This window comes from Arthrobacter cavernae, from assembly GCF_017368795.1.
In the GTDB taxonomy this organism is placed as follows: domain Bacteria; phylum Actinomycetota; class Actinomycetes; order Actinomycetales; family Micrococcaceae; genus Arthrobacter; species Arthrobacter cavernae.
In genome coordinates, this window is record NZ_JAFNLL010000026.1 from 56,016 (window position 1) to 110,137 (window position 54,122).

50 protein-coding genes (1 of these 50 only partly in view) are annotated in these 54,122 nt (G+C 66.8%); 24 read left to right on the forward strand and 26 right to left on the reverse strand.

Annotated features, from left to right (window positions below):
• Positions 1–214 carry the 3' end of an LLM class flavin-dependent oxidoreductase gene (locus tag J1902_RS11635; RefSeq protein ID WP_207616416.1) on the forward strand. It extends 830 nt beyond the left edge of the window, so only the last 214 of its 1,044 coding nucleotides appear in the window; its start codon lies beyond the left edge, outside the window; it ends in the stop codon at positions 212–214.
• A gap of 63 nt (positions 215–277) precedes the next feature.
• Here J1902_RS11635 and J1902_RS11640 read toward each other — a convergent pair whose 3' ends face one another.
• The gene (locus tag J1902_RS11640; RefSeq protein ID WP_207616417.1) at positions 278–490 is read right to left on the reverse strand and encodes a hypothetical protein; all 213 of its coding nucleotides are present in this window, start codon (positions 488–490) and stop codon (positions 278–280) included.
• Between the two features lie 247 nt (positions 491–737).
• Between J1902_RS11640 and J1902_RS11645 the strand changes: the two genes are divergently transcribed.
• A complete protein-coding gene (locus tag J1902_RS11645; RefSeq protein WP_207616418.1) occupies positions 738–1,073 on the forward strand; it encodes a hypothetical protein in 336 nt (111 codons plus the stop codon).
• Positions 1,074–1,138: 65 nt separating this feature from the next.
• Here J1902_RS11645 and J1902_RS11650 read toward each other — a convergent pair whose 3' ends face one another.
• Positions 1,139–2,551, reverse strand: a complete 1,413-nt coding sequence (locus J1902_RS11650) for an aminotransferase-like domain-containing protein (protein ID WP_207616419.1) — start codon at positions 2,549–2,551, stop codon at positions 1,139–1,141.
• On the opposite strand from J1902_RS11650, the gene J1902_RS11655 reads away from it, so the two are divergent.
• On the forward strand, positions 2,550–3,557 hold the full coding sequence (locus J1902_RS11655; RefSeq protein WP_207616420.1) for a DMT family transporter: 1,008 nt from the start codon (positions 2,550–2,552) through the stop codon (positions 3,555–3,557). The genes J1902_RS11650 and J1902_RS11655 overlap by 2 nt on opposite strands.
• Positions 3,558–3,561: 4 nt before the next feature.
• Positions 3,562–4,203, forward strand: a complete 642-nt coding sequence (locus tag J1902_RS11660; protein ID WP_207616421.1) for an FMN-binding negative transcriptional regulator — start codon at positions 3,562–3,564, stop codon at positions 4,201–4,203.
• A gap of 47 nt (positions 4,204–4,250) precedes the next feature.
• Here J1902_RS11660 and J1902_RS11665 read toward each other — a convergent pair whose 3' ends face one another.
• The gene (locus J1902_RS11665) at positions 4,251–6,458 is read right to left on the reverse strand and encodes a transglycosylase domain-containing protein (RefSeq protein ID WP_207616422.1); all 2,208 of its coding nucleotides are present in this window, start codon (positions 6,456–6,458) and stop codon (positions 4,251–4,253) included.
• A gap of 116 nt (positions 6,459–6,574) precedes the next feature.
• Between J1902_RS11665 and J1902_RS11670 the strand changes: the two genes are divergently transcribed.
• Both J1902_RS11670 and J1902_RS11675 read left to right on the forward strand, forming a co-directional pair.
• Positions 6,575–7,306, forward strand: coding sequence for a glutamine amidotransferase (locus J1902_RS11670; RefSeq protein ID WP_207616423.1), 732 nt, complete (start codon positions 6,575–6,577; stop codon positions 7,304–7,306).
• Between the two features lie 24 nt (positions 7,307–7,330).
• On the forward strand, positions 7,331–7,888 hold the full coding sequence (locus tag J1902_RS11675; protein ID WP_207616424.1) for a dihydrofolate reductase family protein: 558 nt from the start codon (positions 7,331–7,333) through the stop codon (positions 7,886–7,888).
• Positions 7,889–7,892: 4 nt separating this feature from the next.
• On the opposite strand, the gene J1902_RS11680 is transcribed toward J1902_RS11675, so the two are convergent.
• From J1902_RS11680 to J1902_RS11690, 3 genes are all read right to left on the reverse strand, one after another.
• On the reverse strand, positions 7,893–8,936 hold the full coding sequence (locus tag J1902_RS11680; RefSeq protein WP_207616425.1) for an NAD(P)-dependent alcohol dehydrogenase: 1,044 nt from the start codon (positions 8,934–8,936) through the stop codon (positions 7,893–7,895).
• A gap of 38 nt (positions 8,937–8,974) precedes the next feature.
• Positions 8,975–10,006 (reverse strand): zinc-dependent alcohol dehydrogenase family protein, encoded by a 1,032-nt coding sequence (locus J1902_RS11685; RefSeq protein WP_207616426.1) that lies wholly within the window; start codon positions 10,004–10,006, stop codon positions 8,975–8,977.
• Positions 10,007–10,153: 147 nt separating this feature from the next.
• Positions 10,154–11,509, reverse strand: coding sequence for an MFS transporter (locus J1902_RS11690; RefSeq protein ID WP_207616427.1), 1,356 nt, complete (start codon positions 11,507–11,509; stop codon positions 10,154–10,156).
• A gap of 145 nt (positions 11,510–11,654) precedes the next feature.
• Here J1902_RS11690 and J1902_RS11695 point away from each other — a divergent pair, with 145 nt between their 5' ends.
• Together J1902_RS11695 and J1902_RS11700 are read left to right on the forward strand one after the other, a co-directional pair.
• The gene (locus J1902_RS11695; protein ID WP_207616428.1) at positions 11,655–12,581 is read left to right on the forward strand and encodes a helix-turn-helix transcriptional regulator; all 927 of its coding nucleotides are present in this window, start codon (positions 11,655–11,657) and stop codon (positions 12,579–12,581) included.
• Between the two features lie 44 nt (positions 12,582–12,625).
• The gene (locus J1902_RS11700; RefSeq protein WP_207616429.1) at positions 12,626–13,030 is read left to right on the forward strand and encodes a (R)-mandelonitrile lyase; all 405 of its coding nucleotides are present in this window, start codon (positions 12,626–12,628) and stop codon (positions 13,028–13,030) included.
• 47 nt (positions 13,031–13,077) lie between these two features.
• Here the strand turns inward: J1902_RS11700 and J1902_RS11705 are convergent, their stop codons facing one another.
• Positions 13,078–13,917: an alpha/beta fold hydrolase gene (locus tag J1902_RS11705; protein WP_207616430.1), complete on the reverse strand. Its 840-nt coding sequence runs from the start codon at positions 13,915–13,917 to the stop codon at positions 13,078–13,080.
• A gap of 113 nt (positions 13,918–14,030) precedes the next feature.
• Positions 14,031–14,675: an aspartate/glutamate racemase family protein gene (locus tag J1902_RS11710; RefSeq protein WP_207616431.1), complete on the reverse strand. Its 645-nt coding sequence runs from the start codon at positions 14,673–14,675 to the stop codon at positions 14,031–14,033.
• Positions 14,676–14,880: 205 nt separating this feature from the next.
• Between J1902_RS11710 and J1902_RS11715 the strand changes: the two genes are divergently transcribed.
• Together J1902_RS11715 and J1902_RS11720 are read left to right on the forward strand one after the other, a co-directional pair.
• Positions 14,881–16,926 (forward strand): FG-GAP repeat domain-containing protein, encoded by a 2,046-nt coding sequence (locus tag J1902_RS11715; RefSeq protein WP_207616432.1) that lies wholly within the window; start codon positions 14,881–14,883, stop codon positions 16,924–16,926.
• Positions 16,927–17,109: 183 nt separating this feature from the next.
• Complete coding sequence (locus J1902_RS11720; RefSeq protein WP_207616433.1) at positions 17,110–18,042, forward strand: threonine/serine dehydratase; 933 nt, start codon at positions 17,110–17,112, stop codon at positions 18,040–18,042.
• Between the two features lie 61 nt (positions 18,043–18,103).
• Here the strand turns inward: J1902_RS11720 and J1902_RS11725 are convergent, their stop codons facing one another.
• Both J1902_RS11725 and J1902_RS11730 read right to left on the reverse strand, forming a co-directional pair.
• Complete coding sequence (locus J1902_RS11725; protein WP_242701922.1) at positions 18,104–18,826, reverse strand: aspartate/glutamate racemase family protein; 723 nt, start codon at positions 18,824–18,826, stop codon at positions 18,104–18,106.
• The gene (locus tag J1902_RS11730) at positions 18,816–20,261 is read right to left on the reverse strand and encodes an MFS transporter (RefSeq protein ID WP_207616434.1); all 1,446 of its coding nucleotides are present in this window, start codon (positions 20,259–20,261) and stop codon (positions 18,816–18,818) included. Before J1902_RS11730 ends, J1902_RS11725 begins: the two co-directional genes overlap by 11 nt.
• Positions 20,262–20,607: 346 nt before the next feature.
• Here J1902_RS11730 and J1902_RS11735 point away from each other — a divergent pair, with 346 nt between their 5' ends.
• Both J1902_RS11735 and J1902_RS11740 read left to right on the forward strand, forming a co-directional pair.
• Positions 20,608–21,960 (forward strand): type I glutamate--ammonia ligase, encoded by a 1,353-nt coding sequence (locus J1902_RS11735; RefSeq protein WP_307794436.1) that lies wholly within the window; start codon positions 20,608–20,610, stop codon positions 21,958–21,960.
• Positions 21,961–22,027: 67 nt separating this feature from the next.
• Positions 22,028–23,233 carry an amidohydrolase family protein gene (locus tag J1902_RS11740; RefSeq protein WP_207616435.1) on the forward strand — a complete coding sequence of 402 codons (1,206 nt, stop codon included), beginning with the start codon at positions 22,028–22,030 and terminating at the stop codon, positions 23,231–23,233.
• A 132-nt stretch (positions 23,234–23,365) separates the two neighbouring features.
• Here the strand turns inward: J1902_RS11740 and J1902_RS11745 are convergent, their stop codons facing one another.
• The 4 genes from J1902_RS11745 to J1902_RS11760 are packed head-to-tail and all read right to left on the reverse strand — an operon-like array spanning position 23,366 to position 27,348.
• Positions 23,366–24,097 (reverse strand): amino acid ABC transporter ATP-binding protein, encoded by a 732-nt coding sequence (locus J1902_RS11745; protein ID WP_207616436.1) that lies wholly within the window; start codon positions 24,095–24,097, stop codon positions 23,366–23,368.
• Positions 24,097–25,608, reverse strand: a complete 1,512-nt coding sequence (locus tag J1902_RS11750; RefSeq protein ID WP_207616437.1) for an ABC transporter substrate-binding protein/permease — start codon at positions 25,606–25,608, stop codon at positions 24,097–24,099. Before J1902_RS11750 ends, J1902_RS11745 begins: the two co-directional genes overlap by 1 nt.
• Positions 25,609–25,645: 37 nt before the next feature.
• Positions 25,646–26,596: a formimidoylglutamase gene (hutG, locus tag J1902_RS11755; protein ID WP_207616438.1), complete on the reverse strand. Its 951-nt coding sequence runs from the start codon at positions 26,594–26,596 to the stop codon at positions 25,646–25,648.
• Entirely contained in the window at positions 26,593–27,348 is a 756-nt protein-coding gene (locus J1902_RS11760; RefSeq protein WP_207616439.1) for an IclR family transcriptional regulator, read from the reverse strand. The genes hutG and J1902_RS11760 overlap by 4 nt, the downstream gene beginning before the upstream one ends.
• A 199-nt stretch (positions 27,349–27,547) precedes the next feature.
• Here J1902_RS11760 and J1902_RS11765 point away from each other — a divergent pair, with 199 nt between their 5' ends.
• Both J1902_RS11765 and J1902_RS11770 read left to right on the forward strand, forming a co-directional pair.
• Positions 27,548–27,859, forward strand: coding sequence for an MmcQ/YjbR family DNA-binding protein (locus J1902_RS11765; protein ID WP_207616440.1), 312 nt, complete (start codon positions 27,548–27,550; stop codon positions 27,857–27,859).
• Between the two features lie 485 nt (positions 27,860–28,344).
• Positions 28,345–28,656, forward strand: coding sequence for a hypothetical protein (locus J1902_RS11770; RefSeq protein ID WP_207616441.1), 312 nt, complete (start codon positions 28,345–28,347; stop codon positions 28,654–28,656).
• Positions 28,657–28,745: 89 nt separating this feature from the next.
• On the opposite strand, the gene J1902_RS11775 is transcribed toward J1902_RS11770, so the two are convergent.
• Genes J1902_RS11775 through J1902_RS11790 form a run of 4 tightly spaced genes read right to left on the reverse strand, consistent with a single transcriptional unit; the run spans position 28,746 to position 33,866 of the window.
• A complete protein-coding gene (locus J1902_RS11775; protein ID WP_207616470.1) occupies positions 28,746–29,576 on the reverse strand; it encodes a bifunctional allantoicase/(S)-ureidoglycine aminohydrolase in 831 nt (276 codons plus the stop codon).
• Between the two features lie 10 nt (positions 29,577–29,586).
• The gene (locus J1902_RS11780; protein WP_207616442.1) at positions 29,587–30,855 is read right to left on the reverse strand and encodes a DUF6986 family protein; all 1,269 of its coding nucleotides are present in this window, start codon (positions 30,853–30,855) and stop codon (positions 29,587–29,589) included.
• A 1-nt stretch (position 30,856) separates the two neighbouring features.
• Positions 30,857–32,455, reverse strand: coding sequence for a malate synthase A (gene aceB / locus J1902_RS11785; protein WP_207616443.1), 1,599 nt, complete (start codon positions 32,453–32,455; stop codon positions 30,857–30,859).
• A gap of 16 nt (positions 32,456–32,471) precedes the next feature.
• Positions 32,472–33,866, reverse strand: a complete 1,395-nt coding sequence (locus J1902_RS11790) for an NAD-dependent malic enzyme (RefSeq protein ID WP_207616444.1) — start codon at positions 33,864–33,866, stop codon at positions 32,472–32,474.
• A 219-nt stretch (positions 33,867–34,085) separates the two neighbouring features.
• Here J1902_RS11790 and J1902_RS11795 point away from each other — a divergent pair, with 219 nt between their 5' ends.
• A complete protein-coding gene (locus J1902_RS11795) occupies positions 34,086–34,841 on the forward strand; it encodes an IclR family transcriptional regulator (protein ID WP_207616445.1) in 756 nt (251 codons plus the stop codon).
• 203 nt (positions 34,842–35,044) lie between these two features.
• On the opposite strand, the gene J1902_RS11800 is transcribed toward J1902_RS11795, so the two are convergent.
• The 3 genes from J1902_RS11800 to pucL all read right to left on the reverse strand — a co-directional run bounded on the left by J1902_RS11800 (position 35,045) and on the right by pucL (position 38,542).
• Positions 35,045–35,866, reverse strand: coding sequence for a MurR/RpiR family transcriptional regulator (locus J1902_RS11800; RefSeq protein WP_207616446.1), 822 nt, complete (start codon positions 35,864–35,866; stop codon positions 35,045–35,047).
• Positions 35,867–35,970: 104 nt separating this feature from the next.
• The gene (locus J1902_RS11805) at positions 35,971–37,467 is read right to left on the reverse strand and encodes a nucleobase:cation symporter-2 family protein (protein WP_207616447.1); all 1,497 of its coding nucleotides are present in this window, start codon (positions 37,465–37,467) and stop codon (positions 35,971–35,973) included.
• Between the two features lie 160 nt (positions 37,468–37,627).
• On the reverse strand, positions 37,628–38,542 hold the full coding sequence (pucL, locus tag J1902_RS11810; RefSeq protein WP_207616448.1) for a factor-independent urate hydroxylase: 915 nt from the start codon (positions 38,540–38,542) through the stop codon (positions 37,628–37,630).
• A 370-nt stretch (positions 38,543–38,912) separates the two neighbouring features.
• On the opposite strand from pucL, the gene J1902_RS11815 reads away from it, so the two are divergent.
• Together J1902_RS11815 and J1902_RS11820 are read left to right on the forward strand one after the other, a co-directional pair.
• Complete coding sequence (locus J1902_RS11815) at positions 38,913–39,089, forward strand: hypothetical protein (protein ID WP_207616449.1); 177 nt, start codon at positions 38,913–38,915, stop codon at positions 39,087–39,089.
• 275 nt (positions 39,090–39,364) lie between these two features.
• Complete coding sequence (locus J1902_RS11820; RefSeq protein WP_207616450.1) at positions 39,365–40,279, forward strand: type IV toxin-antitoxin system AbiEi family antitoxin domain-containing protein; 915 nt, start codon at positions 39,365–39,367, stop codon at positions 40,277–40,279.
• Between the two features lie 102 nt (positions 40,280–40,381).
• Here the strand turns inward: J1902_RS11820 and J1902_RS11825 are convergent, their stop codons facing one another.
• The gene (locus J1902_RS11825; RefSeq protein ID WP_207616451.1) at positions 40,382–41,746 is read right to left on the reverse strand and encodes an 8-oxoguanine deaminase; all 1,365 of its coding nucleotides are present in this window, start codon (positions 41,744–41,746) and stop codon (positions 40,382–40,384) included.
• 407 nt (positions 41,747–42,153) lie between these two features.
• Between J1902_RS11825 and J1902_RS11830 the strand changes: the two genes are divergently transcribed.
• From J1902_RS11830 to J1902_RS11850, 5 genes are all read left to right on the forward strand, one after another.
• Complete coding sequence (locus tag J1902_RS11830; protein ID WP_207616452.1) at positions 42,154–42,648, forward strand: nucleoside deaminase; 495 nt, start codon at positions 42,154–42,156, stop codon at positions 42,646–42,648.
• A 15-nt stretch (positions 42,649–42,663) separates the two neighbouring features.
• Positions 42,664–44,175 (forward strand): NCS2 family permease, encoded by a 1,512-nt coding sequence (locus J1902_RS11835; protein WP_207616453.1) that lies wholly within the window; start codon positions 42,664–42,666, stop codon positions 44,173–44,175.
• A 317-nt stretch (positions 44,176–44,492) separates the two neighbouring features.
• Positions 44,493–45,761, forward strand: coding sequence for an XdhC family protein (locus J1902_RS11840; RefSeq protein WP_207616454.1), 1,269 nt, complete (start codon positions 44,493–44,495; stop codon positions 45,759–45,761).
• Positions 45,752–46,705 (forward strand): FAD binding domain-containing protein, encoded by a 954-nt coding sequence (locus J1902_RS11845; RefSeq protein WP_207616455.1) that lies wholly within the window; start codon positions 45,752–45,754, stop codon positions 46,703–46,705. Before J1902_RS11840 ends, J1902_RS11845 begins: the two co-directional genes overlap by 10 nt.
• Positions 46,706–46,707: 2 nt before the next feature.
• Positions 46,708–49,515 carry a molybdopterin-dependent oxidoreductase gene (locus J1902_RS11850; protein ID WP_207616456.1) on the forward strand — a complete coding sequence of 936 codons (2,808 nt, stop codon included), beginning with the start codon at positions 46,708–46,710 and terminating at the stop codon, positions 49,513–49,515.
• 8 nt (positions 49,516–49,523) lie between these two features.
• Here J1902_RS11850 and J1902_RS11855 read toward each other — a convergent pair whose 3' ends face one another.
• Together J1902_RS11855 and J1902_RS11860 are read right to left on the reverse strand one after the other, a co-directional pair.
• Positions 49,524–49,997, reverse strand: a complete 474-nt coding sequence (locus tag J1902_RS11855; protein WP_207616457.1) for a GNAT family N-acetyltransferase — start codon at positions 49,995–49,997, stop codon at positions 49,524–49,526.
• Positions 49,998–50,069: 72 nt separating this feature from the next.
• Positions 50,070–51,326, reverse strand: coding sequence for a serine hydrolase domain-containing protein (locus tag J1902_RS11860; RefSeq protein WP_207616458.1), 1,257 nt, complete (start codon positions 51,324–51,326; stop codon positions 50,070–50,072).
• Between the two features lie 349 nt (positions 51,327–51,675).
• On the opposite strand from J1902_RS11860, the gene J1902_RS11865 reads away from it, so the two are divergent.
• On the forward strand, positions 51,676–52,422 hold the full coding sequence (locus J1902_RS11865; protein WP_207616459.1) for an alpha/beta fold hydrolase: 747 nt from the start codon (positions 51,676–51,678) through the stop codon (positions 52,420–52,422).
• Between the two features lie 36 nt (positions 52,423–52,458).
• Here J1902_RS11865 and nboR read toward each other — a convergent pair whose 3' ends face one another.
• Positions 52,459–53,067: a nicotine blue oxidoreductase gene (gene nboR, locus J1902_RS11870; RefSeq protein WP_207616460.1), complete on the reverse strand. Its 609-nt coding sequence runs from the start codon at positions 53,065–53,067 to the stop codon at positions 52,459–52,461.
• A gap of 204 nt (positions 53,068–53,271) precedes the next feature.
• Between nboR and J1902_RS11875 the strand changes: the two genes are divergently transcribed.
• Positions 53,272–53,466, forward strand: coding sequence for a YegP family protein (locus J1902_RS11875; RefSeq protein WP_207616461.1), 195 nt, complete (start codon positions 53,272–53,274; stop codon positions 53,464–53,466).
• A 98-nt stretch (positions 53,467–53,564) separates the two neighbouring features.
• On the opposite strand, the gene J1902_RS11880 is transcribed toward J1902_RS11875, so the two are convergent.
• On the reverse strand, positions 53,565–54,122 hold a 558-nt coding region (locus tag J1902_RS11880), incomplete at its 5' end, for a transketolase-like TK C-terminal-containing protein (RefSeq protein ID WP_443623203.1).

Sequence of the window (54,122 nt, forward strand, 5' to 3'; positions counted from 1 at the left end):
CGAGCCGGGCGGCGGACTGCTGGTAGGAAGCCCGCAGCAGGTCATCGAGAAGCTCCTCGAAATCCACCAAACCCTCGGCAACAGCCGCTACATGGCGCAGATCGGCCTCGGTGGCCTGCCGTTCGCGGAGACCGCCAAGTCCATCGAGCTCCTCGCCACCGAGATCATGCCCACCGTCAACCGCGAGCTCGGCGACGTGAGCGCGCCGGTCTAAAGTGCCTGCTTAACGCAAGAAGACGACGGCGGGAACCTCCCGGCGTCGTCCTCTTTGCGTTTTTTAGTGCGTGACGTCCTCGAACGTGGGCGCCTTCGGTGCGTTGCGGTTCAGGCTGACCGTGTACGTGTTGGGTCCGCTGCAGGTGACCGCGATGTGGTGCTTGGGAGCGTTGGCCCGTGCCGAAATGTCATTCACGACGGCGTCGAGAGTGTGGTCAACGGCTGAGCGATCCCAGATTTTGAGCGTGACAGAGTGCGTGGTTTCGAACGTCATTATTCGGTACCTTCATTCATATTCGGCCATGGCCCCGCGCCAGTGCAGAGCCAGGAAATGGTCTTCCCATGATGCACAGCGGCGTACTAACGTCACAAGCGAAATGACGTCCATTGGCCCGTGAGACTCATCACAGCCACCCGCAGTAGTGCGCGTGCCAAGGGATCCCGGCCGCTCCGCCGGGGTCGCGGAGGCCAAGGCGGTGACGTTCTGATTAGAATCGAGCTAGTCGACTATTGAGGGAATCATGAAGAAACTCACCACTGTCCTGCTCGCTGCCGGGCTCCTCGTCTCCGCCTCCGCCTGCTCCGCGACGAAGCTGACCACCGCGGAAACCTGCGACCGGGTCAAGAACGTCGTTTCCAGCCCCACGGGCGGCTCGGACAAGTACGGAATGATCCGGCTCGGCAACCAGATCCGTCCGATCGAAGCTGTGTCCTCGGACGAAATGCAGCCGGTGCTGCAGGCCATCCTGGACTTCACGGACGAGTCCGCCAAGGAGCACCCGGACACCGCGAAGCTCCAGGAACTGCAGGCGGAGTACCAGAAGGCCGGCACCACGTTCGGCCAGCTCTGCGGCTAAGGCGCCGTTCCAGCAGAATGCCCCCGTCCGGATCCTCTCCAGGCGGGGGCCTTCTGCGTCTGTGGTTAGGTGATGTTGCGGGCGATGGCCTGGCCCAGGATGCGCGCGCCCTCCGGGAAGGCGCCGGGGTTCGGCCCCGCGTAATTGAGCCGGATGAAAGGGCCCGCGGCCTCGGCCGGGAACCATTCCGTGCCGGCGGCGATGATGACCCCGGCGCTCTCGCAGTCGCGGGTCAGCCGCTCCAGATCGCTTCCGTCAGGCAGGCGTAACCAGAGATTCAGCCCTCCCTTGGGGAGGTTGCTGATGTGGGCCTGCGGGGCGTGCTCGCGCAGGCTGGTGACCAGGAGGTCGCGCCGTGCCTGGAGCTGCTGGCGGAGTCCGCGAAGGTGGGTCTGCCACCCGGGCTGCGTGACGACGTCGAGCGCTGCCGCCTGGAGGAGGCCGCTCACATACATGGACTCCGCCGCCTGGGCGGCGAGGATGCGTTCACGCGCCGGGCCGCGGGCGATGACCCCTGCCACCCGGATGGCCGGCGAGACGCTCTTCGTCAACGAGCGCAGGTACACCACGTGGCCGGAGTCATCCTGCGCGGCAAGGCAGACGGGGTTGGCCGTGATGCCGAAGTCGTGTGCCCAGTCGTCCTCAACCAGGAAGGCCCCGTGCTTGCGCACCACGTCCAGGACCTCCTGGCCCCGCTGGGCCGACCACTGGGCCCCGGTGGGGTTCGCGAAGTTGGGCTGTGCGTAGAACATCCGCGCGCCGGTCTCCTCGAAGGCCCGGGCCAGCTCGTCCGGATCGGGGCCGTCAGCTCCGCTGGGCACGGGGACCGCCCGGACGCCGGCCTGCGACGCGGCCAGGATGGCGCCCCAGTAGCTGGGGGATTCGATGAGCAGGGGCTGCCCGACGCCCACCAGCGCCCGGAAGATCGAGCTGAGGCCGCTCTGGCTCCCCGGCAGCACAATGACGTCGCTCGGAGTTGGCGGCATGACCCCCACCGGGGTTGCCGTGCCGAGTTCGTGCGCGAACCACGACTGCAGTTCTGGAAGACCCGCCGTCGGTGGCCGGAACAAGGCGGCGTCGCCACGGGCCGCCCGGGTGAGAGCGGCACGGACCAGGCGTTCCGGCAGGAGTTCCCGGTCCGGGTAACCGGAATGGAACGCGATGACATCGTTCGCCGTGCTGCGCATCGCGGCCGAGGCGGGGCGCAGCGGAGCCTGGGGCGCTCGCAGCGCCGCCGTCTGCCAGCCGTAGTCCGAGGGGCGCGCGGTCCTCACGGCCCGCACGAACGTCCCGACGCCGGGCCGGCTCTCGATCAGTCCCTGCGTTGCGAGGGCTTGTAGTGCCTTCTGCACGGTCACCGGGCTGGCCTGGTACTCGGCCACCAGGGACCGGGTGGACGGCAACCGGGATCCCGGTGCGGCTCCGGCGATCCATTCCTTCAGTCGCGCCGCAATCCGGGAACTGCTATCGTTGTTCATGAGAGACAATAGTAGCGCTACTAGGCTGATTCGCCCAGTGGTATCGTCCAAGCCGGTTACCGGCCTGTGGTGGGGCCTCCTCGGAGTAGCGGCATTCTCCTTCACTGTTCCGTTCACCCGGGTGGCGGTGGGCGGGCTGTCGCCGCTGTTCATCGGCTCCGGCCGGGCGGTGCTGGCCGCGGTCCTGGCGGCCCTTGCCCTCGCACTCACCCGTCAACGGCTTCCGCACGGTGTGCAGTGGGCGAGGCTCGCCGTGGTTGCCGGCGGCATCGTCATCGGCTTCCCGCTGCTCACCTCCTACGCGCTCACCACCGTTCCTGCCAGCCACGGCGCGGTGGTCATCGCCCTGCTGCCGGCCGCGACGGCCACCGCAGTGGTCCTGCGCAGCCGGGAACGTCCGCCGCGGGCCTTCTGGGCCATGACCGCCTTTGGAGCAGTCGCGGCGATCGGCTTCGCGTCTATGTCCGGCGGATCGGCGCAGGCCGGCGGGCTGGCGCAGGCCGGGGGCCTCGGAGAATTCCACGCGGCAGACTTGCTGCTCCTCGGCGCCGTGGTGGCCGCCGCCATCGGCTATGCCGAAGGCGGCCTGCTGGCACGCGAACTGGGCTCCTGGCAGACCGTCTCCTGGGCCCTGGTTATCGCATCGCCGCTCATGGTATCCCTGACGGCGCTGTCCCTGGCCCAGCAGCCGCCGGCCGCCACCCCGGTCCAGTGGGCCGCGTTTGCCTATCTGGGCATCGTCAGCATGTTCCTGGGCTTCTTTGCCTGGTACCGCGGTCTTGCCATCGGCCCCATGGCCCAGGTCAGCCAGATCCAGCTCATCCAGCCGGTCCTGAGCATTTGTTGGGCCGGACTCCTGCTGGGCGAGGCCCTGGGCTGGACGACCCTCATCGGCGGCCTGGCCGTCATCCTCTGCGCCGGCGCCGCCGTCCGGGTCCGGCTCAGGCCGGCGCCCGCGCCGCCCCGCATCTCCGCCATAAAGTTACTTGAGCCTGCAAAGGATTAGACCCATGTTCATCCCAGCGCACTTCGCAGCCCGCCCCGAAGCCATCCATGACCTCCTCGTCCGGCCCGCCGCGGCCAACCTCGTCACCATGACCTCCCAAGGCATGATCGCCACGCTGCTGCCCTTCATTCATGGGCCCTCCATCGGTGAACACGGCGCCCTGCACGGGCACCTGGCCCGGAACAATCCGCAATGGTCCGAGCCCGCCATCGGAGAATCACTCGTCATCATCCAAGGCGCGGACGCCTATGTTTCGCCCTCCTGGTACGCCTCGAAGGCCGAACACGGACGCGTTGTTCCCACGTGGAACTACTCCACGGCCCATGTGTACGGCACCCTGGTCATCCACGACGATCCGGTGTGGCTCGGCAACCACGTCAGGCGGCTGAGCGGGCTCCACGAAGCCGGGTTCGAGAAGCCGTGGTCCGTGGATGATGCGCCGGAGCGCTACATCGCCGGGCAGCTGCGCGCGACCGTCGGCATCGAACTGCTCATCACCCGGATTGAGGCGAAGACCAAGCTCAGCCAGAACCGGAGCGGGGCCGACGTCGACGGCGTTGTGGCGGGACTGCGCGCCCGCGGGCAGGCCGAGTGTGCCGCCGACGTGGAACGGGCGAATCCGAACCGGGACGCCTGCCGCGGCTAGAAACGTGGCTGGGAACGCGGCCGTCACCGCGGGGCGACAGGTCTGGGCTACGGTGCCGGTGCCTTGGGTGCCGGTGCCTTGGGTGCCGGTGCCTTGGGTGCCGGTGCCTGGACCATGGATGCCGGTGGCGCGGGGAAGGGATCCGCCCGGTACAGCGGGGCCACGGCCACCATGTAGTTGGCCCACTGGGGGCCAGCGAGCATGTACCCGTCAAGGTTCTTGTAGTACGTGCCGTTGATGACGAGGTCCCGGCCGAGCCGCCCTTGGCCTTCCACGGTGTCGCCGAAGAAGGAGGCGGTGGCGATGCCCGTGGTGTAGCCGACCACCCAGGTGGAGCCGTTGGTGTTGTTGGTGCCGGTCTTGGCCGCGACGGGCACCACGTTGTGGACCTTCGGTTGGATCCAGTAACCGGAGCCGACTTTCATCATGTCCTGCAGCACGGAGTTAACGCCCCGGGCGACCTCGGGTTTGACGGCGGCCCGGCACTCGCTGGTCTGGGCCGGGTACTTCTGTCCGGAGGAGTCCGTCACGGCCGCAATGGCGATCGGAGCGCAGTACCTGCCATCGTTCGCGAAGGTGGCAAAGGCATTGGCCAGGACGAGCGGTGCCACACCGATGGCGCCCAGCAGGTTGCCCAGCTGGTGCATGTTGATCTGGGCGTTGTCCAGGCCGCTGTGGAGGCCCACGGTGTCCACCATTTTCTGGATGCCGCAGAAGTCCAGCTGTGCGGCGGACGCGAAGGTTGCTGTGTTGATGGAGTTGTAGAGGCCGTAGTTGACGGGCATTGGGCGGTAGTAGCCGAGGTCGTTGTTCTGCAGGTCCAAATCGGCGCCCAGCCCCGCGTTCATCTGCGCCGTGCTGTAGCCACCAAGTACCCTCCCGCAGCTGGATCTCCACGGAAATCCGACCGGGTACACGCGGCGGGAGGCATCCACCACGCCGGTGATGGACTTGCCCTCGTTAAGCCATTGCGCGAAGGTGAAGGGCTTCATGGTGGACCCGGGCTGGAAGCCGCCGGCGCCGTTGAGGTCGTTGCCGTTGGCATCCTTGGCATCCACGTTGAAGTTCAGCTGGGTGTCGAACTTCCCCGGTTCGGGCAGGTACACAGTGTTCTGCGCCATGGCGAGGATCCTGCCCGTGCCCGGTTCCACCGAGACCATGGCCGAGCCCCATTTGTCAGGATTCGCGCCAGCCGTCGCGTCCACCTGCGCCTGGGCCACCGGCTGCAGCCGGCTGTCCAGCGTGGTGGTGATGGTCAGGCCGCCGCGGTAGAGGAAATTCCTCCGCTCCGTGAGGGAGACCCCGTACACGGGGTTGTTCAAGATCAGGTGGGAGACGTAGTCGCAGAAGTACACCGCCATCACGGCGTTAGCGCAACCCTGCCTCGCGGGCGTGATCTTGAGGTCGACGCCCGTGGCGATGGCGGCGTCGTACTCTGCTTGTTGGATCATGTCCTGCTCAAGCATGTCGGCCAGCACGCGGTTGCGGCGGCTGAGCGAGAGTTCGGGATTGACGGTGGGGTTGTAGAGGCTGGGGCTGTTCACCAGGCCCGCGAGCAGGGCCGACTGCGGCAGGGTGAGGTCCTTGGCGGAGGTGCTGAAGAAATACCGGGCCGCGGCCTCAATCCCATAGGCGTCCCGGTGAAAGAACACAATGTTGAGGTATCCCTCAAGGATCTGGTCCTTGGTGTATCTCTTTTCGAGTTCGAGGGCGAGCTTGATTTCGCGGACTTTGTCGCCGACGGATTTCTGCCCGCTGAGCACCACCAGATCGCCCCGGTCAGCTGAAATCCGTGATTCGTTGAGAACATTGGTGACATACTGCTGCGTCAGCGTGGAAGCGCCCTGTCTGCCGTTCTTGGTCAGGTTGTAGCTCAGCGCGCGGACAATTCCCTGGGTGTCCACGCCGTTGTGCTCGTAAAAGCGGCGGTCCTCGACGGCGACAATCGCCTGCCTGATGTAGGGCGAGATTTGATCAAGGGAAACTTTAACGCGGTTCTCCGCGTAGAAACTGGCAATCAGCTGGCCGTCCGAGGCAAGGACCTTTGTTGACTGCGCCGGCGCATTGACCTCGAGTTCAGCGGGAAGGGTATCAAAAAAGGACACGGAACTTCCCACAGTGGCTTGCGTAAAAGCGACAGCAGGAAGGAGGAGGCTGGCGGCCAGAACACCGCACAGAGCACTCACCATGAAAAAGCCGAACACCCCGCCAAGGGTTGCGGCAAGACCAAGCTTCGGTCGGTTCTTTCGCACCATCTTTTTCCCCGCCATCACGAGTCCGACGATGCTTTAGGATACGCCGGAATTCCGCTTTGTATATAGCGTCTTGACGGGCAGTAGCGGACCGGCCCGGCCCGGTGCACACTTAGCGTGTGAAGCCGTTTCTCCTGCTTGCATCCCGTGCCCAGGATGCCGCCGCCGAGGAAGAATATCGGGCATATCTGCGCTTTGGCGGACTGGCTCCGGAGGAGCTGCAGCGCATCCGTATGGAGGCCGCTCCCTTGCCGGAGCTCGATCTTCAGGACTATTCCGGCGTGATCGTGGGCGGCAGCCCTTTCACCTCGAGCGACCCGCCGGAGCACAAGAGTGAGACTCAGAAGCGCGTGGAATCCGATCTGGCCCGGCTGTTGGACCGGATCGTGGCTGCGGACTTCCCGTTTCTGGGCGCCTGCTACGGCGTCGGAACCCTCGGCCTGCACCAGGGGGCCCTGATCGACAGGACGTATGGGGAAGGGCTCGGCGGGGTGACCATCAAGCTGACCGCCGAGGGGGTCCGTGACCCGCTCCTGGCGGGCCTCTCCGAACGGTTCACCGCCTTCACCGGCCACAAGGAGGCCTGCACCGTCCTGCCGGGCCATGCGGTGCTGCTCGCGAGTTCCGCCGCCTGCCCGGTGCATATGTTCCGCATCAAGGAGAACCTCTACGCCACCCAGTTCCACCCGGAGGTCGACGCCGATGGGCTCGTCACCCGGATCGACACCTACCGCCACGCCGGCTACTTCCCGCCCGAGCGCGCGGAACAGCTCATGGCGGACGCCCGGAAGTTCACCGCCACCGAGCCGATGAAGATCCTCAGGAACTTCACCGCACGGTACGCCCGCTGAGGGGCGCACGCAGAAAGGCACGCCATGGCAAAGCTCATCTACACGGGAATCACGTCCCTGGACGGCTACATTGCCGACGCGGACGGCAACTTCGACTGGAGCATGCCGGACGAGGAAGTGCACGCCTTCGTCAACGAACTGGAGCGGACCGTGGGCACCTACCTCTTCGGGCGCCGGATGTACGAGGTGATGCTCGCCTGGGAGACCCTCGAGTTGGACGGCGAGCCGCCCGCCATGCGGGACTTCGCCGGCTTGTGGAGGTCGGCGGACAAGATCGTGTACTCCACCACCCTGGACACGGCCCCCAGCGCCAGGACCAGGATCGAGCGCAACTTCGACGCCGGCGCCGTCCGGCAGCTGAAAACGACGGCGGCCCGCGACCTCGCCATCGCCGGCCCGGCGCTCGCCGCCCATGCCATCCGGGCGGGCCTGGTGGACGAATACCACCAGTTCCTCACCCCCGTTGTGGTGGGCGGCGGCAAACGCTTCCTTCCCGACGGCGTCCGCCTAGGGCTCGAGCTGCTGGACGAACGCCGCTTCCGCAGCGGCGTGGTCTACCTCCGCTACGGCGCGCGCGGCTGACTGCCTACTTCATGGTCGCGGTGTCGATCACGAAGCGGTACCGCACATCGGATGCGAGGACGCGCTCGTAGGCCTCGTTGATCCTGTCCGCCGGGATGACCTCGATCTCCGCGCCGAGGCCGTGCTCGGCACAGAAGTCGAGCATTTCCTGGGTTTCGCGGATGCCGCCGATTGCCGACCCTGCGAAGGACCGGCGCCCCAGGATCAGGGAGAACACGTTCACGGGGAGCGGTTCGGCAGGCGCACCAACGTTCACCAGGGCGCCGTCGAGGGACAGCAGCTGCAGGTAGGAACTGATGTCGATCGGGGCGCTGACGGTGTTGATGATCAGGTCGAACGTGCCCGCGAGCGTCTCGAAGGTCCCGGCGTCGCTGGTGGCGTGGAAGTGGTCCGCGCCCAGCTGCAGGCCGTCTTCCATCTTCTTCAGGGACTGGGACAGTACGGTGACCTCGGCGCCCATGGCGTGGGCGATCTTGACGGCCATGTGGCCCAGTCCGCCGAGCCCGACGACGGCGATTTTCTTTCCGGGGCCGGCGCCCCAGTGCCGCAAGGGGGAGTAGGTGGTGATGCCCGCGCACAGCAGGGGAGCCGCGACGTCGAGCTCCAGGGCATCCGGGATCCGGACCACGAAGTCCTCGGTGACCACCACGTGGGTGGAGTAGCCGCCCTGGGTGATGGTGCCGTCGCGGTCCACGGCGCCGTAGGTGCCGGTGTTTCCGGCGAGGCAGTACTGCTCCTCGCCCTTGAGACAGTTGGCGCATTCGCGGCAGGAGTTGACCATGCAGCCCACACCCACGCGGTCGCCGAGCTTGTGGCGGGTGACTTCGGAGCCGACTTCGGTGGCGATGCCGGCGATCTCGTGGCCCGGGGCCAGCGGGTACTGCTGCGGTCCCCATTCACCACGGACGGTGTGGATGTCCGAATGGCAGATGCCGGCAAACTTGATCTCGATCAGGACGTCGTGCGGGCCGACGTCGCGGCGTTCAATGGTGGTGGGGATGAGGTCCTCGGTGGCGGACGGTGCTGCATAGGCGTTGGCGGTAAGCATAAGTCTCTCCAGAGTGGTCGTGAGTAGTTCAGCGTAAATCAGGGGCGGACAAGGACTTTGAGGGCTTCGCGGCCGGCCATGGCGCGGTAGCCGGAGGGGATGTCGTCAAGGCTGACGGTGTGGTCGAACATCCGGCCGGGCTCGATCCGGCCCTCAAGGATATCGGGCATGAGTTCCTCGATGTAGGCGCGGGCGGGGGCCACTCCGCCGCTCAGGGTGACGTTGCGCATCACGGTCCCGAAATCCGGGGGGGCCTGGCTGTACTGGGCCGCGCCCACCCGGCCAATGGCACCGCCGTCGCGGACCACGGCGATCGCGGTGTTGATGGCATCCTGCGTTCCGACACACTCCAGCACGGCGTGGGTGCCGTCGCCGCCGGTGAGCTCGTGCAGGCGTTCGATGCCCTCCTCGCCGCGTTCGGCAATCACCTCGGTGGCGCCGAATTCGCGGCCCAGGTCCGTGCGGTCCTTGTGCCGGCCCATGAGCAGGATGCGTTCGGCGCCGAGCCGCTTGGCCGCGATCACGGCGGACAGGCCCACCGCGCCGTCGCCGATCACCGTCACGGTGGTGCGCGCGTTCACGCCTGCCGTGACGGCGGCGTGGTGGCCGGTGCAGAGCACATCGGAGAGTGTCAGCAGGGAGGGAAGCAGCGCCGAATCCTCGGCGACGGGCAGTTTCACCAGGGTGCCCTGCGCCTGCGGGACGCGCACGGCTTCGCCCTGGCCGCCGTCGAGCGCGTGTCCCCAGCCCCCGCCGTGACGGCAGGAGGTCTGCAGGCCCTCGCGGCAGAAGTCGCACGTGTTGTCCGACCAGACGAAGGGCGCCACCACCAGATCTCCGCGCTTGAGCCCTTGGACCTCCGAGCCGAGCTCCTCCACGATGCCCAGGAACTCGTGGCCCATGCGCCGGCCGTGCCCGGAGTGCGGCATGGAGCCGTACGGCCACAGATCGCTGCCGCAGACGCAGGAGAGCACAACCCGGACCACCGCATCGGTGGCTTCCTTGATGGCTGCGTCGGGCACGTTCTCCACGCGCACATCCCCAGCTCCGTACATCACTGTTGCTCTCATGGGATTTCCTTTCGTGTCTGTCTTCAAGAAAACAGGAACCCTGCCCGGGGCGGGAGTCCCTGCTGGTCCGGGTACTGGCAGTACCCCTCTGGCTGCCGGCTGGTCATCCCCGCCGTGCAGGATGCAGGCTCAGGCTGGCGGCGGTGGTCAGGACCAACAGCCCGACGGCGGCCAGCAGGCTGATGCGGAGACCGTCCGGGAAGCCGTGGTGGGCGATGAGGGTTCCGAAAACCGCGATGGCCAGGCGCCGCCCAGCTGCCGGCACGTGTTCAGTCCGCCGCTCGTCGCCCCCGCGAGCTGAGCCGGGACGCTGTCCAGGAGCAGCGCCGTCATGGGCGGGATGGACAGCGAACCGCCGAGCCCCACCGGGATCATGAGCACCGCCAGGAGCGGGGTCGGCGCCTCCGCCGCGGCCAGGGCGATGGCCAGCAGGCCTGCCGCCATGAGGGCCTGCCCGACGGCGATGGGCACCTTGGGGCCGTACCGTGCGGCGATCCTGGCCGAGAGCAGGTTGGTGAAGGCCACCAGCGCGGTCATCGGCAGGAACGCCAGCCCCGTCTCCAAGGCGGACAGGCCCCTGTTTTGCTGCAGGTACAGGCTGAGCAGGAACACCAGGCCGTAGAAGGCCACGGTGAAGGCGAAGCCCACGGACATGGACACCGCCACGGGCCTGGAGCGGAACATGTCCAGGGGCAGCATCGCGTGGGAACCGCGCGCCTGGGAGAGCAGGAAGGCGAGCAGCGCCGCCGTCGCGATCCCCAAGGACGCCAGCACGTGGGGTGCGTCGAAGCCCGCGGCGCCGCCCTCGATCACCCCGTACGTCAGCGCCCCCATGCCAAGGACCGCCGCCGCCTGGCCCGTCCAGTCGAAGGGGACCGTCTGCCGGGGTGAGCGCGGTATGCGGCTGAGCAGGAACAGGGCTACCAGGCCGACGGGCAGGTTGATGAAGAAGATGGACCGCCAGCTGGACAGGGCCAGGAAGCCGCCCAGCACGGGTCCGGCCGCCGAGGCCACCGCTCCGCCCACCGACCACACCGCGATGGCGCGGGCCCGCCGGGCCGGATCCGGGAAGGCCTCGCGGATCAGGGCGAGGGAGGCCGGCATCATCAACGCCGCTCCCGCGCCCTGCAGGAAGCGCGCCGCCACCAGCCAGCCGAGCGAGGGCGCCAAGGCGCAGGCGGCCGAGGCAGCGACGAAGACGAGGAGCCCGGCGGCAAAGCCTTGGCGCGCGCCGATCCGGTCTGAGAGCGTGCCGCCGAAGAGCAGCAGCGCGGCGAACATGAGCGTGTAGCTGTCCAGGACCCACTGCAGCCCGGTCATGCCGCCGCCCAGTTCCTGGCCGATCACCGGCAGGGCAACGTTGACCACCAGGGCGTCGAGGGTGATGACGAAGAAACCGAGCAGCGCGACGGCCAAGGCGGCACCCGGACTGGAAACGTGTGGGCTGGAAGCGGCCGCTGCTGCCGGGGCAGTTGGACGGCGTGAGGTGAGGAAAGCGGGCACAGGCGTTACTCCTTGGCTGCTGGGGTCATCTGTGGGGCGGGGCATCATCCAGACAACCCTGAAGTCTCTTTGCGGGGGAGGGACTGTTGATACAGGTACCGGCAGGCCCTCCCACCGGCCCCGGAAAGCCTCTAGCGTTGACTGGGTGGACAACCGCAACGAGATTCGTGAGTTCCTGGCCTCCCGGCGGGCCAGGATCGGCCCCGAGCAGGCCGGGCTGCCCGCCTATGGCGGGAACCGGCGCGTGCCCGGGCTTCGCCGCGAGGAAGTGGCACTCCTTGCGGGGGTGAGCATCGACTACTACATCCGGCTCGAGCGGGGGAACCTGGGCGGCGTTTCCGAAAGCGTGCTGGAAGCACTGGCCCGGGCCCTGCAGCTGGATGAGGCCGAGCGCTCCCATCTGATGGACCTCGCCCGGGCCGCGGGCACCACCACGAGGCAGCGCCGCGCTCCCAGGCAGCAGCAGGTCCGGCCAAGCGTGCAGTTCACCCTGGACGCGATCACGGGCGCCGCGGCGTTCGTGCGCAACGGACGACTGGACGTCCTCGGCGCCAACAAGCTGGGCGAAGCCCTCTATTCGGAGCTGTACAGCGATCCGCAGCGGCCGGTGAACCATGCCCGGTTCACCTTCCTGAACCCGCGCGCCAAGGCGTTCTACCCGGACTGGAACCGTGCGGCGAACGACACCGTGGCGATCTTGCGTACCGAGTCCGGGCGCGACCCCTACGACCGCGGCCTGACCGAGCTGATCGGTGAGCTCTCGATGCGCAGCGAGGAGTTCCGCACCCGGTGGGCGGCGCACAACGTGCGCCAGCACCGCACCGGGCTCAAGCACTTCCACCACCCCGTGGTGGGCGACGTCCACCTGATGTTCGAGGCATTGGACCTTGCAGCCGACCCCGGGCTCTCGCTGCTGGTCTACACCGCCGAACCCGGTTCCGCCACCGAGGAAAAGCTCCGGCTCCTGGGCAGCTGGGCGGCGACGTCGGGGCAAGCGGTGACCCCGGAACGGGCCGCCCAGCCGGAGCAGACCCAGCCACTCGAAAAGGCGAGCAGCGCCGACGAAGCCTGACGCCGCCGTCGGGCCCCAAATCCACCATCAAGAAGGAAGAACGAATGGAAATCCAAGCCAAGAGGCCAAGCAACAAAGGACCGGCGGAGATGTTCACCGGCGAGGTCTGGTTCGACGTCATCGCCAAGGGCGAGGAACCCTCGCGGCTGCGCGTGAACCACGTCCGCTTCGCGCCCGGAGCCCACACGGCCTGGCACAGGCACGCCAACGGGCAGACCCTGCACGTCACGCAGGGCATCGGCCTGGTTCAGTCGCGCGGCGGTGAGGTCATCGAGATCCGCCCCGGTGACACGATCTACACGCCGCCGGGCGAGTGGCACTGGCACGGCGCGGCACCGGAGCACTTCATGAGCCACTTGGCCATGTGGGAAGCCCTCGGCGAAGGGCAGGACGGGCCGGAAACCGAGTGGGGCAAGCACCTCAGCGACGGGGAATACGGCAGGAACTAGGAGGCCGGTGCGCTGTTACCGCACGGGCCTCCTCGCGAGCTGGGCGGCTACTTCTTCGCCAGGAACCCCAGCAGAGCTTCGTTGATCTCGGCGCCGTGCGTCCACAGCAGGCCGTGTGGGGCGCCGTCGATCTCCACATACTCGGCGCCGGGAAGGGCCTCGGCGAACCTGCGGCCGGTGATGTCGATGGGGAGGATCCTGTCCTCGGTGCCGTGCACGATCAGTGCGGGAACGTCGATCCGGGGGATGTCGGCACGGAAGTCGGTGAGCCACGTCGGCTGGGCGGCCACCGAGGCGAAGGCCCCGGACTGAGCCGCGAGGTTCCAGCTGGCGTTGACGGCTTCCTGGCTGAGCCGCGGCGTTCCCAGGAAGGCGTTGCTGTTGTAGAAGTTCTCGAAGAACTCGGTGAAGAAGGCGTAGCGGTCCGCCGTGACCGCCGCCGTGAGGCCATCGAACACGGACTGCGGAACGCCCGCGGGGTTGTCCTCGGTCTGCAGGAGGAACGGCTCCAGGGACCCGAGGAACACGGCCTTCGCCACCCGGGCCGAGCCGTAGCTGCCGAGGTAGCGGGCAACCTCGCCGGTGCCCATGGAGAAGCCCACCAGCACGGCGTTGTTCAGGTCCAGCGTGGTCAGCAGCGTGTTGAGGTCCGCGGCGAAGGTGTCGTAGTCATAGCCGACGGCGGGCTTGCTGGACTTGCCGAAGCCGCGGCGGTCGTAGGTGATGACGCGGTAGCCGGCGCCGAGCAGGGCGGCCGTCTGCTTTTCCCAGGACGAGCCGTCCAGCGGGTAGCCGTGGATGAGGACCACCGCCTGGCCGCTGCCGTGGTCCTCGTAGTAGAGCTCGATCTTGGTGCTGTTTTCGTTTCCGACGGTGATGTAAGCCATGACGGCGGTCCCTTCGACGCTGTGGGTGTGATCGATCTGTGGCGCTGACATCCACTATAGGGAGGGTGGGCGCGTCCCCAGGCGTTCTCTGTTGCGGCTCCCACTCAGACCGTCTACAGCTCGCGGGCTGCCACCGCCGAGGCGAGCATGGCTCCTGCGGCCGCGACGGCGTCGATTACCGGAACGCCTAGCCTGTGGCGGAGAACGTCAGCCATGCCGATGCTGGTCAGGCCGGTGCTCGCCTCAACGATGACATCGGCTCCGGCATCTACCAGCATGTGGGCAGTGGCGAGAGCCTCGAAGATGCCGGTGGGCATGAGGAACCCATCGGGCGTCTCCACGCTTTCGGGCCCGTCAATCAACAACATGCGTTCGCCCAGGAGCTCAGAGATGGGGCCCGGTACCTGGTGCTTCAAACCAAGGACGCCCACCCCGCCGCCGAATGCCAGGGCTGCTGCGGCGGCGGCGGAACCGGCACCGATCACCGGAATGTCCACGAGGGCGCGCGTTTCGGCCAGCCCGGGGTCGGCGGCACAGCTGATGATCAGGGCGTCGACACCGCCGGCCATTTCCAGGGCGATCTCCACCACCTTTGGCACGGCGGCCCTGAGCGACTCTTCGTTGTAAACCCCGGATGGCTGGTCAGGGATGCAGCGGGTGGTGACGTCGAAACCGAAAGTATTCTGCAGCAGCCTTCCATGGGTGTGTAGCAGACGCCGGTCCGACGTCGTCAATGCCCGGATAAGTCCTACACGCATGATTCGTGCCTCCCCCGAATAGATTCTGCACTCAACGTTAGCCAGACATTGTTTCCTGCCGTTTGCCGGAAGATGACGGCACAAAATACGGGGACGCGTGACCAATGCGGGGAAGCCTCAGAAATTTCCAAGGTCTTTGGTTGATGCTTCGTGGTGCGGACCAATGATGGTCGCGCGCGGTCTTGGGGACTCCGAGGAGGATCTGATGAAATACGCGCTTAGCGTCCGCAGCGCTCTGGCGGTGGCAGTTGTACTTTTGGCGGGGCTTGTCAGTCTCGGTCCTGCCGACGCCGCGACCACGGCCCCGACCTTTAGCAGAAGCGATTATCAGCAGCTTGGGAACAATCACGTCGCTGCCGACTTCAACGGGGACGGGAAGGCAGACATCGCGGGGCAGGGGGCGCAGTCCGCCGCGGTCCTCCTGAATGCCGGTGACGGGACATTCGGAGCCAGAGCCGAGTACGCCGTCGCGGATTTCACCCAGGATCTTGCCGCAGCCGACTTCAACGGCGATGCGGCACTGGATCTGATGGTCACCATTAACAATCCGCAGACCAGTCTGTCCCTGTTAACCGGCAAAGGCGACGGTACCTTCAACGCGGCCATCAACTTCCCCAACACGTCCGGCCTGGACGCTCCCACAATCGTCGCGACTGATCTCAACAACGACGGCAAATCCGACGTCGTCGTCGGCCATCAGATCGCCTGTTTCACCGCGCCGTGCGTGGTGGGGAGGACAATCAGCGTGATGCTCGGAAACGGGAACGGAACCTTCCAGCCGTCACGGGAGATCGACATCGGGACGGAGTCGGCGAAAATCGCGGTGGGCGACTTCAACCGCGACGGTATCAAGGACCTCAGCATTGCCAGTTCACGCGCGCGGGTGGTGAACCTGCTCGGCATCGGGGACGGAACGTTTATTCAGCAGCCGACGCTCACGCTGATTGCGGAGAACAACCTCGGCATGGACGCCACCGATGTGGACGTCGCCGATTTCAACCGGGATGCCATTGAGGACCTGGTGGTGGCTGTAGCGCTCAACGGGAGCAAGACAGCGGTCCTGCTCGGCAACGGAAACGGAACTTTTGGCCAACCGCTGCTCCTGCAGGAGCCGGGGCTCCGCGTCCCCCAGTTCCAAGCGGTGGCCGACTACAACCTGGACGGTTTCCTGGACCTGGCCCTTAGCCTTGGGAACGGCACCGACGGCCTGATGGAGATCCGCAACGGCAACGGCGACGGCACCTTCCAGACGCCGGTGATGTTCCTGGTGCCGCCTTCGGGGTCCAGCATCGGCGGCTTCGCCATCATCCCGGCCGATTTCAACGCCGACGGCAAGGTGGATCTCGCGCTGGGAGTTGTGGGAGCGGCTCCTTCCTTCGCCGTTTTGCGGAACACGACAGGGGTCACGCCGCCCCCTACACCCGCCGCACCGGCGTTGCTGACCCCGGCGCAGGGTGCAAGCCCCCCGCAGCCGGTGTTCTTTGATTGGTCCGACGTCACCGCTGCCACGTCTTACCGCATCCAGATCGACGACTCCAGCACCTTCACTGCGCCCATCGTGGTGAACCAGGTCGTGACGGCGTCGCAGTTCACCGCTCCAGTGCTGGGTGCACAGCAGCACTGGTGGCGGGTACAGGGAATCAACTCGGCCGGGACGGCCGGCGCATGGTCCACGGTGCGCCAGTTCACCCCCCAAGCGGCGGCACCGACGCCGGCCCTCTCCGCGCTCTCCGTGAGCCCGTCCACCGTAGTCGGGGGCAACGGATCCCAGGGAACAGTCACCCTGACCGCGGCCGCGCCCTCGGGCGGATTCGTGGTCGCGCTGTCGAGCAGCAGCACCTCGGCTACGGTTCCGGCGAGCGTAACCGTGCCGGCCGGGGCGACGAGCGCCGGCTTCACGGTCTCCACAAGCCCCGTCACGACGTCGACGGCGGTAACCATCACTTCGAGTGCCGGAGGAATCACTCGCACGGCAACCCTGACCGTCACACCGCAGCCGGTAACAGCAACGCTGACCGTCACGGCGACAGGGCGCTCCGGTGAGAGCATCACCTCCACCCCGGCCGGCATTAACGTACCGGTAGGCAGCAGCGGTTCGGCGTCCTTCGCCGTGGGGACCACCATTACCCTCAGAGCCACCAACAACCGGGACGTCGTGTGGTCCGGAACGTGCTCAAGCGGCGGAAACAAGACGAAGACCTGCACTTTCACGATCAACGGCAGTGCCACCGTCACTGCCAACGTGCAGTGACGCCCTGACAGTGACGCCCTGATACGGACCGCGCCGAACACCGGTTGACGTCCGATTGTTCGGCCACGTCCTTGGGGAGTCCAGGCTCTGGTACGTGATCAGCTAGGGCTCCAGCCCTACCTGATCGCGATAGCCTGAGGCTGGCTTTGCCCAGGATCTGCCCGAACGGAAGAGGATTTCCACATGATCACACGCGCCGACGTCGATGAAGCAAGCACCCGCATCGCGGGGAAGGTCCGCCGCACGCCGGTGATCGAGGTGGATCCGGGGAGCTTCCCCGGACAGGTGTGGCTCAAGTGCGAGTTCATGCAGCACACCGGCACGTTCAAGGCGCGGGGGGCTTTCAACCGGGTGTTGGCCTGCCGGGAACGTGGTGAGCTGAAGGACGATGTGGGCATCGTGGTGGCCTCGGGCGGCAACGCGGGCCTGGCGAACGCATACGCCGCCTCACAGCTGGGCGTGCCCGCCACCGTGTTTGTGCCCGAGACCGCGCCAGCCGTGAAGGTCAAGAAGCTCGGGGCCATCGGGGCCAAGGTGGTCCAGCACGGGGCCGAGTATGCAGAGGCCTACGAGGCCGCGATGGCATACGCCGCCGAAACCGGTGCAGTCTACTGCCACGCCTACGACCAGCCCGAAATTGCTGCCGGGGCCGGCACCATCGGCTCAGAGCTGCTGGAGCAGCTGGGCGAGGTGGACACCGTGGTGGTGGCCGTGGGCGGCGGCGGGCTCATGGCAGGCGTTGCGGCCGCCGTCGAGGGCAGGGCACGGGTGGTCGGTGTTGAGCCGGCCAATGCTCCCACCCTCCATTCAGCCCTGGCGGCAGGGACGCCTGTTGACGTTCCCGTGTCCGGGGTCGCCGCGGATTCCCTGGGGGCCCGGCAGATCGGGCGGGCCGGTTTCGAAGTCGCCATCCGCACCGGAGTCCGCACCGTGCTGGTCTCCGACGACGACATCGTTGCGGCCCGCTCCCTCCTGTGGGAGAAGTACCGCGTCATCGTGGAGCACGGGGCTGCGACGGCTTTCGCCGCCCTTCACTCCGGCGCCTACGTCCCGGAGGAGGGGGAACGCGTGGCCGTGATTCTCTGCGGCGCCAACACGGACCCCGCCACGGTCTGAAACCAGAAGCGAAAACGACGGCGGCACCGGAGTGCCGCCGTCGTGCGTCAGCAGCGGTGCGTTAGCCGAGGATCTCCAGCACCAGCCCGCATGCACTGGGCACCGGCTGGATGATCTCCGCGCGGGAGGATTCGGCCAGCCGGCGGGCCGTTGCGCTCAGCGGCCCGCCGGCGATGATGACTGCCCCGGCGCCGTCCGTCTCCGAGGACTCCCGGACGGCGGCAGCGAGTTCCTGGTACTGCTGCTCGGGGTCGGCGGCCAGCACCAGTGGCTCCGAGGGAGTCAAGCGGACTCCCGCGAACCATTCCGACTTGCCGTGTGTGGCGACCAGCTTGGCCAGGGAACCGGCCAGCAGCGGAGTGCTCGTCGCCATGCCGAAGCTGCGGTTGCTCCGTGATGCCGCGTGGATGGAAGCCTGGCCGATGCCGACGACGGGAATGGCCAGCTCTTTGCTGAGCTGCTCCCGGCCGGGGTCCCCGATGGCGGCGACGATCACCGCCACCACGTCTCCGCCAGTCTGCCCCGCAAGGTAGTCCAGCACCGCGGTTCTGACGTGTGCCGCGGACTCGGCCAGCGACCCTGGATCGATGATCATCGCTGGCCCCGCCGCGGCCGTCAGACCGACGACGTCGAGCCCTTGCGGGGTGAGCTCAGCGGTGGCAAGCTCCGTCATCATCTCCGTGGTTTTCGCGTTCGTGTTGGGATTGACGAGCAGCACCGTGCCTCGACGGCCGGTGGCAGGCCCGGTACCCAAGGCGTCGGTGCCCAAGGAGTCAGTGCCCATAGATCGCGGCCTCCTCGTCGCCGGAGCCGGCGTCGGCATCTTCCTCAAGTGGCTTGCCGAAGGTTTCCGGCGGGAACTGAACCACCACTGCCAGGATGCAGAACAGGACTGCCAGCGTGGTGAACATGCCGGGCAGGCCGGACGAGTCGAACACGGCGCCGGAGATCAGCGGGAAGAGGCCGCCCGAGAGAGAGCCGGCAGCCAGGATGATCGAGGTGCCGAAGCCTCGGGTGCGGGTGGGGTACAGCTCCGGCGCGAAGAGCCAGATGGTGGTGTTCAGGATGATCACGGCGAAGTTGAACAGTGCGCCGAAGATGACAACCAGCACGATGTCGTTGGCCAGGAAGGCCATGGACAGGCCGGCAGCGCAGCCCAGGATGGCCGCCGCGGTGAGCACCTTCTTGCGCGGCAAGCGGCTGGCGAGGTAGGCCGCCGTCGCCGCGCCCACCAGGGAGCCGGACTGCATGATCAGGGTGAACCACAGGCTCGTGTTCACGGCGTAGCCGCGGGATACCAGGATCGTGGGCATCAGCGTGAGCATGGAGATCTGCGCTGCATAGGACATGCAGACGGCGATGCACAGCAGGACGGTCCGCTTGAGCAGCTTGCCGCGCAGGGCATCCTTCCAGTGGCCGGAGCTCTTCGCTTCGACGGGGTCGGGCACTGCGGTGATGAACTGCTCGGGATCGTTGATGGGGCCGGACAGTTTGTTGCGGGCCAGGCGTGTGATCACCAGGTTGGCCTCGTCGATCCGGCCCTTGGAGGCCAGGAAGCGAGGTGTTTCCGGGACGTACCTGCGGAAGAACATCACCAGCAGGGCCGGGATGAAGAGCAGGCCGAAGACCCAGCGCCACTTGTCCGGGCCGTCAAAGAGGGTGAAGACCAGGATGCCGAACGCCGGGGCCAGCATGTTGCCGAGCCCTGCCGCTGTCACGTTGATGAGTCCCACGGCCGTGCCGCGGTGCTTGGCGGCAAAGAACTCCGCCATCATGATCACGGCCACCGCGATCTCGCCGCCCAGGCCGAAACCCACCACAAAGCGTCCCGCCGCGAGGATGGGGTAGTTGGGCGCGACGGCGCACAACAGTGAACCGCCGGCGAAGATGATCAGGTTGATGACCAGCATCTGCCGGCGGCCGTACTTGTCCACGATCAGCCCGGTGGCCAGCCGGCCAAGGGCCGTGGCCGTGAACGTCATGGTGTTCAGTAGGCCGATCTCGGTGGCTCCCAGCCCCCAGGCCTGACGCAGAACGGGGCCGGTGATGCCCACGGCGTTCTGCTCGAGGGCGTCGAAGAAGACGCCCAGAAGGATCATGAAGACGATCTGGCGGTGGGCGCCGGTCACGCCGATCCGCTGGTACGCGCCTTCGATTTGTTTGGCCAGGGTTCCGGTCCGCGGTGATGCGGAGGCCTCCCGGGCAAGTTCCTTATCCACAGTGCGCTCCTTACTGAGCTCTGAAGGTATCGTCCGTGCCTCGCGGACGCATTCCATAATGCGGAATAGGATTATCACATTAAGGAATGTGACTCAGATTACACTTTGGTATCCCAAATGATCAAAGGTTTCCCAGGAACCCGATTGTGACCGCAGGGTCGCCGACCCTACTGGTCCACCCGCGCTGCCTCGCGGCCATTGAGCGGCTGGACCGGCCAGGAGGCGCATTCATTCGATGGACTCGAGCCGGCGTCGGCCGTCTTCACTAACCTTTCCGCTGCCGTAGCGCAACACATTCGAAAAGCGCACGATGGAAAGCACCAGACGGTAGCGGAAGGAAATAGCCGTGAACAGCGTTGTTGACAGGTCAGGAACGGACGCAGTGGGAATCGTCCTCAAGCAGCTCGAGTCATCCGGGGTGGCCCTGCTGGTGGGGACAGTCGTCGATCTTGCCGGCGTCACCCGGGCGAAGGGCATTCCGTTGCGCCGGCTGGCCGCCTTCCAGGACTCCGGGATGGGGGCCGCGCCGTCCTGGAACGTTTTCTGCGTGGACAACGGCATCGCCTTCACCCCCTCGATCGGCGTCGTAGGGGATCTCCGCCTCCGGCTGGACACCGGGCAGGTGCGCGTGGTGGACGACGGACTGGCCTGGGGGCCGGCCAACTTCCACAATCAGGACGGCACCGCGTCACCTCTATGCGCCCGGGGACGCCTTGCCGGCATCGTGGACAGTGCAGCGGAACAACGGCTGTTCCCGATGATGGGGACGGAACTTGAATTCACCCTGTGCACGCCCGACGGCGGCCGGCTGCCCAAGACCTCGTGGGCCGCCTACGGACTTCAATCAGTGGTGGCCCACCGCGAATTCCTGGTGGACCTGACAGCAACGCTGGAAAAGGCCGGTGTGGGGCCTGAACAGATCCACGCGGAATATGGCGAGGACCAGTTTGAGGTCTCCCTGGCCCCGGCCGCCCCGGTGGGGATGGCAGACGCGTGTATCCTGGCCCGCCTGCTGATCGGCATCGTTGCGGCGCGTCACAACATGACCGTTTCCTTCTCTCCGCTGCCATGGGTTGGAGGATCCGGCAACGGCGCGCACCTGCATCTTTCCCTGGCCAGGGAGGGCGGGACCTTGTTCGACGGCGGCGACGGCCCGCACGGGATCACCGCCGAAGGCGGCTCAGCGATCGGCGGGATCCTGGCCGGCCTGAACGACTTCATGGGCATTTACGCTGGATCCATCATTTCCGGCCAGCGGCTCCAGCCGGGGAGCTGGGCCGGTGCCTCCGCGTGCTGGGGGCTGGAGAACCGTGAGGCCGCCGTCCGCTTCCTCGCCGGAACGGCCGGCAACCCGCACGGCGCCAATGTGGAACTGAAGATCGTGGATCCCAGTGCCAATATCTACCTTGCGGCAGCGGCCCTGCTGGGCTCCGCGCTGGAGGGAATCCGGGCAAAGCTTCCGCTGCCCGCTGAGGTGGCAATCAATCCTGCTGAGAGCGCCGGATACGCAGCCATGGCGCTCAATAAGGAACAATCCACGATTCTCAAGGCACTCGAAAACTCGGCGCTGGCGGACCGGATCCTCGGCCCGGACATCGTGGAGGCTGTGGTTGCCGTCCGCCGCCATGAAGCCAAACAGTACGAAGACTCCACCGCGGCAGAAATTGCCGCCGCAGTTCGCTTTGCCTGGTCAGTCTGATCCCTCACAACGGAGCTGGACTTACGTTCCATGGGCAAGAGCCGGAGCCAAGCGGGAAGGTTTTGCCATGAGCTCGTTAGACCAGCCTGGTGACCTGGATATTCTGGCCGGGCTCGGCGGCGTCCCCGCCAGACTGGCGGACGCCATCAGCTCCATGCCCCTGGTGGATCATCACGTCCACGGGTGCTTCACGGGAACCGTGACGCGAAGCGAATTCGAACAGGCCATCAACGAAGGGTCCCCGGACCCGATTCCGGATTTCATGACCCAGTTCGACTCGCAGCTGGGCTTTGCCATCCGCCGGTGGTGCGCGCCCCTCCTGGGGCTGGCGCCGCATGCAACTGCCGACGAATACTGGGCGGCCCGCAGCAAGCTGGCCCCCGTGGAACTGAATCGTCTGCTGCTGCGAAAGGCGGGGGTGGAGCACTGGATCATCGACACGGGGTTCAGTTCCTCGGATATTTCCACGCCCGCGGAGATGTCCGAAGACTCCGGCGCGGGAAGCTCTGAAATCCTTCGGCTGGAACCGCTGGCCGAAACAGTGGCCGGCACAACGGAGTCCGGCTCCTCATTTGCCGCAGATTTCCGTGAGGCACTCAGGCAGGCGGCGCCCGCCGTCGTCGGCTTCAAGACGATTGCCGCCTACCGCTGCGGTTTTGACATCGACTGGTCGGACCCGGGTGACCCGCTGCTGGCGGAAGCAGTGGCACGGTGGAAGCAGGACACCCGCGGCGCACTGAGGATCCAGGACCCGGTGATCATTTCCTTCATCGTCCACGCCGCCGCCGAATACCGGCTGCCCATCCAGTTCCACGTGGGGCTGGGTGACCGTGACATGGACCTGCACCGCTCCAATCCCATGCTGCTACTGGGATTGCTGCGCCAGCCCGCATTGCATGGCACTCCCGTGATGTTGCTGCACTGCTATCCGTACCACCGGGAAGCGGGCTACCTGGCCCAGGCGTTCAACAACGTCTACTTCGATGTTGGCCTGAGCCTGAACTACGTGGGCGCCCGGAGCACTGGGATTGTGGCCGAGTCACTTGAGCTCGCCCCGTTCGCGAAGCAACTGTACTCCTCTGATGCCTTCGGCTTGCCGGAGCTCCATGTCCTGGGTTCGGTCCTCTGGCGGCGCTCCATGGCGCAAACGCTGGGGCGCTGGGTACGCCAAGAGGACTGGTCCGAAGCGGACGCCATCCGTGTGGCGCAGATGATTGCGTCCGGGAACGCCCGCCGGGTTTACGCGCTCGACGACGGGCCCTCCGGGGGCTGACGGAACCCGCATTGGCATAGCCGGCTCCTTTGGCTGCGAGGAGGCCCCAAGGGCATGACAAAGGGCGGTGGCACCGGGAATCCGGTGCCACCGCCCTTCATTTTTGGGGGGTGTGGAGGGTGGTTGCGGGGCCTACAGGACCTTTTCGAGGAACGAGCGGATGCGCGGGTTCGTGTTCGCTTCGGAGAAGAACTCTTCCGGCGGGAGGTCGGCGGCGATCTTCCCGCCGTCGATGAACACCACCCGGTCGGCCACCTTGCGGGCAAAGCCCATCTCGTGGGTGACCACCACCATGGTCATGCCGTCGGCAGCAAGGCCGGCCATGACGTCCAGGACATCATGGACCACTTCGGGGTCCAGGGCGCTGGTGGGCTCGTCGAACAGCATCACCTTGGGGTTCATGGCCACGGCCCGGGCAATGGCGATGCGCTGCTTCTGGCCGCCGGAAAGCCGGTTGGGGTAGACGTGCGCCCGGTGGGTCATGTTGACCTTCTCGAGCAGTTCCATGGCCCGGGCCTCGGCATCCTTCTTGCTGAGCTTCAGGACGTCCATCTGCGGAAGCATGATGTTCTTCAGTGCCGTCATGTTGGGGAACAGGTTGAACTGCTGGAACACCATGCCCATGCGGGAACGGAGGCGGTCCAGGTCAACCTTCGGTGCCAGGAGGTCCTCGCCGTCGAACACCACGTGGCCGGAGCTGGGCGTCTCGAGGAGGTTCAGGCAGCGCAGGAAGGTGGACTTGCCGCCGCCGCTGGGGCCGATGACGGCGACAACTTCGCCGGGCTCGATGGTGAAGTCGATGCCCTTGAGCACGTGGTGGTCACCGTAGGACTTGGTGATCTCTTTCGTTTCCAGGAGTGCCATTAGATGTAAACCGCCATCTTCTTCTCGATTGCGTTTGCGGCCATGCCGATGATGTTGGTGAGGATGTAGTACACCAGGCCGATGAAGACGTACACGGTCAGTGCATCGAAGGTGCGGGAAATGATGGTCTGGCCCACCAGGAACAGTTCGCTGATGGTCACGAAGGACACCAGCGCGGAGTTCTTGGTTAGGGAGACGAACTCGTTGCCGAGCGGCGGGAGCATACGCAGGAAGGCCTGCGGGATGATCACGTGACGCAGCGCCGAGGCGGAGCTCATGCCGCAGGAACGGGCGGCTTCCATCTGGCCCTTGTCCACGGACTGGATGGCGCCGCGGACGATTTCGGTGACGTAGGAGCCGCTGTAGAGGCCCAGCGCCAGGATGCCGGCCACCATCGGCGAGAGCTGCAGGCCCAGCTGCGGCAGCGCGAAGTAGATGAAGAACAGCTGCACGATGAACGGTGTACCGCGGACCACGGACACGTACACGTTTCCGATCCAGCGGATGGGCCGGAGGTGGGAAAGCCTGGCGAAGCCGCCCAGCATGCCGAACAGCAGGCTCAGGGCCAGCGAAAGGGCGATGATCTGCAGCGTGGTTCCCAGGCCCTGCATGAGCGGGCCCCAGGAGTTGGTGATCGAGGAGATGTTGAAGATGCCGCGTTCCTTGGCGGGACCGGTAGCCGTGCTGCTTTCGTCGCCGAACCACTTGGCGGAGGCCTTGGTGAAGTCGCCGGAGGACTGCATATCCTTCAGCGCCGCGTTGAACGCCTCGCGGATGTCCGAGTCGCCCTTCTGGAACGCGAAACCGTAGTTCTCGTTGGTCAGGCGCTCGCCGACCTGCTTCAGTCCGCCCTGCTCGTGGATGAAGTACCGGCCGCCGGGCTGCCCGGTGACCACGGCGTCGGCCTGGCCGAGCTTGACCGAGGAGAACATCTGGTCGTTGGTCTGGACCTGCACCAGCTCGGCCTGGGGCTGGTTCTGGCGTAGCCACTCGACGGACTTGGTGCCCACCTGCACGGCAACCTTCTTGCCGGCGAGGTCGGCCAGCGACTTCACAGTGTCATTGGCCGTGGAAACGAACATGCCCAGGCCGCCGGGGTAGTAGATCTCGGAGAAGTCCACTACCTTGGCGCGCTCGGCGCTGATGTAGATGGCGGAAGCGCCGACGTCGATCTGGTTTGCCTGCAGTGCCGGGACGATGTTGCCGAACGGCATCTGGACGAACTCGACGTTCTTGATGCCGGCCTTGGCGGCGAGATCCTTCACGACGTCGATGTCGAAGCCGATCTTGGTGCCGTTGGCATCGGTGAATTCAAACGGCGGGAAGGAGGCGTCGGTGCCGACCTTGAGCGTGGTCTTGCCGGCGCGGAGGTCTGCCATCTTGCCGGCCGACGGGGTAGGTGTGGCCGGGGTGGTCTCGGCGTGGGCTGCCGGTGCGGCCAGCCCGAGTAACGCGGCCAGAAGGGCTGCCGTCGTGGCAGCCCATCCGAAACGCGAGAATCGGTTCTTCATGTGTGCTCGTTTCTGGGGAGGGGAGGCGGTGAGCCGGCTACGCATGCCGGTTCCCGGTTCGTTCGGTGGCGATCGTGTGGATGAGGCGTGCAGCCGCGCGCGCCGTGCGGGAGTCGTCGTCGAACCTGGGGTTCAGTTCGACGACGTCGACGACGGCGAGCTTGGGGGAGCGGGCCAACTGGCGGCACACGTCCAGCACGACGGAGAGGGGAACCCCGTACGACGCCGGTGCGCTGACACCGGGGGCGACGTAGGCGGGGAGGACGTCGAGGTCGATTGTCAGGTACACGACGTCCACGGAATCGATGAAGTCCTGCGTGAACTGCCGGACCTGCTCGGTCCTGGACTCGGTGCATTCCTCGTCCAGAAGGTACTTGACGCCAAGATCACGCGCAGTCTGGAACAGGGCCTCGGTGTTGCCGGGCTGGCTGATGCCGAGCACCGTGTAGCTGAACCCGTGTCCCAGGGCGCGCTCGGCCTCGGCCACCTGCCGGAACGGGGTGCCCGAGGACGGGATTGCCTCGGGGCGCAGGTCGAAGTGTGCGTCCAGGTTGATGATGCCGATGCGGCGTCCATCGCTGAGCCGGCTGGCGCGGAGGCCCGTGTAGGTGCCGAAGGCGGTTTCGTGGCCGCCGCCCAGGATGACGGGCAGGTGGCCCGCGTCCAGGGCCTGGCGGACGGCCGCGCCGAGGCGCTCCTGGCCGTCCTCGAGGTTTCCGTCCTCAACGCTGGTGTCGCCAAGGTCGTGGACCAGAAGTTCCGCCGGCGCCGCCATGGGGGCGAGTGCCGAGCGGATGCTTGCGGGGCCGTCGACGGCGCCGACGCGGCCTTTGTTGCGGCGGACGCCTTCATCGCTGCGGAATCCCAGGATGGCGATCCCCGTGGTGCCGGCCTGGGCCGTGTTCACTGCGTGGTGCCAGCGCCGGTGTTCGGCGCCGGGGCCGTCGTCTCGACCTGTCCAGAGGTGCTGGATGGTGGGGTTGGTCATCGGGTTCCTTCTCCATGCCCGAGCGCCAGTGCGGCGTCGCGGGTGCTTGCTATGAGTTGCTTTTCGCGCCGGACCGCCCGGTCTGCCGGAGCCATGGTGCTCACGGCACCCAAGAGCTGGCCGCCGTCGTCGAACACGGGGAAGCTGACGCCCCAAACGCCCGCATCCACCGCCCCGTAGCTGAGTCCAAAGCCCCGGCCTTGGACGATCTGCAGCTCGTGGTTCAAGTTGTCCGCGTCCGCCTCGCTCAGTCCGAATTCCGCCACGATCCTGCTCTGCTCCCGGGGGTCCAGGTGCGCGAGCAGGGCCAGGGCGCTGGCGCCCTTGAGTAGGGGGAGCGAGCGGCCCGGGGAGTAACTGCAGCGAAGCATCTGGGGACCTTCGATGGCGTCCACGCACAGGGCTTCCGAACCACGGACCACCAGGTAGGCGGCCAGTTCCTGGGTTTCATCCGAGAGCAGCTGGAGTTGCTCCGAGATGCGGCCCTTGACCATGGCTTCCTGGTGGAAGTTGGCGGCGAGGCGCAGGGTTTCCGGGCCGGCGCTGTACTGGCCGCGGCGCCTGGTCTGCGCCACGAGTCCGGACTGCACCAGTAGTGCCAGGTGCCGGTACACGGCGCTGGCGGGGATGCCCGTCGTCTTGGTGATCTGGGCTGCCGTCAGGGTCCGGTGCCGCGCGAATTCGAGCAGGATGTCGACGAACCGCGAGGCGTTTCCTTCCGTTATCACGGAATGGTTCGGATCTGTAGGCATGACACTGAGGTTAGTGGCTGGAATCACAGACAGCACTAAGAAGTTCCCGCAATATGGGAATTTACTTTCCAGTCGGTGGGAAATGCGGTGGAAGGGTCCGACGACGGCCGCCGGGTGCCGCCGTCGGGAGGCGCGATTGCTGCAGGAGGTCGCTGCAGGAGGGCATTGCATGGCCGGGGCGCCGGTGCCACAGTGAACCATGGCCACAGAGGAAGATGTCCGCAGGATCTGCCGCGGGTTTCCCGGAGTCAGCGAACGGCCCAGTTGGGGCCAGCCCGCCTGGTTCGGCAAGACCCTCATGGCCCGGATGTGGGAAGAGGGCGTGCTCACCGTGAAGAGCGAGGAACGCGAGGCGCTCGCCGGCACAGCGCCGGGCACCTTCTTCTGGACCCCGCACCACGAGCACTCGCCCACGCTGGTGCTGGTACTCCTGGACCGGATCGACGTAGAAGAACTGGACGAGCTGCTGCAGGAGTCCTACCGCGTGGCCGGCGGCCCGGGCAGGTCCTGAGCGACCGGGCAGGTCCTGAGCGACCGGGGTTGGGCCCGGCCGCCGCGCCCCTTGCGATTCTGCTGGATCATCCGTGCCCCCTCCGGGGCGCGGCCCCGCAATCCCGGGCCTGAAGCTGATGCTCCTCGGAATGATCCAGCAGAATCGTCGCCCCGGCGGGGACGGGTACTACCGGCGCGGTGCTGCACGGCGTAGCTTGCGCCCAGCAGCGCGGCCTTGGTGAGGAACTCGGCCGGCAAAAGGCGGAACTCCGATCGACGTGAGTGCCGGAGGTTGCTGCACATATGCGGGCCTGTGAAGGTTTCTCGCTGCTCAGGAAGCGGCGCCGGCCTCCCTCGCCGCGGCCTCGATGCGGGCACGGTGCGTCGCCCATTCCTCGGAACTGCGCGGCGGAATATTGGCATCGCCCGGTTCCTGGCCCGCGGTGCCGTCGATGAGTTCCCTGGGGAACCGGACAGCGAGGGCAGGCGGCTATGCTGGCGCGCATGGGGGAACACAACACTCATGGGGAACATGCCACACCGAATCCCGCCCGCAGAGTCTCTGCCGCCGTCGTGCCCTTACTGGGCCTGGTAGCTGTGGTGGCGGGCTGCGTATTCGCGTGGAACAGCGCAACAAGCAACGTTGGCTGGTTCGCGTATGCGCCGCTCAGCAACGAGACCTTCACAGTGAACGGCGGGGCCTTCGTCAGCCAGGGAACGCAGACCGGCCTCATTGTCGCGGTCCTGGGCCTGCTGGTCCTGGCATTCTGGGCCGGGCACCGGATCGGCAGGCAGCGCTCTCGGCGAGGCCCTTAACGGCGAAACCGCGGGTGCGGCCCGGTTGCTGCGTTCTGGAACACAGCAACCGGGCCGCAGCCACGGTTTCGATCTAAAGGAGCCCCGGCTTAGCCCGGCAGCGGGGCACCAGTGAGGCGGACCTGGCGGTTCATGTCCTTGTAAAGCAGGTAGCGGAACTGGCCGGGGCCGCCGGCGTAGCAGGCCTGCGGGCAGAAGGCACGCAGCCACATGAAGTCGCCGGCCTCCACTTCGACCCAGTCGTTGTTGAGCAGGTACATGGCCTTGCCCTCGAGCACGTACAGGCCGTGCTCCATGACGTGGGTCTCCGGGAAGGGGATGACGCCGCCGGGCTGGAAGGTGACGATGTTCACCTGCATGTCGTGGGCCAGGTCGCTGGAGTCCGTAAAGCGGGTGGTCTTCCAGACGCCGTCGGTGTCAGGCATCGCGGTGGGCTCCACGTCCTTCTCGTTGGTGACGAAGGACTTGGCCTCGTAGCCCTCGAGGCGCTCGTAGGCCTTGCGGATCCAGTGGAAGGAGACGATGTCATCGGAGACGTTCTCCACGCCCCACTCCGAACCGGCGGCGAGGTAGGCGTAGCCGCCTTCCTCGAGCTGGTGCAGCTCGCCGTCGAGGGTCAGGTTGACCTTGCCCTTAGTGACGAAGATGACGCCTTCGACGCCGGCCTCGAACTCGGCCTTCGGGGCGCCACCGCCCGCGGCGATCTCGACGATCAGCTGCGAGAAGGTGGTGGCGAAGCCGGAGATCGGCCGGGCAATGATCCAGGAGCGGGTGTTCGTGAAGCCCGGCAGGTTGCTGGTGACGATGTCCGTCATCACACCCTTGGGGATGACCGTGTAGGCCTCCGTGACGATGGCCCGCTCCGTGGTGAGGTGCGTCTGCGGCGGCAGGCCACCCTGGGGGTAGTAGTAGTTGCCCATCATGGGATCCTTACTTCGAGGTGGATTGTGCCAGCCGCGGGTGCGCCAGTGCGGTCAGCTGGGAAAGTTCGACGCCGGCCAGCGCCTGGACCTCTTCGGTCCCGACGGCGCCGCACTGGACGCCGCGCAGGACGAAGGCTGCCAGGGCCCGGGCGGTGGCGGGTTCGTCCATGACCCCGCCTTCCGTGCGTTCGACGTAGTTGCGCAGGCGCAGTGCCGCTGCCGGCAGGCCCTCGCGGTAGAAGGCGTAGCTGGCGGCGTAGCGGCTGGGCAGCTGGGCTGCGTGCAGGTCCCAGCCCTGGTAGTAGCCGTTTTCCAGGGAGCGGCGGACCAGGCGGCCGTGCAGCTTCCAGGCATCCTCGACGGCGTCGCCCACGGGGATGATGTTGGTGGAACCGTCGGAGAGGCGGATGCCCGTTCCGGCGACGGCCAGCTGCATGACTTCCTTGGCGAAGTCGGCCACGGGGTGCTCCATGGACTGGTACTCGGCCGAGATCTGCAGCGAGGCGCTGTAGTCGTAGGTGCCGTAGTGCAGGGCGCTGATGCGGCCCGGGACGATGTGCGGCAGCCGGGCCAGCGGCGAGGTGCCGTCGGCGCCGAGGATCAGCTGCGGCGTTTCCACCTGGACCTCGAAGCGGAGCCGGCCGGCGGGAAGCCCGTGGACTTCCTCCAGCCGGGACACAGCGAAGTCCATGGCCTGGACCTGCGCCACGGTGGTGACCTTGGGCAGGGTCAGGACCAGCCCGGCCGGCAGCTCGCCGGCCTTGGCCAGCGTGGACACGAACAGGTCCAGCGTCCGCAGGCCGCGGGCACGGGTGGCGAGCTCGAAGCACTTGAAGCGGATGCCGATGAACGGCGGGGCGGTGCCGGCGGCAACTGCCGCGGCCACCTGCTTGGCGGCAGCAACGGCGTCGGCGTCTTCTGCCTCGTCGCCGCGGTCGCCGTAGCCGTCCTCAAAGTCCAGGCGCAGGTCCTCGATCGGCTCGCTGGCGAGCTTCGCGGCAACCCGCTCCGCGACGGCGGACGCGAGCTCGCTGTCCTGGCCGAGCAGGGAACCCAGTCGGGCCAGCCCGCCGTGGGCTTCCGCCGCCGCGAGCGCCTGGGCGCCCCATTCGGCTGCGAGCTGCGGCGTGAAGCGGTCGGCCGGCACGTAGACGGTGTGGATGGGCTGGCGGCTGCCGTCGTCGCCGGGGTAGCCCTGGTCAAGGAGCTGGTCGGTTGCGGCCAGCTGTTCCTCGATCCGGGCGAGGTCGGAAGCGCTGAAGGACGATTCGCTCATCTCAGCCCACCAGTTCGTAGGCAGGCGTGGTGAGGAAGTCCGTGTAGTCCTCGGACAGGCAGATGTCCTCGACCAGCCTGGAGGCCGGCTCGTAGTAGGCCTTGAACTGCTCGTCGCCGAACTCGATGCGCAGGCGCTCGGTTTCCTCGCCCAGGATGCGGCTGACCAGCTCGCGGGTCACGGTGTTGCCCGTGTCCGCCAGGACCGACTTGTTGCGGATCTGCTGCCACACCTGCGAGCGGGAGATCTCCGCGGTGGCGGCGTCTTCCATCAGGTTGTGGATGGCCACGGCACCGCTGCCGGATAGCCACACCGCGGTGTAGGCGACGGCGACGTAGAGGTTCAGGCGCATGCCGGCCTCGGTGACGTCCCCGTCGGCGGAGGCGACGTCGATCAGCTGCTCGGCCGTGACGCTGACCTCGGGGCGCTGCTTGTCCAACTGGTTCGGGCGGTCGCCGAGCACGGAGTCGAACACTTCGCGGCACGTGGAGACGAGGTCCGGGTGGGCCACCCAGGAGCCGTCGAATCCGTCGTTGGCCTCGCGGGTCTTGTCGGAGCGGACCTTGTCGAAGGCCGCGGCCGTGACCTCGGGCTGCCTGCGGTTGGGGATGACGGCGGCCATGCCGCCCATGGCGAAGGCGCCGCGCTTGTGGCAGGTCTTGACCAGGAGCTCGGTGTAGGCGCGCATGAACGGTGCGGTCATGGCCACGGTGGCGCGGTCCGGCAGCACGAATTCCTCGCCGGCGTCGCGGAAGTACTTGATGATGCTGAAGAGGTAGTCCCAGCGCCCGGCGTTCAGGCCGGAGGCGTGGTCCCGCAGCTCGTAGAGGAACTCGTCCATTTCGAACGCGGCGGGGATGGTTTCGATCAGCATCGTGGCGCGGATGCTGCCCTGCGGGATGCCGAGGAAGTCCTGGGCGAACACGAAGATGTCGTTCCAGAGGCGGGCCTCGAGGTGGGACTCCATCTTGGGCAGGTAGTAGTACGGTCCGTGGCCGTTGAGCAGCAGCTGCTTGGCGGTGTGGAAGAAGTGCAGGCCGAAGTCCACCAGCGCACCCACGGCGGGGGCGCCGTCGATCAGCAGGTGGCGCTCTTCCATGTGCCAGCCGCGCGGGCGGGCCACCACGACGGCGAGCGGCGCGTCGGTGCGGAGCGTGTATTCCTTGCCCTCGGGCGAGGTGTACGCCAGGGTGCCGGTGGCGGCGTCGCGCAGGTTCAGGATGGCGTCGATGACGTTGGGCCACGTGGGCGTGCTGGCGTCCTCGAGGTCCGCCAGCCACACCTTGGCGCCGGAGTTCAGCGCGTTGATGGCCATTTTGGCCGGGGTGGCCGGGCCGGTCATCTCAACGCGGCGGTCCCGCAGCGCGGCGGGTGCCTCGGCGACCTTCCAGTCGCCGTCGCGGATTTCCTGGGTCTCCGGGAGGAAGTCCAGGCGGCTCGTCTTGGCAACGCCGTCGCGCTTGGCGGTGCGGGCCTCGAGCAGCTCGTTGCGGGTGCCGGCGAAGCGCCGGTGCAGCTCCTCCACGAAGGCCAGGGCTTTGGGGGTGAGGATCTCTTCGGCGCGGTCGACCGGCTGGCGGTCAGTGACAGTGATAGCCATGTTCGTAAGTCCTTTACTAGAGAGCGCGGGCGGCGTGCGCTGCGGCTGCCACTGCGGCGGCCACATCAGCGGCGACATGCGGATCGAAGACGCTGGGGATAATGTAGCTCGCGTTGAGCTCGTCGTCAGCTACCCGGCTGGCAATCGCCTCGGCAGCGGCCACCAGCATGTCCGGCGTGATGTCCGATGCCCCGGCGTCGAGCAGGCCGCGGAAGAAGCCCGGGAAGGCCAGGACGTTGTTGATCTGGTTCGGGAAGTCGCTGCGGCCCGTGGCCACGACGGCGGCGTGCTTGGAGGCGAGCACCGGGTCGATTTCCGGCGTCGGGTTGGCCATGGCGAAGACGATCGCGTTCTCGGCCATGGCGGCAACCTGCTCCTCGCCGATCACGTGCGGGGCGCTGACACCGATGAAGACGTCGGCACCGGCCATGGCTTCGTGCAGGGTGCCGGAGAAGCCTTCCTCGTTGGTGTTCTCGGCGATCCAGGAGCGGTGCTCGTCGTCGTACTGCTGGCCGGAGTGGATGGCACCCGAGCGGCCGGCGGCGACGATGTGCTGCGCGCCCTGGGCCTTGAGGAGCTGGATGATGGCCGAGCCGGCGGCGCCGACGCCCGAGACCACGATCTTGACCTCGGACAGCTTCTTGTCCACCACGCGCAGGGCGTTGACGAGGGCTGCCAGGGTGACGATCGCGGTGCCGTGCTGGTCGTCGTGGAAGACGGGGATGTCGAGTTCATCGCGCAGGCGCTTCTCAATTTCAAAGCAGCGCGGTGCTGCGATGTCCTCGAGGTTGATGCCGCCGTAGACCGGGGCCATGGCCTTGGCGATCATGATGATTTCCTCGGTGTCCTGGGTGTCCAGGCAGACCGGCCAGGCGTCAACGTTGGCGAACTGCTTGAACAGGGCGGCCTTGCCTTCCATGACGGGCAGGGCCGCGGCGGGGCCGATGTTGCCCAGGCCCAGGACGGCCGAACCGTCGGTGAGGACGGCGATGGTGTTGCGCTTGACGGTCAGGTTGCGGGCCGCTGCCGGGTCTTCCGCGATGGCGAGGCAGACGCGTGCGACGCCGGGCGTGTAGGCGCGGGAAAGGTCGTCGCGGTTGCGCAGGGCCACCTTGGGGACGACCTCGAGCTTGCCGCCGAGGTGCATGAGGAAGGTGCGGTCCGAGACGTGCTGGACCGTGACGCCGTCGAGCGCGTTCAGGGCGTCCTTGACGCGGGCGGCGTGGTCGTCGTCGGTGGTGTTGCAGGTGACGTCCACAACAAGGGTGTCGTGGTGGGATTCCTTGACGTCAAGCGCCGTGATGGCTGCGCCGACGGCGCCGACGGCGGCAGCGAGTTCACTCGTGGCGGTGAAGCTAGACGGCGCGGCAACGCGCAGGGTGATCGAGTTACCGGGGCTCGGGTTCGCCATTGAAATTCCTCCTCATGGGGTCCGTTCCCGGACCACCAGTCCAACTGAATGTTTTCGTATTATGGATATTATTATCTACAAAGTGGAAATACAACCCCCTGACGGTCATGTTTGGGGCGTCGCCTGCGGACCGGATGTGCTGTATCTTGGGTGTTCTAAGCAATTCTTTTCACGATGCGGATAAGAGTTGTCGGAATCTGAGTCATTGGAGACAAGGGAATGGCTGAAAAGGCCTCCGGGGGCGTGCAGTCCGTCGAGCGCGTCTTTGAACTGTTGGAACTCATCACGGATGCCGGCGGAGACGTCACGCTCAGTGAGCTGTCCTCCTCCACTGACCTGCCTCTGCCCACCATCCACCGACTCCTGCGCACCCTGGTCTCGCTCGGCTATATCCGCCAGCTGCCCAACCGCCGCTACGCGCTGGGCCCCCGGCTGATCCGGCTTGGCGAAGGCGCCAGCAAGCAGCTTGGTGCCGTGGCCCGCCCGCAGCTGAAGTCCCTGGTGGAACGGCTTGGCGAGACCTCCAACATGGCCGTGCTGGACTCGGACATGGTCATCTACGTGGCCCAGGTGCCGTCCATGCACTCCATGCGCATGTTCACCGAGGTCGGCCGCCGCGCCCACACGCACGACACCGGCGTGGGCAAGGCGATCCTGGCCCAGCTGGACGACGAGGTAGTCCGCGGCATCGTGGCCCGCACCGGCATGCCGACCCCCACGAACAAGAGCATCGGGGACATCGAGTCCCTCCTTGCCGACCTCAAGCTGATCCGCGAACGCGGCTACTCGATCGACGAGGAAGAACAGGAGCTCGGCGTGCGCTGCTTCGCCATGGCCGTGCCCAATGCCCCCACCCCCACCGCGATCTCGGTCTCCGGACCGATCACCCGCGTGGACAAGAGCTTCGCCGACCGTGCCGTGCCGCTGCTGCGCCAGGCCGCCCTGGCCATCTCGGCCGAGCTGAACCAGAACTGACCTTTTTCTCGTAGCGCGAACTGGCAGCTGTTGCTCCTTTGCCCATGGATATGGGGCAACAGCTGCCAGTTCGTCGGCTACGGCTACTCGGCGAGCGTTCCGTCGTTGACCTCGACATCGATCGGATCGAGGTTGATCATGGGGGAGCGGTTCTCCAGGTACCGGAAGACCACCAGGCCCAGGCCGCAGCCCATGAACCAGCTTCAGGACTCGAGCTCGCCCAGAGTGCCGAACATGGACGTCACTTCGCGGACCCTATCCCGGCCTTCCTTCGCACGGGCGGCCAGGACGCCGTCGGCCAGCACGCTCATGAGGCTCATGGCGGCAGCGTAGCTGTCGAACGCGCCGATGTTATCCACGGGGCACTCGATCCACGTCCCGGCTTCCGCGGCGAGCCAGCGTGCGCTCGGATCGCCGATCAGGACAGTACCGGCACCTGTTGCGGAAGCGGCCTGGAGGATGCTGCGGAAAGCGGCCGGGCGGCGTCGGAAACCGATCAGTACGACGACGTCGCTCCCGCCCAGTCCCGCGAGCTCCTCGCCCACGCTTTGCCCCGGCTGCGGGGCCAGGTTCACGGATCCCCGGCACTGCAGGAGCTGTTGCCGCAGGTGAAGGGCCACCGGGAAACTGTTGCGGAAGCCGATCAGGAGGACCCGCTCCGCCGTGGCCAGTTGCCCGGTGATGGACTGCAGCCGTGATTCGTCGAGGTTCTCGAACAGGCGCTGCAGGCTCTGCTGCTCCAGCGCGAGGTGCAGCGGCAGCCCGCCGTCGGCGTCCTGGGCGGCGAGCGGCACGCCGCTGGACCGCAGTGCGCGGGTGTGTTCCTTGACCTCGTTGAAATCGGCGAAGCCCAGACGCCGGAAGAGCCGGCTCATGGTGGCCTTTGAGACACCGCTGAGCTGGGCAAGTTCCGCGGCATTGTACACGGCGAGGTCGCCCAGCCGGTCCAGCAGGGTATCCGCGGCCTTCTGTTCCTGCGGGCCCAGTTCCGGATAGTGGCGTTCGATTCGCTCGTCGATCCTCATGAAACAACCGTCTCACGAGCCGCCGTCGGGGGCTAAACCACTGCGCGGGCGGACACTTAAGGCCCCGAATCCGCAGATCCAGGGCCTCACGTGTCCGCCTGCGTTTAGTGGTCCGCGGCGCTGGAGGACTTGAGCGGCACTTCCTTGCCGTCGGCGTCGATCAGCTTGCCGTTCTCGAAGCGGTCGCCGTCGGCCAGGCAGGCGATGTCCTGCTCGCTGACCACGCGGCCGGTGCCGGCCACGAACACCGACTGGTTGTCCGAGTTGCCCGCCTTGAGGTGGTTGAAGAGAAGGTTCAGGAGGATCGCCATGATGGCGGCCGAGCTGATGCCCGAGTGGAAGATCGTGCCGAACCAGGACGGGAACTGATCGTAGAACTTCGGGGCGGCAATCGGGATCATGCCGAAGCCGAGGGACGCCGCCACCACCACCAGGTTCATGTTGTTCTTGTATTCCACTTTGGCGAGCGTCCGGATGCCGCTGGCGGCCACCGTTCCGAAGAGCACGACGCCGGCGCCGCCCAGGACGGGCGTCGGCACCGCTGCGACCACCCGGCCCAGGATGGGCAGCAGGCCGAGGACCACCAGGATGAGCCCGCCGGCGCTGACCACGAAGCGGCTCTTGATGCCGGTGATGGCCACGAGGCCCACGTTCTGGGCGAAGGCGCTCTGGGTGAAGGAGTTGAACAGCGGGGAGATCGCGCTGGAGAGCATGTCCGCGCGGAGACCGTCGCCGATGCGGCGGGAATCCACCTTGGTGTCCACGATCTCGCCGACGGCAATGATGTCCGCCGAGGTCTCCGTGAGTGTCACCAGGATGACGATCAGCATCGAAATGATGGCCGCGATCTCGAAGGTGGGCGCGCCGAAGGCGAACGGCGTGGGGAAGGCCACGATGTCCCCCTGGCCCACCTTGGAGAAGTCTGCCATGCCCGTGACCACGGCGATGACCGTGCCGATCACCATGGCCAGCAGGATGGACAGGCGCGAGATGGCGGCGTTGCCGAGCTTGCTGAGGAGCAGGACCACGCCCATGGTGGCCGCGGCGAGTCCGATGTTAGCGATGCTGCCGTAGTTCTCGGCCTTGGCGTTGCCGCCCATGGCCCAGTTGGCGGCGACGGGCATGAGCGTCAGGCCGATCGTGGTGATGACCGTGCCCGTGACCACCGGCGGGAAGAACCTGATGATCTTGGAGAAGAGCGGCGTGATGGCCAGGCCGATCAGGGACGCCACAATGACCGATCCGAAGACGGCCTGGATTCCCCCTCCGCCGTTCACGATCGCCACCATGGTGGAGACGCCGGCGAAGGACACGCCCTGGACCAGGGGCAGCTGGGAACCGAAGAACGGGATGCCGATGGTCTGCAGCATGGTCGCGAGGCCGCCGACGAACAGGCAGGCGGCGATCAGCAGGCCGATGTCCTGCGAGGACATTCCGGCGGCCGCTCCGATGATGAGCGGCGGGGCAATGATGCCCCCGTACATTGTCAGGACGTGCTGGAAGCCGTAGGCGAACGTGCTTCCGATGGAGAGGCGCTTGTCCTCGGGGCGGGCTTCCGCGGATCTAATCGACGCGGGGCGTGGATTCTTCTTGCTGTTCATGGCAGACCTTCTGGTTCATGGCAGACGCCTTCGTCTGGCTAACAATGTCTGGCTAACAATTCGAGATTTTGGGGTGCGCAGAGTTTATGTACAGTTGTTGCCCCCAAGCGGCGTGCTTAGGGGCGCGAACTGTACATAAACTCCGCGGGAACCTGAGGGCTTAGCAGAAGCCGGCGATGCCGTTCCAGGCGGCAGGGGCCGAGCCTGAGTTTTCGCGCTGCACAGTGGCCTCGATCAGGCCGTAGGGGCGGTCCGCGGCGAAGAAGACCTCGTTGGGGTTGTCGAGCCCGAACGGGGAGAGGTCAACCAGGAAGTGGTGCTTGTTGGGCATCGAGAACCTGATTTCGTCCACTTCACCGTGTGCCTCGAGGACCTTCTTGCCCATGTCGAAGAGGGTCTGCTGCAGGGCGTAGGAGTAGTTTTCGGTGAAGCCCTCCAGGAGCAGGGCCTTGATGTCCTCGTAGCTCTTGTTGAAGTCCGTGGCTGCCAGGTCCAGGCCCGTGCTGTAGCGCCAGCGGGCGGAGACGTCCGTGGCCAGGATGCGGTCCGTGGTCTCGGGGAGGGTGGTGTACTTGTCCCGCGGGTAGCCGACAAAGCCGGACTGCGTGGTCTTCAGGACCGTCAGGTCCTTGAGGCCGGAGACCAGGTGCGTCGTGTTGCCGTCACGGACCACGACGGCGGTGCGGACTTCCTGGCCGTTGCGGACAAAGCTGTGGTCGTGTCCGGCGCCGTGGGCCTGGATGCGGTCCCAGCTGTAGGACTCGGCCTCCCAGCGCCCGCCGGTCACCCACTCGAAGCCCGAGGTGAAGTGTTCGCTGAGGCGCAGCAGGAAGGCCTCGGGGGAGCCTACGCCTTCACGGGCGAACGCGTAGATGGTGTTCTTCTGGGTGTCGGTGGCGACGACGTGGGCGTTGTCGCCCTGCAGGTGCGCAGCCTGGAAGTCGCCGCGCAGCTGCGAGGTGACGTTCAGGTCTTCGATCTGGTGGCGGTCGGTGTCGCGGGTGACTTTGACGACGCGGACTTCTGCCTTGCCGTACTGGTTGTCACCGAGGATGATCTTGTTGCTCATGGTCATATCCCAACTTCTGCGAGGTGGAACCCTAAGGTCCACCAATGAAATTAAGCGCGTGCTTCCCACGCGTTTCTGGTGGAGCCGACCCAACAAAAAAGAGCCGGCATCCATTGATGCCAGCTCATTACGACCCTGCCTGCTGCTCCCAGGTTACGTGGCCTGCGCCACGAATTGATGAAAGCGTAGCCCACACCCGCCAGTGGTGTACATCACTTCCCGGGAATCGTTATGTACTTTTCGATTGTGACCGGCCCCGGCAGCTGCTGCCGGCGAGGTCTTGACGCCTGCTCCCACCCGGCCGTAGAGTTTCCACATAACAATAAAAGTTTTCCGAAGTGCGGAAAATCCAAGCAATATGAATGAGGAGGAACAGATGGACTCGAAGGATAAGAACAACGTCGTGGAATTCCCGGCCCCGGGCCAGGAGCTGTACCTGCCGTTCGGTGCCACGGACCCCGACTTCTACATTCCGGCCGACTGTGACCGCAAGAGCAGTGGGTTCTCCCGCTGGCTCCGCGCGTTCCCGGTGTTCGGCCGGCAGCGTCCCTAGGGTTCCTGCCTCGACGGACGCGGCCTCTGCGCAACAGAGCCAAATGGGCGGGCGGCACCTGGGGAGGTGCCGCCCGCTTTTTTGTGCCTACTTTTTCGTGCCCGGGTGCGACCCGGACCGCCCGCCGTTTCGATGGTTCCCTGCCCGCCAGGTGCTTCGAACCACCGTGCGCACAGGGAACCACCGATCCGGAGTTCTCCACATAGGACGATTGCGGCCTGTCATGGGCCGATTGGCCGTTGGAGGCTTGTCCCATGGCGAAATTGGCGCGTGACATGCTTCCGAGTGGAATGGACCTGTGGCGGACCTGTGAGCTGCTCGAGTCCGGGTTCAACTCCCGGAACATAGCCTCCCTGGTGCAGGCTGGCGACTTGGTACGGCTCCGCCATGGGTGCTATATCCACGGCAGCACGTGGGCGGCCCAAAAGCCATGGGTGCGCAGCCGGCAGCTGATCGCAGCGCACGCCCACGGAACGCTGACGACGTCGGGCGGCGGCTTCGTCTACAGCCACACCTCGGCGGCGCGACTCTACGGACTGTTCCTGTGGGACGTTGACGATCGTGTGCACATCACCCAGGAGTCGGCTCCTTCACGCACCTCCCACGGTCGCGACGTCGTGCCCCACACGCGCGCTCTGCGGACAGGGGACGTTGTCTTCGTGGACGGGATGCCCTGCACTGGCTTGGAGCGCACCGTGGTGGACTGCTGCCTGATGCTCAACTACAGGCAATCCTTGGTGCTCATGGACCATGCACTCAGGAAGGGTGCTGATCCGGGCAAGATCCGTCAGATGAGTGCTTCGTTGGCCGGGCGGAACGGGGTGATCGCGTTGCGCCGGGCCCTGGAGAATGCCGATGCCCGTTCGGAGTCTCCCGGTGAGACGCTGACGCGGGAGCTCATTCACCGGCTCCGCATTGAACCTCCTGAGCCCCAGGTGGTCGCATGGTCGGCAGAAGGCCAACACCGGCTCGACTTCGCTTGGCGGACGAAGACAGTGGCCTTGGAATTCGACGGCAAGGTGAAGTACTTCGACTACGAGCCCACGGAAGAGGTCATTTACAAGGAACGGCAGCGTGAAAAGGCCCTTACCGAGGAAGGCTGGACGTTCATCAGGGTCAAGTGGCAGCACCTGTTCCAGGAGCACGACTTCAAAATGCGCGTCCTCAGGACTCTCGGCAAAGCGGGCTAGGGTCCGTTTCGATGGTTCCCTGCGCATCCGGTGATTCGAATCATCGGCTGCGCAGGGATCCATCGATCCGGGCGTGCGGACAAGGAAGGAGCGTCCCGGCAGCTACCCCGCCACGAGCTTCCGCGCCGCGGCGGAGTGCTCCGCGATGAGCCCGGCCACGTCCAGGCCCGGGATTTGCCCGTCCACCACGCGCCACTGCCCGCCCACCATGACCCGGTCCGCGCGGTCCGCCCCGCACAGCAGAAGCGCCGCCACGGGGTCGTGGCTGCCGGAGAACCGCAGCTCGTCAGGCTTGAACAAGGCCAGGTCCGCCTGCAGGCCCGGCGCCAGCTGGCCGATGTCCGAGCGGCCCAGGACGGCGGCGGATCCGCGGGTCGCCCAGCCGAGCGCGCGCTCCACGGGAACGTCCGCCCCGTAGCGCAGCCGCTGCAGATACAGTGCCTGCCGTGCCTCCAGGATCATGTTGGAGGCATCGTTCGACGCCGAGCCGTCCACGCCCAGCCCCACCGGCACCCCGGCTGCCTCGAGTTCCAGCACCCGTGCGGTGCCGGACGCGAGCCGCATGTTCGACGTCGGGCAGTGCGCGACGGCGGTGCCCGCGGCTCCCAGCCGGGCGATCTCCTCGTCGTTGAAGTGGATGCCGTGGCCCAGCCAGGTGCGGTTTCCCAGCCAGCCGACGCTCTCCAAATAGTCCACGGTGCGGAGCCCGAACATCGACTGGCAGAAGTCCTCCTCGTCGATGGTCTCGGCGAGGTGCGTGTGCAATCGCACGTCGAAACGCTCGGCCATGGCAGCGCTTTCCGCCATGATCTCCTTGGTCACCGAGAACGGCGAGCACGGTGCCAGGGCAATCTGGATCACCGCGCCGTCGCCGGTCTCGTGGTACGCGCGGATGAGCCGCTCGCTGTCCGCGAGGATCACCTCCGGCGACTGGACCGTGGTCCTGGGCGGCAGCCCGCCGTCGTCCTCGCCGAGCGTCATGGAACCGCGCGTCAGTGTGGCCCGCATGCCCATCCGGCGCACCACCCCGGCCTCGATGTCGATGGCGTCCTCCATGCCGGCAGGGAACAGGTAGTGGTGGTCGGCGGCGGTGGTGCAGCCGGAGAGCAGCAGCTCCGCGAGGGCCACCTCGACGGCGAGCTCCAGGCTCCGTGGGCTCAGCCTCGCCCAGACGGGGTACAGGTTCTGCAGCCAGGGGAACAACGGGGCGTTGGCCACGGGACCCCACGCCCGGGTGAGCGTTTGGTAGAAGTGGTGGTGCGTGTTGATCAGGCCCGGCATGAGGACGTGCGCGGAGGCGTCGAACGTCGAGTCCCAGTGCGTGGAGGGCTGATGGCCGGCGGGGACGAGCTCGGCGATCTTCCCGCCGCTGACCACCAGGCCGCCGCCGGCGTCGAGCTGGTTGGCCGTGAAAACGGCGAGCGGGTTCTTGATCCAGAGTCTGGACGGGGTGTGCGGGTGGGCCATGGATGGCTCCTTGTCTGGTCGGCATGAATGCGTTCCAGCTCAGTTAGGCCCTGTCTGCTGATCCAGGGTGTGCCGCAAGGCTGCCGCCTTCGGTTCGGCCAGCGTAGGATGCCCGACGGCGGCAGTCAACGCATGCGGGCACGTCCCGGTCACATTCGGCCGCCAACCGGGCCGCTAACCGGCCGAAACGCGGATTTCACATCACGAAATTAAGTTTTCAAAAAACTATGGCGCGGCTCACAGATCCGATGCTATTGTCGATCTTGCCAAAGGCGGGCACCCGGACTTCGGGGAAGCTATCTACCAGGCGAACCTTCAAAAGCACATGCTGAAGCCTGGTAACCGTCGCACTGGTACGTCCCGTTCTAGGGGTTACTCGGCTTCCACAGCACTAAGGAAGTCGCACCATGAGTACAACCGTCACGGCCGAGCAATTCCTGGCCACCTCCATTGAGCTGGCAACAGCCAATGTCCTCAACAGCGGCGGGCCGTTCGGAGCCGTCATTGTCACCGCGGATGGACAGTCCTTCGAAGGCGTCAACCGCGTCACCGCCACGAACGACCCCACGGCCCACGCCGAGGTCACCGCCATCCGCAATGCCTGCCGCGAACTCGGCACCTTCGATCTCAGCGGAGCCACCCTCTACACCAGCTGCGAGCCCTGCCCCATGTGCCTGGCCTCCGCACTCTGGGCCCGGATCAGCCGCGTGGTCTTCGCCGCAGACCGGCACGACGCCGCCTCCGTTGGCTTCGACGACGCCGTCTTCTACGAGTACTTCGAGAACGAGAACCGGGACGCACTGATGCCGGTCTCCAAACTGGAACTGGGCGACCCCCAGGCTCCCGCCATTCTGGAACCGTTCAACACCTGGAACACGCTTGATTCCAGGATTGACTACTAGGTCCCGGCGGCTGACATGACAATCCTGGACAACTCCGCTGAAAAGCAGGCTGCGCCCTCCGGCGCAGGGCACACGGCGGCACCCAAGCCCCCGGCGTCGAACTCCTTCCTGGATGGTTTCTTCCAGATCACCAAGCGTGGCTCCACGCTGGCCCGTGAATTCCGCGGCGGGCTGGTCACCTTCTTCACGATGGCCTACATCGTGATCCTCAACCCGCTCATCCTGGGCGGATTCTCCGCAGACAACGCCCCCACCGACGTCGCCGGCGGCTGGCTCTCGGCAGCCCAAGTGGGTGCCGTCACCGGCCTCACCGCCGGCGTCATGACCATCGTTTTTGGCCTCGTCGCCAACCTGCCCTTCGGCCTCGCTGCCGGCCTGGGCATTAACTCCTTCCTCGCCGTCGCGGTCATCCAGGAAGTCACATGGCCAGAAGCCATGGGCCTGGTGGTCATCAACGGCATCCTGATCGTCGTCTTTGGTGCCACCGGCGCCCGGACGGCGATCTTCAAAGCAGTCCCCAAGGAACTCAAGGCCGCCATCACCGTTGGAATCGGCCTGTTCATCGCCTTCATTGGCTTCGTCGACTCCGGCTTCGTCCGCCCCACCAAGGGCGGCCCACCGGTCCAGCTCGGCACGGATGGCTCCATCACGTCCATCCCCACGCTTGTTTTCATCATTGGTCTGCTGGTCATGGGCATCCTCGTGGCACGCAGGATCCAGGGCGGCCTGCTGATCGGCATCGTCGCCACCACGGTCCTCGCCGCTGTTGCCGAGGCTGTGTTCCACATCGGTCCCGGCACCGCCGACAACCCCGGCGGCTGGCACCTGAACGTGCCGGTGCTCGCCGGCCAGCTCGTCTCCGTTCCCGATCTCAGCCTGGTGGGGCAGTTCGACCTCTTCGGCTCGTTCGCTCGAATCGGCGGGCTCGCCGCCACCATGCTGGTGTTCACCCTGGTGTTCACCAACTTCTTCGATGCCATGGGCACCATGACCGGCCTCGCAAAGAGCGCCGGCGTGGCCCACAAGGACGGCACGTTCCCCAAGCTGAAGTCGGCCTTCATTGTCGAAGGCATGGGTGCAGTGGTGGGCGGCGGGACGTCCGGGTCATCGAACACCGTGTACATCGACTCCGCGGCGGGGATCGGCGAAGGGGCCCGCACGGGCCTGGCCTCCGTGGTCACCGGTGTGTTGTTCCTCGGCTCGATGTTCTTCACGCCGCTGACCTCGGTGGTGCCGCTCGAAGTGGCAGCAGCCGCCCTGGTAGTGGTGGGCGCGATGATGATGGCGCAGATCCGCGAGATCAAGTTCAGCAAGTTCTCGATCGCGCTGCCGGCCTTCCTCACCATCGTCACCATGCCGCTGAGCTACTCGATCGCCAACGGCATCGGCGTCGGCTTCATCTCCTTCGCCGTCATCAGCGCGGCGTCCGGCCGGGCCAGGAAAGTCCATCCGCTCATGTGGGTGGTCACCGCGGGCTTCATCATCTACTTCGCCCGGGGGCCCATCAACGCCCTGATGGGCGTGTAGGCGGGCCCGCAATCCGTCCCCTTCGGGGGCGGCCCAAGACGGCGGTCCATCCGCACCCACCGCATTGAATAGGCGTCCGCCGCCGTGGTCCGCAGCACCGGAATCCACGACGGCGGGCGGCGGCCCTGGCTCCCAGGGACGGGTGTGTTTGCTCCGCTATGGACCGGGGACGGGGATGGTGAACCCCGCCCCCGGTCCTATGAATTCATTTACCGCGACTTCCCCTCAACAGGCTCACGCAGTGAGACGATGGGGCAAGATCGCGCACTCTCCGGTCGGCCCGACCGTCCGGACCTTCTGAAATAGGACGTGTAGCCATGCTGGATCTGATGCCTTCGCTGGGCAACTGGCAGCCCGCGGTCTCCGGCCAGCGCTGCGCCGTGGCCACCATCGTGGGCACCGGCGGTTCCGTGCCGCGGCCCCTCGGCACCTCCATGCTGGTCTCCGAACACGGCGATGTCCTGGGCAGCCTCTCCGGTGGCTGCGTGGAGGGCGCCGTGGTGGACGCCGCCCTGGAAACACTGCGCGACGGCGGCACCCGCCGCGAGCTGTTCGGCTACAGCGCCGAGGACGCATTCGCCGTCGGGCTGACGTGCGGTGGGGAGCTGGAAGTCCACATCCAGCCTCTCGCGTCCTCGCCGGAGGCCATGGATTTCGCCCTGCTGACCAGCCTGGCGGGCCACCATTCCACCGCGGCCGTGGCGCTGATCCGCAGGCTCGACGCCGGCGGGGGAGCCGTCGTCGTGCATGACCCCGTGCGCTTCCGCGCCATGGAGTCCCCGGACCTTGCCCGGCTGGTCGGTGACCATCCCGCTACTGTCTACGCGGCAGCCGCCCAGCTCGAACCGCTCCTCCAAGGCGGCCGCGCCGGCATGGTGCGCTTGGCCCCGCCCGATGGCTGCTCCGATGGCCCGGACCGGGAAGCCGAAACGCAGACCGAGCCCATCACGTTGTTCGTGGAAAGCCGGCTCCCCGCCGCTCGCATGCTCATTTTCGGGGCCAACGACTTCGGCGCCGCGCTACTCCCGGCCGGCAAGCTCCTCGGCTATGACGTCACATTGTGCGATGCCCGCCCCGCGTTCTCCCGGCAAAGCCGCTTCGAAACCGCGGACCAGCTCGTCACCGACTGGCCGCACCGCTACCTGGAAGCCGAGGCCGCCGCGGGCCGCGTGGACGGCGGCACCGTGGTGTGCGTCCTGACCCACGACCCCAAATTCGACATCCCGCTGCTGGAAACCGCGCTCCGGCTGCGGCTGGCCTACGTGGGCGCCATGGGCTCGCGCCGCAGCCACCGCCAGCGGATCGACGCACTTCTCGCGGACGGCACCCCGGCCGAAGCGCTGGAACGGCTGCACTCGCCCATCGGGCTCGACCTCGGTGCCGTCACGCCCGCCGAGGTCGCGGTGTCCATCACGGCCGAGATCGTCGCCTCCCGCGGCCGCGCCGGCCGTGGACACGCCTCGCTGGCGCCCCTCAAGGACGGCTCCGGCCCCATCCACCCCACGCCCGAACATCCCACGCACGAAACCCGCTCGAACGAACTGTGCTCCACGCACGAACCCCGCCAGGAGAACCCATGGACATGAACACCATCGAGGCCGTCGTCCCCACCACGGACCCCGCCGAATGGCGCGACGGCGATGCCTGGCTGGCAGGCGGCACGGTCCTGTTCTCCTACGGCAGCACGGTTCTGAAGAGGCTGCTGGACCTGGGCCAGGCCGGCTGGCCTGCTGTCACCGTGAGCGACGCCGGGATCGAACTCGCCGCCACCTGCACCGTCGCCGAGCTCTACGCGCTGCCCGCCTCCGAGGCCGTGGCCGGGCGGGAGTGGCCGGGCCTGGACCTGCTCCGTCCATGCTGCGACTCCTTCGTGGCGTCCTTCAAGGTCTGGAACATGTCCACCGTGGGCGGCAACCTGTGCACCTCGCTCCCGGCCGGGCCCATGATCTCGCTCTGCGCAGGGCTGGACGCCACCGCCACCATCCTCGGCCCCGGCGGCAGCAGCCGCACGGTCCCGGTGGCCATGTTCATCACCGGGGACGGGCAAAACAGCCTGGCACCAGGCGAGCTCCTGCGCAGCATCCAACTGCCGGCGTCGGCGTTGTCCGCGAAGGTGGCCTTCCGGCGGCTCTCCCTCAGCAACCTCGGCCGTTCCGGGGTGCTGCTGATCGGACGGCTCGACGCCGATGGCGGCCTGGTCATCACCGTCACCGCCGCCACCAAGCGCCCCGTGCAGCTGCGGTTCGCCGCCGCCAAGATGGCGGGTCCCGCCGCCCTGGCGGCCGCCGTCGGGAATGCCATCCCTGAGGAGCTGTACCACGACGACATCCACGGGCTCCCGGCCTGGCGGCGGGACATGACCCTGCGGCTCGCGGAGGAAATCCGCGGGGAACTGCTCGGCGAACGGCTGGTGGTCTCGGGCGATTTCTGGACCGGACCACGCCAGCCGCACGCCACCTCGCCGCAGCCGAGCGCTCAGCCACCCGGAACAACCCAGAACCAGCAGAACACCCAGCAGAAGGAGGCCTGAGCATGGCAATCGAAATCAACGGCACCGCCACCCCGGCCACCCCGCGCCCCGGCCAGTGCCTGCGCACCTTCCTGCGCGAACAGGGCAGTTTCGGCGTGAAGAAGGGCTGCGACGGCGGCGACTGCGGAGCCTGCACCGTCCACGTGGACGGCACCCCGGTCCACAGCTGCATCTACCCGGCCGTCCGCGCCGAGGGTAAAGCCGTCACCACCATCGAAGGGCTGTCCCAGGGCGGCGGACTGCACCCCGTGCAGGAGCAGTTCCTGGCCGAACAGGGCTTCCAGTGCGGTTTCTGCACCGCGGGCATGATGATGACGGCTGCCACCTTCGACGACGAACAGAAGGCCAACCTGCCCCGCAGCCTCAAGGGCAACCTCTGCCGCTGCACCGGCTACCGCTCCATCGCGGACGCCGTGTGCGGGAGCACCGGGAGCCACACGCACGACGGCGGCGCGGCGGCTGGCGTTGCCGGCCCGGCGTCCGCAGCACGCACCGCGGCTTCCGCCGGGCAGCTCGGCGACAACGTGCCCGCCCCGGCCGGCACCGCCGTCGTCACCGGCACCGCCCGCTACACCCTGGACGTCCCGGCCGAAGAGCTCCAGGGCCTGCTGCACCTGAAGCTGCTCCGCTCACCGCACGCCCACGCCCGGATCGTCTCCATCGACAAGGACGCCGCGCTCCAGGTGCCCGGCGTCGTCGCGGTCTTCACGCACGAGGACGCCCCAGCGCAGCACTTCTCCACCGCCCAGCACGAGCTCTACACGGACGATCCCGACGACACCCGCGTTCTGGACAACGTGGTGCGGTTCATCGGCCAGCGGGTGGCCGCCGTCGTGGCCGAATCGGTGGGCGCCGCCGAGGCCGGTGCCCGCGCACTGCAGGTGGAATACGAGCTGCTGGACGCCGTCTTCAGCCCGCAGGAGGCCATGCTCCCCGGCGCCCCGGCCCTGCACGGGGACAAGGACCCCGAAAAGGCCCGGATCTCGCGCCCGCGGCAGAACGTCGTGGCCGAGCTGCACTCGGAACTGGGCAGCGTGGCGGACGGTTTCGCCGCCGCCGATTTCATCCACGAGCACACGTACCGGACCCAGCGCGTCCAGCACGTCGCCATGGAAACGCACTCCTCCATCGCCTGGCTCGACGAGGAAGGCCGCCTGGTGGTCCGCACCTCCAGCCAGGTGCCTTTCCTGGTCCGCCGCACCCTGGGCCGCGTGTTCGACCTTCCCGAGGACCGCATCCGCGTGGTCGCCGGACGGGTGGGCGGCGGCTTCGGCGGCAAGCAGGAAGTCCTTACCGAGGACCTCGTGGCCCTCGCGGCACTGACGCTGCGCCGGCCCGTGCAGCTGGAGTTCACCCGCACGGAGCAGTTCACGGCCACCACCACCCGGCACCCCTTCACCATCAAGCTCAAGGCAGGCGCCAGCAGGGACGGACTCCTCACCGCGATGCAGCTGGACGTGGTCACCAACACCGGCGCCTACGGCAACCACGCTCCCGGCGTGATGTTCCACGGCTGCGGCGAATCGCTGGCCGTGTACAAGTGCGGGAACAAGAAGGTGGACGCGCACGCCGTGTATACCAACACCGTGCCGGCCGGGGCCTTCCGTGGCTACGGGTTGAGCCAGATGATCTTCGCGATCGAGTCGGCCATCGATGAGCTGGCCGTCGGCATCGGCATGGATCCGCTGGAATTCCGGCTCCGGAACATGGTGCGCGAAGGCGACGACATGCTCTCCACCACCCCCGAGCCCGAGGAGGACGTCCACTACGGCAGCTACGGCCTGGACCAGTGCATCTCCCTGGTGCGCGATGCCTTGGACCGCGGCAAGGAGCGCTACCGCGTCGCCGGGCTCGAGGACCTCGGCCCCGGCTGGGTCACCGGTGAAGGCGCCGCTCTGTCCATGATCGACACCGTCCCGCCCCGCGGCCACTTCGCCCACACGCGCGTGAGCCTGCTCCCGGACGGCACGTTCGCGGCCGACGTCGGGACCGCCGAATTCGGCAACGGCACCACCACGGTGCACGCCCAGCTGGCCGCGACGGCGCTCTCCACGACGGCCGGCAAGGTGGCCGTGCGGCAGTCCGACACGGACCTGGTGGAACACGATACGGGCGCGTTCGGCTCGGCCGGGACGGTGGTGGCCGGCAAGGCGACGCTGCTGGCGGCGACCGAGCTCGCCTCGCGGATCGTCGCCGTCGCGGCGGTTCTCAGCGGCGCAGCGGAGTCCGAGTGTGTGCTCGACGACGGCGGCGTGGACTGTGCCGGGCGGCGGCTTACGCTCAAGGACATCCACGACGCCGCGCGGCACCGGGGCGTGCAGCTCGCCGCCGAGGGCAGCTGGGACGGGACGCCGCGGTCGGTGGCGTTCAACGTCCACGGTTTCCGGGTGGCGGTCAACACCGGCACGGGCGAGCTGCGGATCCTGCAGAGCGTGCAGGCCGCCGACGCCGGCGTGGTGGTCAACCCGCGGCAGTGCCGCGGCCAGATCGAGGGCGGGATCGCGCAGGCGCTGGGCGCTGCCCTGTACGAGGAAGTCAGGGTGGACGACGCCGGCCGGGTCACCACGGACATCCTGCGGCAGTACCATATTCCGTCCTTCGCGGACGTGCCGCGCAGCGAGGTCTACTTCGCCTCAACCAACGACCAGGTGGGCCCGCTCGGCGCGAAATCCATGAGCGAAAGCCCCTTCAACCCCGTGGCCCCGGCCCTGGCCAACGCCATCCGGAACGCCACCGGAGTCCGGTTCGGCGAGCTGCCCATCGCACGGGACAAGATCTACCTGGGCCTGCGGGAGGCCGCGGCGGGGTAGTTCCTGGCTCAGAGGCGGAGCTCCATGAAGACGCTGTTGGGGTCCAGGGCGTAGTCGGCGAAGGGCGGGCACTCGGCGAAGCCATGCCGTTCGTACAGCCGCCGTGCCGGTGCGAAATACTCCTGTGTTCCGGTCTCAAGAGAGATGCGCCCGAAGTCCCGGCTCCGGGCGTCGTCCAGGATGTGGTTGAGCATAAGGGTGGCTACGCCGCGTCCGCGGGCAGCTTCCGTGGTGCGCATGGACTTGATTTCGCCGTGCTTGATTTCGTCCTGGCCGGAGGTGAGTTCCTTGAGCGCGCCGCAGCCCAGAAGCTCGCCGTTCTCGCGGGCAGTCCAAAAGGTGATCGACGGTCCGGACAGCGCCGAAGGATCCAGGGCGTGCACACTATCGGCCGGCGAGGTGGCGAACATGTCCGCCAGGTGCTCGCTCAGGAGCTGGTGGACGTCCCCGCGCGCGGGGTCGTCGCGGTTGATGAGAATCATGGCCCACAATCTACCGGCTCCTGATGGGCCCGCGTGACGGGGGGAGGCTCGTGGCTGGCTCAGGGAGATCGTCTAATCACCCGTAGGCGTCCGCCAAAACTGGAAACTGCAGCTTGCGTTCAGCGCACGCTGGGCGAGTACCGTCATCTCCAGCACGATGGCGTGGGACCGCGCCGGCAGGGGCGATGGCGGGTATGCGACCGACATTGCGAGCTGGCGGTTGCCGTCGGCACTGCTGATCGCGATCGTCCCATAGCCTGGAATGTCGCCGGAATGGCCGTAGTAGAAGCCGTTGGTACACCTGTCATTCCATTGGTCCAAGCCCAGACCATACTCGGCGTAGATGCGGCCTTTCATCTCAATGACGCTGGCCGGAGACAGCAGCTCGCCCCGCAGCAGCGCGGCGTAGAAGGTGTTGATGTCTTCCACCGTGGAGATCATGCCGCCGGACGCGGATCCGCGCTGCAAGGCTGAGTACGCGACGTCAACAAGTCCGCCGTCAGCCATGGTGTAGCCGTGGACGAGGTTGACCGGGGCGGGGCCGTCGCCAATCATCGCAGTGGAGCGAAGACCCAGCGGCTCCACAATGTCGGCCGTGAGGACCTCGGCGAGAGGCATACCGCGGAGTCGCTCCACCAACAGCCCCAAGGCCACATAGTCCGAGCGGGAATAGCTGAACTCCAGCGGCTCGCGCTGCTGCCAGGGAACAGTCCCCGCCACCGCGAGGCGCTGCTCAGGGCTGATCGGGGTGGTCAGTACTTGCCGGAGCGGAGCTGACTCAAGCAGGGGAGCGTAGTAGTCGGGCATGCCGGACGTGTGGCCAAGGAGCTGGCGCACTGAAAGGGGCTTGGGCGGGTGCAGGAGTCCCTCCAACTCGGGCAGATGCCTGCTTATGGGTTCGTCAAGCGCCAGCCGGCCCTCGTCCACGAGCTTCAGTACGGAGACCGCCACCATGGTCTGGGTAATGCCGCCCACCGGCACGGGATCACTCAGTTGGACGGGTACGCCGCCGTCGCGGCTCCTGACCCCTGCCGCATGAGACCACTCCTCGCGTCCCACTTTCGCCTCGATCAGAACGGCCGGCGCACCCTCCTGGAGCATTTCCGCGCTGTACAGCTCAACCATCGCCTGCAGCTCGTGGAGAGAGAACGACGGCGGTGCTGTCGCCGTCGTCCGTGCTGTCGCCGTCGGCGGTGGTGGGCTTGGCAGGATCGGCGTCGGCTCCGGCCCGCCGGTGCAGCCGCCGAGGAACACGCTGGCCAGCAGTGCGGCGCTGCTCAACAACACGACCACCCGGTTGGGCGATCCGCCGACGCGAGCCGCAGCCATGTGAGAACCTTCCGCCTGCCGTTCCACAGCAGACGGTGGGCCGCTGGTCCGACACTTTTGATGCTCTCCCGGCTGTCTCGGTGCAGTCAAGATGCCCGTACCGCGGTTGCCAAGCCACGACTACAGCGGACAAGAGGCCCGCTTCATCCTCTGGGGCTAATGATGGACACGTCCCCGCTGGTCAGGCTCCGCTGAAGGCAGGCTGCAATCCGTTCAGCGTCTTCTTTTGTCGCCGCTTCGAGCAGCTTGATGCTTAAGTGCGTGAGATCCACGCATCTGGGTCGGGCGCCACAGCGTGTAACATACCTGCACGACGCGATGTGCATGTCCGAGGTGAGAGAAGGAGATCATGTCCGACTACGTCCAGCTCGGCAGCGTACTCACCTACTACGAGGAGGACGGGCAAGGAGAGCCGCTCGTGCTTCTGCACCCCGGCGGCGCCGACTCCCGCATGTTCAAGGACAACGTCACCGGCCTGGCCGAGCACTTCCGCGTCTTCCGGCCAGATCGGCGCGGACACGGCCGTACCCCGGACGTCGATGGGCCGATCTCATACGAGCTGATGGCGCGCGACACCATCGCGTTCCTCGAGCAGGTCGTGGGCGGTCCGGCTTACCTTGTCGGTCACAGTGACGGTGCGCCCGTAGCGTTGGTAACGGCGTTGCTGCGACCAGATCTCGTGCGCCGGCTCGTGGTCGCATCGGGCGTCTTCCACCACGCGGCTTGGGCACCCGGTGCCATCTATCTGGACGAGGAAAGCCTCGCGTTCTTCGTCGAGTTCCATGGTGCTGTCTCGCCCGACGGGCCCAATGCATTTGAGGCGCTGAACGCGAAGCTTGACCGCATGCACGAGGAGGAGCCCACGCTCACGGTCGCTGACCTGGCCGGCTACCCCGGGCCGACGCTCGTGATGGTCGGTGATGACGAGGACGAAATTCCCATCGAGCACACCTTGGCGTTTCGGGCCGGGCTGCGCCGGTCGCAGCTCGCTATCGTGCCCGGCACCGGCCATGGGCTGCTCATGGAGAAGCCCGAGCTTTGCAATAACATCATCATCGACTTCCTCGCGGATCGCCTCGAGGTGACGAGCGGTTAACTTGCCAAGGCAGTGGGTCGACACCGGCTCCTCCCCTCAGCCCAGCAGGTGCAGCTGGTCCTTGGTGTCGAGGTCTTCGCCGGAACACAGATCGCTGCAGTCGACGAGGTCCACGAGCCCGGGGTGTGCCTTGAGGAAGGACCGGGCGCCGGTGTCGCCGTTGGCGGCGTCAGCTGCCTCGGCCCGGAGGCCGGCGTCGATGATCACGGGGTGCCGGCGGTGGAGCCTGCCGGAAATGTCGGGGTAGGCTGCGGCAGTGACCCGCCCGGGTCGGTGCCGTTCGAGCAGCCTGGACACGGCTTCGGGAGTGAGCCCCGGCTGGTCCACGAGGGCCACCAGGACGTTGCTGCCATTCGCCGCCGCTGCCACCCCGGCACGGAAGGAACCCGCCATGCCGTTGGCCCAGTCGGTGTTTTCCACGGTGCGGTGCCGGGCCAGGTCCGCGGTGGCGCGCACCCGTTCGGCCTCCGCGCCGAGCACCACAACGACGTCGGTGCAGCCGCCGTCGAGCAGTACATCCGACAGGACTTCCACGAGGGTCCGGTCCTGGAAAGGAAGCAGCGCCTTGGGACCCCGGCCGAGCCGCGTGCCGGCCCCAGCGGCGAGCAGCACTCCGGTGGTTGCGGCCACGCTGGATTCGCTCATGAACTCACCATACCTGCGGGCCACCTCCCGGTCTCTAGCTTCCGGTCTGTCATCGTGGCAGAATCTACCGGAAAAGGTTGAAACTACCCGCGGGTAGGCCTTTTGGAGGCTGGATCCTGACGTTAGTCTCGGTAAAGACTTGATGAAGTCATGGGGGGACTTCAGCTGAAATGCAGGGTCGCATTGACGGCGAAGAGGAGCACTATGGCGGGCACATTTGAGATCCTTACGGCTGGGACAGACACTTTCCAGTTCCGACTGACAGCAGCCGACGGCACCGTGGTTGCGGTGTCCCCCCGGTTTCACAGCCTGAAGGCTGTGGTGGCGGGAATCAACGCGGTGCGCGAGAACGCGGCAACGGGGTTTGTGGTCGACCGGCGGAACCTGGGAGCAGGCTGACGGACGATTCCTGGCTGTGGCGAAATGACAGTTGGCGGCAGTGTTCACGAGAACACTGCCGCCAACTGTCATGTGGGCGCCTTTTGCCGAAACCGGTTTTAGGCGTCGCCGCCCGCGCCGCCGGTGGTGCCGGCGTTGACATCAAGCAGCTTGTAGCGGTCGATCGCGTATGCAGGTGCACCGGAATCCACTTCGCCCTTGGCCGCCAGGAGTTGCAGGGTCTTCACGACGATGGAGTGGGTGTCGTTCTTGAAGAAGCGGCGGGCTGCCTGGCGGGTGTCGGAGAAGCCGAAGCCGTCCGCGCCGAGGGAGGCGAACTCGTGGGGGAGGAACTGGCGGATCTGGTCCGGGACGGCCTTCATGTAGTCCGAGACGGCCACGACGGGTCCGGTGGCGCCGGCGAGCTGGGCGGCCACGAAGGGGGTCCGGGCGGGGGTGCCGGGGTTGAGGAAGGCTTCCTCCTCGGCGGCGAGGCCGTCGCGTCGGAGTTCGTTCCAGGAGGTCACGGACCAGACGTCCGCGGCCACGCCCCAGTCGTCGGCGAGGATGGCCTGGGCGTCCAGGGCCCAGGGCACGGACACGCCGGAGGCCAGGAGCTGGGCCTTGGGTCCGGCCTGTTCCGAGACCGAGATCCGGTGGATGCCCTTGAGCACGCC

Coding starts and splice junctions, on each gene's coding strand:
- J1902_RS11800 (WP_207616446.1), bottom strand. CDS start 35,866: ATGAGGATCGACGAGCGAATCGAACGCCACTATCCGGAACTGGGCCCG.
- J1902_RS11705 (WP_207616430.1), bottom strand. CDS start 13,917: ATGGCTTACATCACCGTCGGAAACGAAAACAGCACCAAGATCGAGCTC.
- J1902_RS11875 (WP_207616461.1), top strand. CDS start 53,272: ATGGCGGGCACATTTGAGATCCTTACGGCTGGGACAGACACTTTCCAG.
- J1902_RS11700 (WP_207616429.1), top strand. CDS start 12,626: ATGGAAATCCAAGCCAAGAGGCCAAGCAACAAAGGACCGGCGGAGATG.
- J1902_RS11640 (WP_207616417.1), bottom strand. CDS start 490: ATGACGTTCGAAACCACGCACTCTGTCACGCTCAAAATCTGGGATCGC.
- J1902_RS11715 (WP_207616432.1), top strand. CDS start 14,881: ATGAAATACGCGCTTAGCGTCCGCAGCGCTCTGGCGGTGGCAGTTGTA.
- J1902_RS11765 (WP_207616440.1), top strand. CDS start 27,548: ATGGCCACAGAGGAAGATGTCCGCAGGATCTGCCGCGGGTTTCCCGGA.
- J1902_RS11660 (WP_207616421.1), top strand. CDS start 3,562: ATGTTCATCCCAGCGCACTTCGCAGCCCGCCCCGAAGCCATCCATGAC.
- J1902_RS11770 (WP_207616441.1), top strand. CDS start 28,345: ATGGGGGAACACAACACTCATGGGGAACATGCCACACCGAATCCCGCC.
- J1902_RS11780 (WP_207616442.1), bottom strand. CDS start 30,855: ATGAGCGAATCGTCCTTCAGCGCTTCCGACCTCGCCCGGATCGAGGAA.
- pucL (WP_207616448.1), bottom strand. CDS start 38,542: ATGACCATGAGCAACAAGATCATCCTCGGTGACAACCAGTACGGCAAG.
- J1902_RS11825 (WP_207616451.1), bottom strand. CDS start 41,746: ATGGCCCACCCGCACACCCCGTCCAGACTCTGGATCAAGAACCCGCTC.
- J1902_RS11855 (WP_207616457.1), bottom strand. CDS start 49,997: ATGATTCTCATCAACCGCGACGACCCCGCGCGCGGGGACGTCCACCAG.
- J1902_RS11745 (WP_207616436.1), bottom strand. CDS start 24,097: ATGGCACTCCTGGAAACGAAAGAGATCACCAAGTCCTACGGTGACCAC.
- nboR (WP_207616460.1), bottom strand. CDS start 53,067: ATGAGCGAATCCAGCGTGGCCGCAACCACCGGAGTGCTGCTCGCCGCT.
- J1902_RS11720 (WP_207616433.1), top strand. CDS start 17,110: ATGATCACACGCGCCGACGTCGATGAAGCAAGCACCCGCATCGCGGGG.
- J1902_RS11710 (WP_207616431.1), bottom strand. CDS start 14,675: ATGCGTGTAGGACTTATCCGGGCATTGACGACGTCGGACCGGCGTCTG.
- J1902_RS11850 (WP_207616456.1), top strand. CDS start 46,708: ATGGCAATCGAAATCAACGGCACCGCCACCCCGGCCACCCCGCGCCCC.
- J1902_RS11760 (WP_207616439.1), bottom strand. CDS start 27,348: ATGCCTACAGATCCGAACCATTCCGTGATAACGGAAGGAAACGCCTCG.
- J1902_RS11655 (WP_207616420.1), top strand. CDS start 2,550: ATGAGAGACAATAGTAGCGCTACTAGGCTGATTCGCCCAGTGGTATCG.
- J1902_RS11805 (WP_207616447.1), bottom strand. CDS start 37,467: ATGAACAGCAAGAAGAATCCACGCCCCGCGTCGATTAGATCCGCGGAA.
- J1902_RS11665 (WP_207616422.1), bottom strand. CDS start 6,458: ATGGTGCGAAAGAACCGACCGAAGCTTGGTCTTGCCGCAACCCTTGGC.
- J1902_RS11685 (WP_207616426.1), bottom strand. CDS start 10,006: ATGAGAGCAACAGTGATGTACGGAGCTGGGGATGTGCGCGTGGAGAAC.
- J1902_RS11860 (WP_207616458.1), bottom strand. CDS start 51,326: ATGGCTGCGGCTCGCGTCGGCGGATCGCCCAACCGGGTGGTCGTGTTG.
- J1902_RS11840 (WP_207616454.1), top strand. CDS start 44,493: ATGCTGGATCTGATGCCTTCGCTGGGCAACTGGCAGCCCGCGGTCTCC.
- J1902_RS11680 (WP_207616425.1), bottom strand. CDS start 8,936: ATGCTTACCGCCAACGCCTATGCAGCACCGTCCGCCACCGAGGACCTC.
- J1902_RS11820 (WP_207616450.1), top strand. CDS start 39,365: ATGCTTCCGAGTGGAATGGACCTGTGGCGGACCTGTGAGCTGCTCGAG.
- J1902_RS11790 (WP_207616444.1), bottom strand. CDS start 33,866: ATGGCGAACCCGAGCCCCGGTAACTCGATCACCCTGCGCGTTGCCGCG.
- J1902_RS11650 (WP_207616419.1), bottom strand. CDS start 2,551: ATGAACAACGATAGCAGTTCCCGGATTGCGGCGCGACTGAAGGAATGG.
- J1902_RS11845 (WP_207616455.1), top strand. CDS start 45,752: ATGGACATGAACACCATCGAGGCCGTCGTCCCCACCACGGACCCCGCC.
- J1902_RS11835 (WP_207616453.1), top strand. CDS start 42,664: ATGACAATCCTGGACAACTCCGCTGAAAAGCAGGCTGCGCCCTCCGGC.
- J1902_RS11865 (WP_207616459.1), top strand. CDS start 51,676: ATGTCCGACTACGTCCAGCTCGGCAGCGTACTCACCTACTACGAGGAG.
- J1902_RS11675 (WP_207616424.1), top strand. CDS start 7,331: ATGGCAAAGCTCATCTACACGGGAATCACGTCCCTGGACGGCTACATT.
- J1902_RS11725 (WP_242701922.1), bottom strand. CDS start 18,826: ATGGGCACTGACTCCTTGGGCACCGACGCCTTGGGTACCGGGCCTGCC.
- aceB (WP_207616443.1), bottom strand. CDS start 32,455: ATGGCTATCACTGTCACTGACCGCCAGCCGGTCGACCGCGCCGAAGAG.
- J1902_RS11795 (WP_207616445.1), top strand. CDS start 34,086: ATGGCTGAAAAGGCCTCCGGGGGCGTGCAGTCCGTCGAGCGCGTCTTT.
- J1902_RS11645 (WP_207616418.1), top strand. CDS start 738: ATGAAGAAACTCACCACTGTCCTGCTCGCTGCCGGGCTCCTCGTCTCC.
- J1902_RS11815 (WP_207616449.1), top strand. CDS start 38,913: ATGGACTCGAAGGATAAGAACAACGTCGTGGAATTCCCGGCCCCGGGC.
- J1902_RS11775 (WP_207616470.1), bottom strand. CDS start 29,576: ATGGGCAACTACTACTACCCCCAGGGTGGCCTGCCGCCGCAGACGCAC.
- hutG (WP_207616438.1), bottom strand. CDS start 26,596: ATGACCAACCCCACCATCCAGCACCTCTGGACAGGTCGAGACGACGGC.
- J1902_RS11830 (WP_207616452.1), top strand. CDS start 42,154: ATGAGTACAACCGTCACGGCCGAGCAATTCCTGGCCACCTCCATTGAG.
- J1902_RS11750 (WP_207616437.1), bottom strand. CDS start 25,608: ATGAAGAACCGATTCTCGCGTTTCGGATGGGCTGCCACGACGGCAGCC.
- J1902_RS11740 (WP_207616435.1), top strand. CDS start 22,028: ATGAGCTCGTTAGACCAGCCTGGTGACCTGGATATTCTGGCCGGGCTC.